At 45.7% G+C, this 57,415-nt stretch carries 51 protein-coding genes, 9 tRNA genes, 1 rRNA gene, 1 other RNA gene and 1 pseudogene; 9 read left to right on the top strand and 54 right to left on the bottom strand.

Translation table 11 applies throughout. The features are described 5' to 3' along the window. Positions 1–372: 372 nt before the first annotated feature. The 4 genes from L6I86_RS32755 to L6I86_RS32740 all read right to left on the bottom strand — a co-directional run bounded on the left by L6I86_RS32755 (position 373) and on the right by L6I86_RS32740 (position 6,280). Positions 373–3,384, bottom strand: coding sequence for a rhamnogalacturonan lyase (locus tag L6I86_RS32755; RefSeq protein ID WP_236292891.1), 3,012 nt, complete (start codon positions 3,382–3,384; stop codon positions 373–375). Between the two features lie 413 nt (positions 3,385–3,797). Next, positions 3,798–4,343 carry a hypothetical protein gene (locus tag L6I86_RS32750; protein WP_236292889.1) on the bottom strand — a complete coding sequence of 182 codons (546 nt, stop codon included), beginning with the start codon at positions 4,341–4,343 and terminating at the stop codon, positions 3,798–3,800. Positions 4,344–4,392: 49 nt separating this feature from the next. Further along, positions 4,393–5,661 (bottom strand): TerD family protein, encoded by a 1,269-nt coding sequence (locus L6I86_RS32745; RefSeq protein ID WP_236292888.1) that lies wholly within the window; start codon positions 5,659–5,661, stop codon positions 4,393–4,395. A gap of 43 nt (positions 5,662–5,704) precedes the next feature. Next, positions 5,705–6,280 carry a TerD family protein gene (locus tag L6I86_RS32740; RefSeq protein WP_056611141.1) on the bottom strand — a complete coding sequence of 192 codons (576 nt, stop codon included), beginning with the start codon at positions 6,278–6,280 and terminating at the stop codon, positions 5,705–5,707. 264 nt (positions 6,281–6,544) lie between these two features. On the opposite strand from L6I86_RS32740, the gene L6I86_RS32735 reads away from it, so the two are divergent. Beyond that, positions 6,545–7,105 carry a general stress protein gene (locus tag L6I86_RS32735; RefSeq protein ID WP_236292887.1) on the top strand — a complete coding sequence of 187 codons (561 nt, stop codon included), beginning with the start codon at positions 6,545–6,547 and terminating at the stop codon, positions 7,103–7,105. Between the two features lie 242 nt (positions 7,106–7,347). Here the strand turns inward: L6I86_RS32735 and L6I86_RS32730 are convergent, their stop codons facing one another. Further along, on the bottom strand, positions 7,348–8,118 hold the full coding sequence (locus tag L6I86_RS32730; RefSeq protein ID WP_236292886.1) for a hypothetical protein: 771 nt from the start codon (positions 8,116–8,118) through the stop codon (positions 7,348–7,350). Positions 8,119–8,160: 42 nt separating this feature from the next. Further along, a complete protein-coding gene (locus L6I86_RS32725) occupies positions 8,161–9,132 on the bottom strand; it encodes a sigma-70 family RNA polymerase sigma factor (RefSeq protein ID WP_236292885.1) in 972 nt (323 codons plus the stop codon). 144 nt (positions 9,133–9,276) lie between these two features. On the opposite strand from L6I86_RS32725, the gene L6I86_RS32720 reads away from it, so the two are divergent. After that, on the top strand, positions 9,277–9,720 hold the full coding sequence (locus tag L6I86_RS32720; RefSeq protein ID WP_236292884.1) for a carboxymuconolactone decarboxylase family protein: 444 nt from the start codon (positions 9,277–9,279) through the stop codon (positions 9,718–9,720). Positions 9,721–9,834: 114 nt separating this feature from the next. Here the strand turns inward: L6I86_RS32720 and L6I86_RS32715 are convergent, their stop codons facing one another. Beyond that, a complete protein-coding gene (locus tag L6I86_RS32715; RefSeq protein ID WP_236292883.1) occupies positions 9,835–10,005 on the bottom strand; it encodes a hypothetical protein in 171 nt (56 codons plus the stop codon). A gap of 189 nt (positions 10,006–10,194) precedes the next feature. Continuing rightward, positions 10,195–10,823: pseudogene (locus L6I86_RS32710) on the bottom strand (MIP/aquaporin family protein). A gap of 241 nt (positions 10,824–11,064) precedes the next feature. Here L6I86_RS32710 and L6I86_RS32705 point away from each other — a divergent pair. Beyond that, positions 11,065–12,888 (top strand): leucine-rich repeat domain-containing protein, encoded by a 1,824-nt coding sequence (locus L6I86_RS32705; protein WP_236292882.1) that lies wholly within the window; start codon positions 11,065–11,067, stop codon positions 12,886–12,888. 392 nt (positions 12,889–13,280) lie between these two features. On the opposite strand, the gene ssrA is transcribed toward L6I86_RS32705, so the two are convergent. The 5 genes from ssrA to secG all read right to left on the bottom strand — a co-directional run bounded on the left by ssrA (position 13,281) and on the right by secG (position 17,971). Further along, positions 13,281–13,645, bottom strand: a transfer-messenger RNA (tmRNA) gene (gene ssrA, locus L6I86_RS32700). Between the two features lie 165 nt (positions 13,646–13,810). Continuing rightward, on the bottom strand, positions 13,811–14,293 hold the full coding sequence (gene smpB / locus L6I86_RS32695) for an SsrA-binding protein SmpB (RefSeq protein WP_028555549.1): 483 nt from the start codon (positions 14,291–14,293) through the stop codon (positions 13,811–13,813). 97 nt (positions 14,294–14,390) lie between these two features. Next, entirely contained in the window at positions 14,391–17,441 is a 3,051-nt protein-coding gene (gene rnr, locus L6I86_RS32690) for a ribonuclease R (RefSeq protein WP_236292881.1), read from the bottom strand. Between the two features lie 9 nt (positions 17,442–17,450). Next, positions 17,451–17,603 carry a hypothetical protein gene (locus L6I86_RS32685; protein WP_236292880.1) on the bottom strand — a complete coding sequence of 51 codons (153 nt, stop codon included), beginning with the start codon at positions 17,601–17,603 and terminating at the stop codon, positions 17,451–17,453. Positions 17,604–17,734: 131 nt separating this feature from the next. After that, positions 17,735–17,971 carry a preprotein translocase subunit SecG gene (gene secG / locus L6I86_RS32680; RefSeq protein ID WP_056611230.1) on the bottom strand — a complete coding sequence of 79 codons (237 nt, stop codon included), beginning with the start codon at positions 17,969–17,971 and terminating at the stop codon, positions 17,735–17,737. Between the two features lie 200 nt (positions 17,972–18,171). On the opposite strand from secG, the gene L6I86_RS32675 reads away from it, so the two are divergent. Beyond that, entirely contained in the window at positions 18,172–19,035 is an 864-nt protein-coding gene (locus tag L6I86_RS32675) for a hypothetical protein (RefSeq protein ID WP_236292878.1), read from the top strand. Positions 19,036–19,104: 69 nt separating this feature from the next. Here L6I86_RS32675 and L6I86_RS32670 read toward each other — a convergent pair whose 3' ends face one another. The 7 genes from L6I86_RS32670 to L6I86_RS32640 all read right to left on the bottom strand — a co-directional run bounded on the left by L6I86_RS32670 (position 19,105) and on the right by L6I86_RS32640 (position 27,017). Beyond that, entirely contained in the window at positions 19,105–19,809 is a 705-nt protein-coding gene (locus tag L6I86_RS32670) for a M50 family metallopeptidase (protein ID WP_236292892.1), read from the bottom strand. 100 nt (positions 19,810–19,909) lie between these two features. Then, positions 19,910–21,202 (bottom strand): phosphopyruvate hydratase, encoded by a 1,293-nt coding sequence (gene eno / locus L6I86_RS32665; RefSeq protein ID WP_056611239.1) that lies wholly within the window; start codon positions 21,200–21,202, stop codon positions 19,910–19,912. A gap of 30 nt (positions 21,203–21,232) precedes the next feature. Further along, the gene (gene gpmI / locus L6I86_RS32660) at positions 21,233–22,771 is read right to left on the bottom strand and encodes a 2,3-bisphosphoglycerate-independent phosphoglycerate mutase (RefSeq protein WP_236292876.1); all 1,539 of its coding nucleotides are present in this window, start codon (positions 22,769–22,771) and stop codon (positions 21,233–21,235) included. Between the two features lies 1 nt (position 22,772). Beyond that, a complete protein-coding gene (gene tpiA, locus L6I86_RS32655; protein WP_236292874.1) occupies positions 22,773–23,525 on the bottom strand; it encodes a triose-phosphate isomerase in 753 nt (250 codons plus the stop codon). Between the two features lie 32 nt (positions 23,526–23,557). Then, positions 23,558–24,739, bottom strand: a complete 1,182-nt coding sequence (locus L6I86_RS32650; protein WP_056611248.1) for a phosphoglycerate kinase — start codon at positions 24,737–24,739, stop codon at positions 23,558–23,560. Between the two features lie 166 nt (positions 24,740–24,905). After that, positions 24,906–25,913, bottom strand: coding sequence for a type I glyceraldehyde-3-phosphate dehydrogenase (gene gap / locus L6I86_RS32645; protein WP_236292872.1), 1,008 nt, complete (start codon positions 25,911–25,913; stop codon positions 24,906–24,908). An 81-nt stretch (positions 25,914–25,994) separates the two neighbouring features. After that, positions 25,995–27,017, bottom strand: coding sequence for a sugar-binding transcriptional regulator (locus L6I86_RS32640; protein ID WP_236292871.1), 1,023 nt, complete (start codon positions 27,015–27,017; stop codon positions 25,995–25,997). A gap of 265 nt (positions 27,018–27,282) precedes the next feature. Between L6I86_RS32640 and L6I86_RS32635 the strand changes: the two genes are divergently transcribed. After that, positions 27,283–27,354, top strand: a tRNA-Arg gene (locus L6I86_RS32635). 179 nt (positions 27,355–27,533) lie between these two features. Then, entirely contained in the window at positions 27,534–28,115 is a 582-nt protein-coding gene (gene clpP / locus L6I86_RS32630; protein WP_236292869.1) for an ATP-dependent Clp endopeptidase proteolytic subunit ClpP, read from the top strand. Positions 28,116–28,192: 77 nt separating this feature from the next. Here the strand turns inward: clpP and L6I86_RS32625 are convergent, their stop codons facing one another. The 25 genes from L6I86_RS32625 to L6I86_RS32505 all read right to left on the bottom strand — a co-directional run bounded on the left by L6I86_RS32625 (position 28,193) and on the right by L6I86_RS32505 (position 53,513). After that, positions 28,193–29,956, bottom strand: coding sequence for a stalk domain-containing protein (locus L6I86_RS32625; RefSeq protein ID WP_236292867.1), 1,764 nt, complete (start codon positions 29,954–29,956; stop codon positions 28,193–28,195). 212 nt (positions 29,957–30,168) lie between these two features. Then, a complete protein-coding gene (locus tag L6I86_RS32620; RefSeq protein ID WP_028555561.1) occupies positions 30,169–30,438 on the bottom strand; it encodes an HPr family phosphocarrier protein in 270 nt (89 codons plus the stop codon). A gap of 147 nt (positions 30,439–30,585) precedes the next feature. Beyond that, positions 30,586–31,518: a DNA-binding protein WhiA gene (whiA, locus tag L6I86_RS32615; RefSeq protein ID WP_056611259.1), complete on the bottom strand. Its 933-nt coding sequence runs from the start codon at positions 31,516–31,518 to the stop codon at positions 30,586–30,588. A 5-nt stretch (positions 31,519–31,523) separates the two neighbouring features. After that, positions 31,524–32,507, bottom strand: coding sequence for a gluconeogenesis factor YvcK family protein (locus L6I86_RS32610; protein WP_056611262.1), 984 nt, complete (start codon positions 32,505–32,507; stop codon positions 31,524–31,526). Positions 32,508–32,560: 53 nt separating this feature from the next. After that, positions 32,561–33,448 (bottom strand): RNase adapter RapZ, encoded by an 888-nt coding sequence (gene rapZ, locus L6I86_RS32605; RefSeq protein WP_056611265.1) that lies wholly within the window; start codon positions 33,446–33,448, stop codon positions 32,561–32,563. 73 nt (positions 33,449–33,521) lie between these two features. Then, positions 33,522–34,469 carry an ROK family glucokinase gene (locus L6I86_RS32600; protein ID WP_236292866.1) on the bottom strand — a complete coding sequence of 316 codons (948 nt, stop codon included), beginning with the start codon at positions 34,467–34,469 and terminating at the stop codon, positions 33,522–33,524. 162 nt (positions 34,470–34,631) lie between these two features. Beyond that, complete coding sequence (gene trxB / locus L6I86_RS32595; RefSeq protein ID WP_056611271.1) at positions 34,632–35,579, bottom strand: thioredoxin-disulfide reductase; 948 nt, start codon at positions 35,577–35,579, stop codon at positions 34,632–34,634. Positions 35,580–35,728: 149 nt separating this feature from the next. Next, the gene (locus L6I86_RS32590) at positions 35,729–37,465 is read right to left on the bottom strand and encodes a tetratricopeptide repeat protein (protein WP_236292865.1); all 1,737 of its coding nucleotides are present in this window, start codon (positions 37,463–37,465) and stop codon (positions 35,729–35,731) included. A gap of 101 nt (positions 37,466–37,566) precedes the next feature. Beyond that, positions 37,567–38,517 carry a ribose-phosphate diphosphokinase gene (locus L6I86_RS32585; protein ID WP_056611278.1) on the bottom strand — a complete coding sequence of 317 codons (951 nt, stop codon included), beginning with the start codon at positions 38,515–38,517 and terminating at the stop codon, positions 37,567–37,569. Between the two features lie 74 nt (positions 38,518–38,591). Further along, positions 38,592–39,398: a histidinol-phosphatase HisJ gene (hisJ, locus tag L6I86_RS32580; protein ID WP_236292864.1), complete on the bottom strand. Its 807-nt coding sequence runs from the start codon at positions 39,396–39,398 to the stop codon at positions 38,592–38,594. 26 nt (positions 39,399–39,424) lie between these two features. Next, positions 39,425–40,078, bottom strand: coding sequence for a bifunctional phosphoribosyl-AMP cyclohydrolase/phosphoribosyl-ATP diphosphatase HisIE (hisIE, locus tag L6I86_RS32575; RefSeq protein WP_236292863.1), 654 nt, complete (start codon positions 40,076–40,078; stop codon positions 39,425–39,427). Beyond that, entirely contained in the window at positions 40,075–40,833 is a 759-nt protein-coding gene (gene hisF / locus L6I86_RS32570; RefSeq protein WP_236292862.1) for an imidazole glycerol phosphate synthase subunit HisF, read from the bottom strand. Before hisF ends, hisIE begins: the two co-directional genes overlap by 4 nt. A gap of 30 nt (positions 40,834–40,863) precedes the next feature. After that, a complete protein-coding gene (gene hisH, locus L6I86_RS32565; RefSeq protein ID WP_236292861.1) occupies positions 40,864–41,469 on the bottom strand; it encodes an imidazole glycerol phosphate synthase subunit HisH in 606 nt (201 codons plus the stop codon). Positions 41,470–41,471: 2 nt separating this feature from the next. Next, positions 41,472–42,080: an imidazoleglycerol-phosphate dehydratase HisB gene (gene hisB, locus L6I86_RS32560; protein WP_236292860.1), complete on the bottom strand. Its 609-nt coding sequence runs from the start codon at positions 42,078–42,080 to the stop codon at positions 41,472–41,474. Further along, complete coding sequence (hisD, locus tag L6I86_RS32555; RefSeq protein WP_056611297.1) at positions 42,081–43,367, bottom strand: histidinol dehydrogenase; 1,287 nt, start codon at positions 43,365–43,367, stop codon at positions 42,081–42,083. A gap of 32 nt (positions 43,368–43,399) precedes the next feature. Continuing rightward, entirely contained in the window at positions 43,400–44,035 is a 636-nt protein-coding gene (gene hisG / locus L6I86_RS32550) for an ATP phosphoribosyltransferase (protein ID WP_056611299.1), read from the bottom strand. Positions 44,036–44,077: 42 nt separating this feature from the next. Then, entirely contained in the window at positions 44,078–45,256 is a 1,179-nt protein-coding gene (locus L6I86_RS32545; protein WP_236292858.1) for an ATP phosphoribosyltransferase regulatory subunit, read from the bottom strand. Positions 45,257–45,899: 643 nt separating this feature from the next. Next, positions 45,900–46,652, bottom strand: a complete 753-nt coding sequence (locus L6I86_RS32540) for a peptidoglycan-binding domain-containing protein (protein ID WP_236292856.1) — start codon at positions 46,650–46,652, stop codon at positions 45,900–45,902. 155 nt (positions 46,653–46,807) lie between these two features. Then, entirely contained in the window at positions 46,808–47,299 is a 492-nt protein-coding gene (locus tag L6I86_RS32535) for an acyltransferase (protein WP_236292854.1), read from the bottom strand. Then, positions 47,296–47,955 carry a pyrophosphatase PpaX gene (ppaX, locus tag L6I86_RS32530; RefSeq protein WP_236292852.1) on the bottom strand — a complete coding sequence of 220 codons (660 nt, stop codon included), beginning with the start codon at positions 47,953–47,955 and terminating at the stop codon, positions 47,296–47,298. Before ppaX ends, L6I86_RS32535 begins: the two co-directional genes overlap by 4 nt. After that, positions 47,933–48,907, bottom strand: coding sequence for a prolipoprotein diacylglyceryl transferase (gene lgt, locus L6I86_RS32525; protein WP_236292850.1), 975 nt, complete (start codon positions 48,905–48,907; stop codon positions 47,933–47,935). The genes ppaX and lgt overlap by 23 nt, the downstream gene beginning before the upstream one ends. A 151-nt stretch (positions 48,908–49,058) precedes the next feature. Continuing rightward, positions 49,059–50,000 (bottom strand): HPr(Ser) kinase/phosphatase, encoded by a 942-nt coding sequence (hprK, locus tag L6I86_RS32520; RefSeq protein WP_236292848.1) that lies wholly within the window; start codon positions 49,998–50,000, stop codon positions 49,059–49,061. 170 nt (positions 50,001–50,170) lie between these two features. Next, on the bottom strand, positions 50,171–51,301 hold the full coding sequence (locus L6I86_RS32515; RefSeq protein ID WP_056611312.1) for an ABC transporter ATP-binding protein: 1,131 nt from the start codon (positions 51,299–51,301) through the stop codon (positions 50,171–50,173). 112 nt (positions 51,302–51,413) lie between these two features. Continuing rightward, positions 51,414–52,529 (bottom strand): PucR family transcriptional regulator, encoded by a 1,116-nt coding sequence (locus L6I86_RS32510; protein WP_236292846.1) that lies wholly within the window; start codon positions 52,527–52,529, stop codon positions 51,414–51,416. A 132-nt stretch (positions 52,530–52,661) separates the two neighbouring features. Beyond that, complete coding sequence (locus L6I86_RS32505) at positions 52,662–53,513, bottom strand: NlpC/P60 family protein (RefSeq protein ID WP_236292845.1); 852 nt, start codon at positions 53,511–53,513, stop codon at positions 52,662–52,664. Positions 53,514–53,779: 266 nt separating this feature from the next. Here L6I86_RS32505 and L6I86_RS32500 point away from each other — a divergent pair, with 266 nt between their 5' ends. From L6I86_RS32500 to L6I86_RS32490, 3 genes are read left to right on the top strand one after another with little or no spacing between them, the layout of a single operon-like run. Then, positions 53,780–54,376, top strand: a complete 597-nt coding sequence (locus tag L6I86_RS32500) for a gluconate 2-dehydrogenase subunit 3 family protein (RefSeq protein WP_236292844.1) — start codon at positions 53,780–53,782, stop codon at positions 54,374–54,376. Beyond that, positions 54,373–55,935 carry a GMC family oxidoreductase gene (locus tag L6I86_RS32495; RefSeq protein ID WP_236292843.1) on the top strand — a complete coding sequence of 521 codons (1,563 nt, stop codon included), beginning with the start codon at positions 54,373–54,375 and terminating at the stop codon, positions 55,933–55,935. The genes L6I86_RS32500 and L6I86_RS32495 overlap by 4 nt, the downstream gene beginning before the upstream one ends. A 48-nt stretch (positions 55,936–55,983) precedes the next feature. Continuing rightward, the gene (locus L6I86_RS32490; protein WP_236292841.1) at positions 55,984–56,283 is read left to right on the top strand and encodes an MTH1187 family thiamine-binding protein; all 300 of its coding nucleotides are present in this window, start codon (positions 55,984–55,986) and stop codon (positions 56,281–56,283) included. Between the two features lie 93 nt (positions 56,284–56,376). Here the strand turns inward: L6I86_RS32490 and L6I86_RS32485 are convergent. The 9 genes from L6I86_RS32485 to L6I86_RS32445 all read right to left on the bottom strand — a co-directional run. Continuing rightward, positions 56,377–56,449: transfer RNA gene (locus L6I86_RS32485), tRNA-Lys, on the bottom strand. Between the two features lie 16 nt (positions 56,450–56,465). Further along, a tRNA-Tyr gene (locus L6I86_RS32480) sits at positions 56,466–56,547 on the bottom strand. 44 nt (positions 56,548–56,591) lie between these two features. Beyond that, positions 56,592–56,664: transfer RNA gene (locus L6I86_RS32475), tRNA-Phe, on the bottom strand. A 43-nt stretch (positions 56,665–56,707) separates the two neighbouring features. After that, positions 56,708–56,784 (bottom strand) — tRNA-Asp (locus L6I86_RS32470). Between the two features lie 26 nt (positions 56,785–56,810). Further along, positions 56,811–56,886: transfer RNA gene (locus L6I86_RS32465), tRNA-Thr, on the bottom strand. 10 nt (positions 56,887–56,896) lie between these two features. Further along, a tRNA-Val gene (locus L6I86_RS32460) sits at positions 56,897–56,972 on the bottom strand. Between the two features lie 18 nt (positions 56,973–56,990). After that, a tRNA-Met gene (locus L6I86_RS32455) sits at positions 56,991–57,067 on the bottom strand. Between the two features lie 27 nt (positions 57,068–57,094). Beyond that, a tRNA-Ser gene (locus L6I86_RS32450) sits at positions 57,095–57,186 on the bottom strand. Positions 57,187–57,266: 80 nt separating this feature from the next. Continuing rightward, positions 57,267–57,415, bottom strand: a 23S ribosomal RNA gene (locus L6I86_RS32445); the annotation flags it as partial.

The raw sequence follows: 57,415 nt of genomic DNA, 5'->3' as shown, positions 1-57,415 counted from the left end.
TAGGTTACCTTTCACCAGTTCAATATGAAGAAAACTACTACAAAGAAGTTAGTTAATTCTCTTAATAGGTGTCTACTTTCTTGACAGAGGTCCAAACATACAGCTATTTACGAGAAATTTCTTCGAAAACTCGATATAACTGTAGAATATGTAGTTAAAACTACCTCTTTAGTTTAGATGGGGTAAAATGGTTACAATTAGCTGTAGGTTCTCCATCTATTACGCGTTTGATCGAATAATCCCGAAATATAACTGTATAAAATCCATCTATTTGATACTTTTACGTCTACAGTTACTCCCTCTCCACTCGCCACCAACACATCAACACGCTTATTTGGTAAGAAAAACCCGCTCCATGAGCGGGTTTTTCCATCATTTAGAATCTTTTTGGTTTTTCGGGTCCTTTGGGTCCTTAGGCTCTTTAGGATCTTTAGGATCTTTAGGATCTTTAGGATCTTTTGGATCTTTTGGATCTTTCGGTTTCTTATCGTGATGCTTGTCCGTATAATCGACTTTAGGCGCTTGCAAACCGCCTGCCAGAACGGTCTCTCTGATGTCTTCACCGAGGTAGAAGCTTAAATGCGGCGGCTGATTGTACGCCGTGTTCTGCCATGCGATTCCGTTTCTGTAAACCGGGTCATGCATAAGCGTATACATCCGGTACTCCGTAGGAATCGTCGTGCTGAAGATTCTCAGTTCCGAGCTGTCTGTTGTAGGTAAAAGAACTTCCTCACGCCAATCACCTAGGATGTCGGCCTGTAAAGTCGGAGTCGCCTTTGTTCCATTATTGCTGACTACGCCTGCAAAGCTTTTCAAAAGCTCAGCTTTCTTCGTAGTTGGATTAAACTTTGAAATTGATGTATTATCCAGCAACTCATTCAATAAATCCCCATCCCAGAGAAGAGAGAAGTTCACAGATACGCCTGCCGTTCTAAAGCTATCAGCTTCAACCTTACCCTGCACGTTGTAGATGCCTCCGCCCGACGCTGGCGTTGTCCCTCCTGTCCCCCAGAACTCAAAACCAGGGCTTGCGGTAATATTTGCCGCTAAGCCACGTCCTGTATCCACGTAACCATTATAGGACATCAGTGTTTCCCCTGTTGCAGCATCATGGAGCTCTACCGATGCTACAGAAGGGACTTCATGTACGGCCATCACCTGCAAACCTTCACGAGCTGGATCAAATGCCCCTACATGAAGCGCGTCGCCATGCGAGCCTTGTTCACGCTGCATCTCGCCATCCATTTCATAGAGAATGCTGCCGTCCTGATCCAGGGTCAACGATCCTGCAATAATTTCGTCAAAACCATCATTATCAACATCCGCCGTGGCCAGATTGTGGAAGCCTAGGCCTGCCCCTCTACCCGCTTGGGCGGAGTCGAAGGTCCACTCTTCTTTGAGCTTGCCATGCACTAAGCTATAAGCCACATACGTAGTCCGTTCATAATAACCTCTGCCATAGATGGCGCTTGGCTTCTTACCATCCAAATAAGCTAATCCTGCAAGGAAACGGTCAGAACGGTTATGCCAAGTGTCTCCCCATGAAGCCACATCCCCCAGCGGGAATGCATAATCAATGGTGTCGATCTCCTTACCCGTTTCGCCCTTGAAAACGGAAATGTACTCCGGCCCCCCGAAAATATGGCCGAACTCATTTACCCATTTGCCATTATCTGCCGCATTACCAATGACACTGATCACCTTGCTGCTATCAAATTTGCCATCTGTAACCCCATAGACGGTCGTTGCATCTGCCGTTTTAATGAGGAATTCGCTTTTGCCATCCCCATCATAATCGGCAATGATAAATTGATGATAATGCGCTCCTGATGTGAGGTTAAGCCCCATATTCATCCGCCACAATAAGGTGCCGTCCATTTTATAAGCATCAAAAATTGTCGGCCCCGTCATCGCGTTCTGTGAACTGTCGATAGCGTTAGATGGGTACCATTTCACAACGACCTCATACTCGCCGTCTCCATCCAAATCCCCTACACCAGCGTCATTGACACTATAGGTGTAGCTGCCTGTTGCCGTAGTTCCTCCTTCAGGCTTTTGCATCGGAATCGAGAGATAATCGTTAGCTGCTGCCGATGTTTCCTCTCTATCCTTATCTGGCTTTCCATTGACAACTGTCTCTACTTCATAGGTGTCCCCAGCGGCACCAGCCGTGTCCGCAAAATTGGTCACAGACAATGGTGACGTATTCAGCTTTTGCCCATTGCGGTAAATATTGAACTTCACATCGCGGTCATACTCATCTGCTAGCAGACGCCAGCTTACGAATATGCCTTCATTTGATTGTAAAGCGATAACGCCTCTGTCCAGCCACTCTGTCTGTCTTGCTGTATCTGGCGGTGTAAGACGGTTGTATACATATTGGGTTGCATATCGGCCAAAACCGTTCTCCAGACTCGCAGGAACCGCTAGTTCACCCTTAAACGTGTATACGCCCGCTTCATGGGGATTCCAAGCCTTGCCAACGTTAACCCACGAACTTACAGGTACATTTACCTTACTATTATTGGCTAGGGTGACGCTAACGGATTGCGGTAGACCAATGGAGTGGATATCCGACGTAGTTTGATCTACATATACTGTATGATAGGATAATTTATCCACCTTCGTAATACGATTTTCTGGAATCGGCATATGATACACACCGAAGTTATCAAGGTAAGTCGTCCAGGCAATATTATTGCCAGATGTCCGCATGCCCACCAATTTAACCGAAGCGACTGAACCGTCAAAAGCTACACCATTCAGCGAGGACGTGAATTCTTGACTTGTACCCGCAGCTTTGTCAGTTAGCTTGAATTTGACGACCTCATTTTCCACATCAAGATTAATCCCTACCTTATACCACGCTTGCGGATTCGTAATACCCGTACTTGCGGCAGGCTGCTTTCCTGCAAAATACTGCAAAGGGGCATTATTCGTATTATTTAGCGTAAATACCGTATTGCCAGTACTATCGAGGATCCTAAACTCGCCGCCGTTTTCACTAGGATTGCTAGCTGCTTTATCATTCACCTTACCAGGATACCAATCAAAATCAACGAGAATTTGGCTGCCTTTAACCGAAGTACCGAAGGTCTTGGTCGCTACGCGCCCCCCGCTTTGGTTCGTTTGAGTAAACTGCAGCATCGGGGTGTTATTCCCCATCACTTCATATGTATTAATCGATACCGTAGCATTCGCTGTTACAAATCCCCAATTAACGGGGTCTGGCGCGACCGTATCACCGAAATCACTATAATAAACGCTATCGAGTTCGACCCCATTGTTACCAACAGCGGCAGACGCCATCAACCCGTTCGGTATTAAGAGAGCGCTTGCAATAAGTAACGAAACGATTTTTCTCCATTGTCTGTTAGTTCGCATTGTTATTTTCACTCCTTCTGTTCGAGCTATGAGAGGATTGTGCATGCTCTCGGTAATTCCTCATCGTGCAAGGTTTTGCATATCCTAAGAATCACTTGCTGTCTTCGGTCAGAACTACTCCTTCTTCCCCTCCCCGCCAAATAGAATCTATAACGATGACCCATATAGCTCATACCTGTTGGTACGATTGGCCCGTGTACTAACTGTAAAACTTGACTGGCTAAGCCGTCTATTAGACATTTTTTCAGAAATGAAATTCTCTTGTAAGAAACCATTTAGCAGTTATATGACATTTTTGACTAAACTTCTCTTTTCTTGATCTCGTATGTAAAAAGGTGATAAAAGCACGAAAAAATAGACCTCCTTGGCCATTTCGTGGCAGGTGAGGTCTATTGCTCAGTAATCGCTAGCGACTACTTTGTATTCGTAAGCTCGATCATCTTACCTTGTGACTCCTTGAATATACGTACCAGGGATTGCACCTTATCAAACTCATAATCTCCAGGACCATAGTTATCCATGAACATTTTCTTCAACAAATCTGCGTAAAAGGTAACTCTTTGCTCAAGCACATCATGCTCGATCTGGATAATTTCCTCAATGGAATGATTGCCAATGAATTCTTCTGTCTTATCAATAGGATCTTCCCATCTGCCCCCTCTACGCTCAGCAGGATTAGATTCCTCAGAGCCTCTCGAAGGCTCCAATTCGATTGATGTTCGTAAACTCGACAAAGCAATATTTTCTTTCGCCAGCATGATTTGAAAATATTTATTTTTGAATAAATCAATAATGACGAGTTTGCATAACTCTCGGTTTTGAAGGAGCATTCCGTCGAAGGGGTGGATGGTCCAGTACCCATTTTTCAGAAAAAGATTTAACTTGAACAGTTCGCTGCCATAGATATATTCGATGTTAATATTAGAATCTGACATGATTTCAAAAGAAAATTCTAACATAGCCTAACCTCCTGCAACGACAACCTCATTGAGCTTCGATTATTGGTTTTTACTTGCTCGCTCTGACCCAACTTAAACCCCAGTCATAGGCCTTATCTAACTCTTGATGTCCCTGAAAGTGCCTTACGATTCGCTCAATACTTAACGTTTCATCCTTCACATTCTGAATTAAAGCGATGGCACACATCGGGAGATCATTGTCGTGCTCATCGAGATTAACAACGATGTCAGGTCCGCCATTTTGCTTCATCGTGACAATGGCATCCGCCTCTGACCATTTCGACACACCCTCGTAAATGAAGGTGAAAATCAGTATCCGCTTGAAATTGGCAAGCTTCGTTCCATTAATTCGAATGTTCTCTCCGGTTTTAACTGAACCTGTTCGATCATCCCCATCAAGAGCGATATAAGGTTCACGCGTAAGCGATCCAAATGAATTGCCTAGCGCCTGAATTAACCCTTTTCTGCCATCTTTAAGTTCGAATAGACAAGCTAAATCAAGATCGATCCCGCTAGATGATTCCCCCCAGAAGCCACGGTTGCTTGCCGGTTGTTGATTCCAGTTCAGGTTGATTAAGATTTCCCCTAGACCGCCCGATTTCTTCTCGAGGTTGATCTTATCTCCCTTTTTGGTTAATACAATTTTGGAAAGATTAATTTGTGGTCCCTTTTCCGGTATCGGTTTGGGTTTCGGCGGCGCGATCTGAATTTCTGGAGCTTTCAACGTTGGCTGCTCAATATCTACAACAACACCATAGCTCGCGCACAGTGCCTTAAGGCCTCCAGCGTATCCAGCACCGATCGCACTAAACTTCCACTCACCGTTGTATCTATATAATTCTCCTATAACAATAGCCGATTCTACGGAGAACTGATTGCCCAAGTCATAACGAAGTATTTCTTGCCCTGATGCTTGATTCACGAAACGAAGATAGACGCTGCTGACCCCACTGAAGTTTTGACGCCTCGCTTCACTTTCATAGATCGTAAGTGTAAAAGCAATCCGATCAACGTCAGTCAACACTCGTTTCAGATCGATATTCAGTTGTCTTTCATTTGCCTGCTTCTCGATATATGTTATAAAACTATTGCTTGGATTACCGTAAAAGATAAGATCTTCATCACTACGAACCTTACTGTTCTGTGCAAGTAAAAAGGCCGAAGTATCGAGCTCAATTTGATTGGGAGCCTGCCAACCGATAAAGACAGTCAGATTGGTAAGCGATGCATGCACTTTCGTTACATCTACCTTTTGTCCTTTGATTACAGCAACGACGGTCATGTTGACTTCACCCTTCTTTGTAAAAGATGTAAACATAAAGGTGGCAACCAGAAGGCAACCACCTTATACAAGCCAACCTCTAGCTCAAGCCATAGTTCGTAACTAGCGCAGCCAACCCACCTGCGAAACCACTGCCTACCGCTTGGAATTTCCAATCACTTCCATGACGATAAAACTCACAGAAGACGACTGCTGTTTCAATGGAGAAATCTTCACCTAAATCGTAACGAAGAATCTCATTCTTATTCGCATCATTCACTACCCTTACGAAGGCATGACTGACTTGTCCAAAATTTTGACCGCGTTGTTGTGCATCATGTATCGTAACCGTAATGCCGATTCGACTGATAGCTGCTGGTACTTTAGCGAAATCGATCATGATTTTTTCATCATCACCATCACCTTCACCCGTACGGTTGTCTCCCGTGTGAACAACAGCACCGTCATAAGCCTTAAGGTTATTATAAAAAACAAAATCTGCTGCTGACTTGGCTTTACCATCTTCATGAAGAAGAAACGCGGAGGCATCAAGATCGAAATCTCCACCGCCATTATATTTATTGGTATCCCAGCCAAGTCCTACGATGATTTTGGTTAGACCTGGGTTGGTTTTGGTTAGGTCAATGCGTTGACCTTTGGATAAATCAATCGACATGGTTATCTCACCTTTCGGATCAAATAATGGGTATTACCTCATCGGTTCCTAAAAACTAGTATATAGGTTTGTGTGTAGGGATCGCAATGATTGCACTTCTAAAATCACCGAAAGAGGTAGAAAAAAATACCAAACGGTCGAAAATTAAGTTTTTCACCCCGCTCCATTAAAAGTTGTTTTATATCAGGGTATTTGGGGTAAGTAATCATATGCCACAGTCGCCTGAGCGGCTTGCTAACACTCAACTTTCCAGGAGGGATTACCATGAGCAAACATATTATCGGCGTATTCAACACGGAAGAAGAAGCGATTCGCGTTATCAACCAATTGAAGGCAGAGGGATATCGCTCGGAGGAACTCTCAGTAGTGGGCCGCGATCGCGGTGATCTGGACCACATCGAAGAAGCGACCGCGACCAAAGCGGAAGAAGGCCTTGCAACAGGCGCTGCGACAGGCGGCGTACTGGGCGGGGTGACGGGGCTGCTCGTGAGCATCGGCGCTTTGGCGATTCCCGGTCTGGGTCCCATCCTTGTAGCAGGTCCAATCGTTGCGACCCTAACAGGTGCAGCTGTCGGGGCAAGTGCAGGCGGACTGGTCGGCGGACTGATCGGACTCGGTATCCCCGAGAAAGACGCGATGCTTTATGACGAATATGTTCAAAATGGCAAAGTGCTCGTTCTCGTAGACGGCGACAGCGAACGCGCCAATCTGGCGTATCGGATTTTCCGCGACCACAAGTCGCTCAATGCGGATACGTACAATCCGGACTACGGGTACGTAAACAGCATAGGCGGCGCCAACAGCCGCTATCGCAATAACTTGTAAAGCAGGCGCTGTGCCATGCTTACAGCATGACATATACTCAGATTAGACATGCAAGCCGTCCACTTATCCTGAAGGATGAGTTGGCGGCTTTTTGATCGGATAGCGGTGGGTCAGCTGAACTTGTTACGCGGGTGTACTCCATTCGCTCGTTGGCGATGTCGACGGCCCGCGCTTGTATTTCAAGGCTAGAAGAATTGTCTCATATGATAGATTCATAGGTAAGAAAGAATAGAAAAGTGTACCTAATATTTATATGGAATAGTATCTCCGCTTGAACCAGCAGCATCTAACGAAGTACCTCCTTCTTTTCTCTGAACATGATAATAAGTAATTCTTTCACCACTTGTACCTGTCTTATGCCATTTTTCAATAAGTTTAACCCTATAATCTCCGCTGCCTATCTTCTCAACATCTGTGGACCGAGTCACCACATAATCATCCTTTATTGTTTCAATGACTTTATTTAACTCATCTGGAAAAAGAGAGTTATACGTTCCCTTGGATGACACGGCAAACTGAGCAGCTTGATTCGCCGTGAACTTAGCATCTTCTTGCTTCCAATATGGGTGATACAGAATAAAGCTAAATAACGCAAAACATATTGGTAAAAGTGAAGCGATAACTAGTGTTTTTCTTGCTTGAAGGATTTTTTTATACGTTTCATCAACAATGAAAAAAAGTAAAGAAACAGCTCCTCCAAATACTAATGACCTTACATTCATAAACACTAAACCACCTATTGCACCAAAAAGTATATGTAAGAATCCTGAAAACAACCTCATTATCCTCACATTAGCTTTATTGAGTAAACTTTCTATTAACATCGAAACACCAATCCCATATACAAATACAATTGCAAAGGTATAAAGAGAGTAGATGAACATTCCCAACCAAATATTCGCAAGGTACCCAAACGTATCATTTTGCAATTCATTATAACCATCTAGAGATGAGAGAAATAATACGAAATAACTTGAAGAAAAAAAGGCGGAAAGCACTTTTCTTTTTAACAAAAAAAACTCCCCCTTCCCATTTTCAACGTATACAAATGAAAATTAGTAATGCCCCGACCGAATTTTATCTGGATTAATAACGAAATATACATGTTGAAAATGCGAACCCTGAGATTCCATTTGCAGCATCAGCAAAGAAACTGGCGTCTCTTTCTCATAAAACACCACAGCTGGTTGCCCGTTCAAGATAGTCATTTTATACGTCAAATGCGTATACCGTTTGGCGGAAACCCCAACCAAAAAAGACACCACACGTTCCCTGCCATAAATCGGATTGATTGCTGTGCTAACTTTCCCGCCTCCATCGGATACCAGAATTGAAGTGTCGGTCAATAATCGAACTAATGTGTGCGAATCTCCTCTTTGAAACGCAGTCACAAACTGTTCCACGAGCGCCGCCTGCTGCCCTTGGCTGACTGGTGTTTTTAAGCGCTCCGGGTCCAGTTTCCTTTTAGCACGACTATAGATTTTACGGCAGTTAGCCTCCGATTTGTCCAACAGCTGAGCGATCTCTGCATACGGATAATCATAAGCCTCCCGCATCACGATAATCGCTCTTTCCAGCGGCTCCAACTGCTCAAGCATAATCATAAAGGCATAGGACAACGACTCACGTTGCTCCGCCAACTGATTCGGCTGCTGCCAAACTTCGGAACTTGGTTCTGGTAACCATGTTCCGGGGTATACCTCCCTTTTCTTCCTAGCTGATTGCAATATATGCTCCGCCAACTGATTCGGCTGCTGCCAAACTTCGGAACTTGGTTCTGGTAACCATGTTCCGGGGTATACCTCCCTTTTCTTCCTAGCTGATTGCAATATATTTAGGCACCTATTCGTCGTAGCACGTGTCAGATACGTCTTCACATGCTCAATCCGATCCAGCTTGTCATGAACATCCAAGAACAGTTCCTGAACAACGTCTTCCGCATCCGAAACTGACCCCAGCATATGGTACGCCACGGATTTCAGATATGAATAATAGGTGGTATAGACCGTTTGAAAATGTATGGTCACAAAATTCCCCTTTCTGATAGGCAGGTTCATCAAATATATGCAAATACGTCAAGGCGGATGTTATTAACGATTTTTTGTCACGAAAAGTTACCTTCAATTGTCTAGATCACGTTAACCAAAATGATAAGAAAAGAGGAGATTATGATGAGTACCCGATTCGATTATTACAAAGCTTGTCCTGAAGCAACAGAAACGATGTTAAAGCTAGAAGAGTTCGTAAAAAGTAATGGACTGGATGCCAAGTTATACGAGTTGATTAAGTTGAGGTCGTCTCAAATCAATGGCTGTTCTTACTGTATTGACTCTCATACGAGAGACTTAAAGAAACTAGGCGAGACCGACCAGCGTCTCTATTTGCTTTCAGTATGGAGAGAGGTCCCTTTTTATACCGAGAAAGAATGTGCTGTGTTGGCGTTAACCGAAGCAGTGACCCTAATTGCAGATGCAGGAGTACCAGATGAGGTGTATGAACAAGTGAGGAAAGAATTTGATGAGCGTCAATTCATGGTGCTGCTTATGGCCATCAACACCATTAATAGTTGGAATCGAATTGGAATCGCTACACGCTTACTGCCAAGCCGCAAATAGAGGTTATGAATAGGATGATGTGAATGAGGTACAGATGCCATCTCCTGCTTACAATCTATCATAACACTGATTTACAAATTTAGGATAATGGTTGTATCAAAGGCTGCCCTAGCGCTACATGTCAATGCGTTCTCCGTGCTCCGTGCACGCGCCACCACACAAAATAAAAGACACCCGCAAGGGTGTCTCTTGTTTTTGACCATCTATCTCCATACCGTAATTCAGATCTCCGATTGCTACTTCAAACGAGGATAACGAAACTTCTACTGCTCCGCTTAAGGACACTCCTGCTCCTAAGTCGTGCTCTTCTCTGTACAATTCGACCCTTAACCAGGAAACCCCCCGCTCAATGAGTGGGGGGTTGGTATGGAGGTGGCCCGTGACTAAGCAACTCCAGAACGAGCCGCAGCGTGATGCTGAGGTCGTTTGCGTTCTTTCTAGCCCCTACCCCAAAATTACTAAATGAATATCATTCTATCTTTCTGCTCTCTTATTCAATACAGCATAAGTCCATCCAGCTAAAGCAGCTCCAACGAATGGGGCGATAATGAACACCCAGACTTGAGAAAGCGCCGTGCCACCTAGCCAAATCGCCGGTCCAATACTTCTTGCCGGATTAACGGACGTCCCTGTTAAACCAATGCCTAAAATATGTACAAATGCAAGTGTTAAGCCAATAACAAGGCCAGCTACTGCGCTGTTTGAATCTTTAGATGTAACTCCAAAAATCGTATATATAAATACAAAAGTTAGAATAACTTCTACAATGATGGCCATGAATGCTGTAATGCCTATGCCATACCCCGCTCCAAAACCATTTTGTCCTAGACCCGTCACAGCCTTACCAGTTGAATGAATAATTGCATAGAGTACACCCGATCCCGCAAGTGCTCCGGTAACTTGAGCTACGACATAACCGACAAAATCCTTGCCCGATAACTTCCCGCTCAATAGCATAGCAAAGGACACCGCAGGATTAATGTGACAGCCGGACACTGGGAAATGGATAAACCAAATGCAAACGCGATTCCTAGATATCCCAGCTGTCCCCCCGCTGTTGCCGCACTACCGCACCCGAATAGAACCAACACCAACGTACCAATGAACTCTGCTGTTTATTTTCTCATTGATGTGCTCATACAACTACCTCCTCATTATTGTCTTCATCAAACATAGGTCTCAACAGAATCTCTATGTACCTTTTAAAAAAGTTATGTATTATAAATTTCTCCGGTGGAAATGCGGATAAAAAAGACTATACAGTAGGTCAGGATACCTATAAAATAAATTGGTATTTCAATCATACTAATAAAAAGCTAGTAAATAGAAAGGGAGTCCATGGTTATGTATCTGAGTAAAAAATGTATGGGGGGCTTTTTTTCCTTACTATTGTTTATCGTTTCTATATTACCTGCTTCAGTCGGGGCAGCCTCCGCATTTATAGAAGATAGCAATTTAGAAACAGCTATACGTGAGGCATTAATAAAGCCTACTGGGGAGCTCTATCCGAAGGATTTAGAGAAATTGACATCGTTGTACCCGCAAGGAGAGAAAATTACAAGTTTAAAGGGCCTAGAATATGCAGTAAACCTAACTTCACTTTATCTACCTAATCATAAAATAACCGATATTAGCTCAATTGGATCCTTGGTTAATTTGACCTTTCTAGCATTAGACCGCAATCAAATCTCGGACATTACACCGCTGAGATCATTAACGAAACTTAAAAAACTTGTGATTTCCAACAATGCGATTAAAGATCTTTCACCGCTGAGAGGGAAGACTCAGTTAACAGACCTATTGATCGGAAACAATCAAATTAATGACCTTACGCCGCTATCCGAACTGCCGTTAACATGGCTGATCGCAGAGTCCAATCAAATTTCAAATATAGATGCTATAGCAGGAATTACCACTTTGCAGCATGTCTATTTAGGAAATAATAAGATTCAGGACATTCCTTTACTGGAAAAGTCGGATCGTTTAAAAACTGTTTCTCTTGAACAAAATCCAGTGTCATCCTATGCTCAAGCATATTTAGCCAAATTAAAAAGTAAAGGGATTGCTGTGAAATGGACAGCTACAGTAGAACAAGCCCCTGAATCATCGATGAACGAACGAATTATTGAGGATGAAACATTAGAGAGATTAATCAAAACAAAGTTAGAGAAAGCACCTGGTGAAACTTTAACAAAGCAAGATTTAAGCAGTTTAATCGAAATAAAAAGTACCCAAGACGGAAGTATTAAGAGCTTAAAAGGACTTGAGTTCGCAACTAATTTAAAATCTCTATCTCTGCGAAATCAGCAAATTCGTAATCTAGAACCACTAAGGAACGCAAAAAAACTCTATCATTTAAACCTAGAGAACAATTATATTACAGACATTAGCCCTTTAGAAAACATGAGTAAAATGGAAATACTGTCTTTACCCAATAATAATATTCAACAGATTGACTCGATTAAAACCATGCCCCAACTGCATTTGCTCGACCTGAGCAACAATATCATAACAGATATTTCACCGATTGGTGGACGTAGTCAAATCAGCGAGATCAAACTATCCATAAATCCAATTCAGGATATTACACCTTTAAAAACTGTCCGAAATACGGTTAATAATGTGGGGATATCCCTGTATAACACTAAAGTCACAGATCTGACTCCGTTACTGGATAATTCAACCATATCTTCATTGCTACTCCCATCCAATCCAGAATTATCGAAACAATCGGGGAAGGTAATTGAAGAGATAAAGAACAGAAATGTTATCGTGTATCAAGGGGAATTCGATGACAAGGAGTTAGCGGCATTTCAAAACAAGATTCGCATTAAGATCAATGGCAAAGTTCAACAATTTGAGCAAGCGCCAATTATTATCAATGGAACAACACTCGTGCCATTCAGAGGTATTCTTGAAGCATTGAAAGCTGAGGTTCAATGGGACGATGCCAGCAAGTCTATACGAGCCACGAAGAATGGAATTATCATTACACTCCAAATCGGTTCTAACCAGGCTAAGGTTAACGACGTTCCTATAACCTTGGAAGCCGCGCCAAGGATTGTAAATGGCAACACGCTTGTACCCGCTCGATTCATCAGTGAGGCTCTTCAAGCAAAAGTGGGTTGGGTAAGTGAATATCGTATTGTAGATATTGTTTCGGAGTAAGGGAGTATTGAAATGTCCATCTAACTTTCTGACGAAGCTCACTCGCAGATGACTATCCTAGCGGTACATTTCAATGCCGTGCTCCCTACGCTCACGCTCCGGTCCGCGCGGGCGAACCCTCGAGGGGTTCAACTCCCTGCTCACACCACCATAAAAACAAAAGACACCCGAAAGGGTGTCTTTTGTTTTTGTATGGAGGTGAGGGGAGTATTGAAATGTCCATCTAACTTACTAACGAAGCCTACTCACCGATGACTATCCTAGCGGTACATTTCAATGCCGTGCTCCCTACGCTCACGCTCCGGTCCGCGCGGGCGAACCCTCGAGGGTTCAACTCCCTGCTTACACCACCACAAGAACAAAAGACACCCGATAGGGTGTCTCTTGTTTTTGTATGGAGGTGAGGGGAGTCGAACCCCTGTCCGAAAATATTGCCACACAGGCATCTACGGGTGTAGTCACAGTTTTGATGTCACCCGAGCATCGCCCCGTAACCGGCTATGCGTTGGGTCAGCCTGATTGTCTTCCTACGTCCGACCCCAGGCGGAGACCAAACGTCGTATCCCACTATAGTTGAGCCCCTATCCCAGTCACATGGGCGATGCTGAGTAGAAGCACGCTAACAGGTTATTAAGCTGCTAAAGCGTAGTTGTTTTGTGTTTTGCCATTTAATAGGCTTTAGCGTTTTATAGTGGACGCGGCCCCACTACCCGCAACCCGCGCTCAAACTATCCCCGTCGAATCCAAGAACACCCCCGGATTGCCTTCGTAACCGTCAGAGACGGTGAAGGTTAAAAGGACAAGCTGTAGAGCCAAGTTACACTTGAAATCTCTTCGTTACAATTACTAGTATACCATAAGCTGACGAAATATGAACACTAGGTTCATGGAAGACAAGGAGTTACCTTCCAATACATCCAAGCTATCTAGCAATCTTCTGCTTCTCACGCAATGCGCGTTGAATATCGCGTTGTGCATCTTTCTTGGCAGCAGACTCACGCTTGTCGTATTGTTTCTTCCCTTTACCAATGCCAATAAGAAGCTTCGCGTAGCCATTTCTGATATACACCTTCAGTGGAACGACGGTATAGCCTTCTTGCTTAGCCTGGCCTAGTATCTTGGCAATTTGCACTTTCTTCAACAACAGCTTCCGCGTCCGTGTAGGATCTTCCGGATTGCTGCGGTTCCCTTGTTCGAAAGGGCTAATATGCATATTGTGTACAAAAGCTTCGCCGTTCCGAATCGTCGAAAAGCTGTCGCCAATGTTGGCTTTACCTGCCCGTAAGGATTTGATCTCCGTGCCGGTCAGGACAAGACCGCATTCATACGTATCTTCAATGAAATAATCGTGTGAAGCCTTTTTATTCTGAGCGAGTAGTTTGCCATCAGCCTTTTTAGTTGCCACGTGAGATCCTCCTCCCGCACGCTAAAATGCAGGTAAATCTTGCTACAATGTGCAACCTATTGTAGCAAGATCAAGCCCGAAAAGCAAGAAGCGGCGACTATCTCCGCCGCTTCTTGCTACCATCGCCGTCGTCGCTCCGGCGACGACCGCCCTTGGCGAGCGCATTCACGCCGCTCGCCCAATCCATGCCGCTGCGCTCCGCAGCAGCGCCACCGCCACCGCCCGCTTGGACTTCGCCCCCAAGCGAAACCCCACGGCCACGCTCGCCGCTGCGGCCAACACCACTGTCAGTCCGCCCTGCGCCGACTGACTGCAACCGCTGGCGCAAGCTGCCGCCTTCGCTAATCTTACCGCCTTTTTCGCGCTTATCGCTCCAAGGCTTACTACCACCCTTGCCGCGGCGCGTTTTCCCTTGGCCTTCTCCCACGCCAATACCAGCAATGTGCTCTGCTTTGCCATCTCCACTTCCAGCAGGGCCCTCAGCTCTTCCTTGACCTTGATCTTTCCTTCCTTGGCCTTGGCTTTGACCTTCGCCTTGCCCTTGACCATTTCCTTGCCACTGGCCCTGACCTTGGCCGGCCTTACCTCTAGATCTTCTACGACCTTTACCTGTTCCGACTGTGCCTTCTGTAACACCAGCGCCTTCGGCAGCCCCGCGAGCAGCCATTTCAATCCGTCGAGCAGCACCACTATCGGCACGCCCACGCTTCTTCCCTTGACCTGCCCCTGACGAGTCTCCGCGTTTCCCTGGATTTCCGGTTGTTTGGTTCCCAGAAGCATCACCCTGATTCGTAGTTCCGCCTTGCCCAACCACAGGTTGCGCCTTCGCAAAACCACCTTTACCTTTGTACCCGCCTTTACCCTTTTCAGGTCTCCCGTTCGTTCCGCCTTTACCTTTATCGGATCTGCCGTTATCCGACTTACCACGGAAACCTTTAAATCCGCCTGCGCCTTTGAACTTGCCTCCACCACCGCCGCCGCGGTTAAACGCACCCTCTTTGCGAGGCTTCATATCCAACAATTCAAAATCAATCGTATGATCTTCCATACTCACCCGTGCAACTCGCACCTTAATGCTGTCGCCAAGCCGATAAATTTTGGATGTGCGTTCACCAATCAATGCGTGCTGTTTCTCGTGATGATTGTAATAATCATCGGTCAAATCGCTCAAGCGAATTAAACCTTCAACTGTGTTATCCAATTCAATGAACATACCGAAGCCCGTTACGCTCGAGATAATGCCCTCGAATTCTTCGCCGACTTTATCCAGCATGTATTGTGCTTTCTTCAGGGCTTCTGTATCACGTTCTGCATCAACAGCAACGCGCTCACGCTCGGAGGACTGCTGGGCAATATCGTTCATACGCGAAGCTAAATAATCATGTCGTATATCTGGAAGAGTTCCACCGTTCTCCAACACTTCACGAATAACACGATGGATAACCAAATCCGGATAACGACGAATCGGTGATGTAAAATGGGAATAGAACTCCGCTGCTAAGCCAAAATGCCCCAAGCTCTGCGCATCATACTTCGCCTGCTTCATTGAGCGCAGCATCACTTTACTAATCACGGTCTCTTCCGGTGATCCCTTAATATCTTCTAACAATGCCTGCAAGGAACGAGCATGAATTGCCCCACCCTTACCGCCACGCATCGCATAGCCGAAAGTCGTCACGAACTCCATGAAGTTCATCAATTTCTCGGAATCCGGATCCTCATGCACGCGATACAAGAACGGCACTTTCAACCACGAGAAATGCTCAGCAACCGTCTCATTCGCGGCTAGCATGAACTCCTCGATCATCATTTCAGCGACAGAGCGCTCTCTTTTGACAATATCAGTCGGCTTACCTTCAGCATCTACGAGGATCTTAGACTCTTCAAAGTCGAAGTCAATCGCACCGCGCTTCATCCGTCTGGAACGCAATCTAGCTGCTAATTCTTCCATTCGTTTGAAGTCTTCCATTAGATACGCATATTTCTCCACGATTTCTGGCTCTGCCTCACCTGTCAGCAGCTTGCGTACATTCGTATAGGTCATTCGTTCTTTTGTTTTGATTACACTAGTAAAAATCTCATGATTAACGACCTTCAAATCGGCGTCAAATTCCATTTCACACGACATGGTCAAACGGTCTACTTGCGGGTTCAACGAACAAATCCCGTTCGATAAACGGTGCGGGAGCATCGGAATTACACGATCGGTCAAATACACGGAACATCCGCGATTATAGGCCTCAATATCAAGTGCCGTACCTTCCCGCACATAATAACTCACATCCGCAATATGCACGCCTAAGCGAAGATTCCCATTTTCCAAAAGCTCCACATTCACAGCATCATCCAAATCCTTGGCATCTTCACCGTCAATGGTTACAATCGTTTTCGCACGAAGGTCACGACGACCCTGCCCGATGATTTCTTCTTCTGTAATCGAATCTGGTGCCGCCTCTGCTTCCGCCAGAACTTCTGGTTGGAACGCCTCCGGCAATTGATGTTTGCGTATGATCGCCAAAATATCGACACCTGGATCATCCTTATGACCCAGAATCTCAATCACTTCACCTTCAGCCGCGGAACGGCCTTCTGGATAGTTCACAATTTTCACAACGACCTTCTGTCCAGAAACAGCTCCCATAAATGCATGCTGCGGGATGAAAATATCTCTTGTCACCCGTTTATCATCTGCAATGACGAAGGCATACGTATCTTGACTTTGGAAAACACCAACAATCTGCGAGTTCGCCCGCGTAATTACACGTACGACTTCGCCTTCTAAACGGCCGCCGCCTTGGCTGCGCGATGTGACTTTAACAAATACGATATCACCATTCATCGCTGTATTCAGGTCGTGCGCATTAATGTATACGTCCGGGTGCTCACGGTCCTCTGGAATTAAGAATGCAAAACCCTTCGCATGGGCTTGCAGCTTGCCACGTACCAAATTCATCCGTTCAGGAACGCCATAACGATCATTCGGGCTGCGTACAATATGACCGCTTTCTTCTAATTGATTAAGCATTTTTATAAAATCTTTAAACTCATTCGCGCTGCCAATTCCGAAATGCTTCTCAAGCTCTTTATAGGACATAGGCTTATAAGCCTCTTCTTGCATCAAACTTACGACTTCATTCTCTTTTATCATGTATTCTCTTCACCTTCTTGTTGTTGTTGAGCCAAGCTCTTCGATCGCCGTACCCGTTTCCCTCACTCCATAGTATGCCACTTCCAGGGAAAGGATAAACTCTGTTAACATCCATCTTTCAGCCTTGCTGACGCACTCGAATCGGCGTTTTGGTATACGCACATGACTCTTCTTCCTTTATGGAGATTAGTTTCTCCAGCACATGCCCATACCAATCCGTCTATCCGATATTCGCGCTTAAAATGAAAAAACAGCAGGAGTATAGTTCTCCTGCTGTTATCGTTTTATGTGTGTTAGCTTTTCACTACGTATGCTACGACAATAGAAAGAATAAAGAATGCAGCAGCAAGACCCATTGTTGCACGGGACAAAAATAGTTCCAAACCACGAGCTTTTTGTTTACCAAATAAGTGCTCTGCGCCACCGGAAATGGCACCGGACAAGCCTGCGCTTTTCCCTTTTTGTAAAAGGACAATCGCGATTAATCCAACCGAAGCTATGATTAACAAAATTTTCATAAAGATTAACATATTAGCACCCCAATTGCCGATTCTTTGCCTTATACAACTAGCATAAATATTTTAACATAGTTCGTCCAGGAACACAACAAATGCCCGATGTGATGCGAGGAATCCATTGTGATTTACTTAGCTTCTCATATCTTTCATCATTGGTAGGCATAATACCCTTAAAATAACAAATCTCTTTTGTCGAAAAGGAGAATATTCTATTGAGTCACAACTCCTATTGGTATATAGGGTTGAGCCTGATCAGTTTAACCCTGCTAGCTTATATTTGCTTCAAAAAAAATACGATCCGAAGCTTTTTGCATGTTCTAATCATGGTGCAAATCGCTTACAGCATTGAAACTGTCATTTATATTTATTTAGGTAGTTATCAGTATCACCCTAAAATAATCAAAAACTTCGCTTACTATGATAGCAATATTGGAGCGTTGGCCTCCAATATGTTAGCTGTCCCCGTCGCAGCAACCTTCCTAACGACGTTTCGACTGGGCTGGTTTTGGAAAATCGTCTTTATCGGCTTCTTTGCGGGTGTGGAGTTACTGTTCGTCAAACTCCATATCTATACGCTATACTGGTGGCGAATTGAGTATACCTCCCTTGGGCTTCCCGTTTACTTTATGGTTGCCAAATGGATCTATCCTTACCTACTACACCCCCTCAAAGGATGGCTTCACTCGCTATTACTTTTTATGTGCACCGCTCCATTCCTCGGAACCTTCCATATCATCCCGATCATGGTGTTCCAAAACCGATTCTATCATCCTGGCTGGTTTACCGACCCTGCTCACGATACAACCGCCTTTGCATCCATTTATTATGTATTCGGAACCCTGATCGTCATCACATTGGTAAAGCTCCAATGGAAGCAAGGATGGATCAAGCTTTGTGTGCTGACAGCATCTTTTTATATCCTAACGCTTGTCCTAAAAAATAGTGAAATACTCGATATTCGCATTTGGTGGGATCCCTATTATTATGTCTTGTTCCCTCTACTGATTTATGTCATCTCTAGGGCTATCAGTAAGCGTTTATCATTCGGTGCGTCGCAGGCAAGCAATAATGCCTGATTAAACAAAACAGCGGCAGTCTAGGACTATGTTTCTCAGTCCCGGCTGCCGCTTATATTGCGTGCCTACTTAATCGCGATAGGACATCGCGGTTGATCTAGTAGAGCGCTGCGCTGCTTTTTTGCGCCCGAGGAAGGCCTGTACCGCTTGCTTCGCACACCAAAGTGCGAACAACGTAAACCCGATCGCCCACACAATAGCAGGTATACCCGTGTGGTTGGCCAAATTACTCGCATCTCCAGCACTCCGGTTTTGGAAGGCATATACGATCAGTGAACCCGGGCCGAACACCGACTCCTCCAAGCATAAGAACGCCAGCAGCAGGTAGTAAAAATCGCGCAGCCATCTCGGCGCGAGCGCCAAAGCCAGCACGGTCATAAGAATAAAACCGAGCAGAAACGAAACGCCAAAGCTATTCCGTACGAATAGTACCAGTGACAACGCAGACAGCGCCGTCATCACCTGCAGCCCTAGTTTCTGCTTGCCTCTGGCGTACGCCGAGAACAAAAACCAAGCAAACAGCGAGGCGGTCATATATCCCGCCAGCGAGACTGGGATGACAGCCCATGACTTGGTCATGGACGAGTAGGTGACGCCGCTGTGGTCCTTATACAGCTCGATGTACATGACCTTGCCGGACAGCGCAAGTGTCGCAACGGCATGCCCGAACTCATGTACCATCGTGTCCAGGTTCCGAAAAAATGAGGAAGGAATCCAGTGCGTGAGCACCGCGGAGCCTATTAGGAACAGGATCGTTTTTACCCAGTTGCTCAAAAGCATAACCTCCCTGCTATCTGACGACTTTACCCCCATTATACGCCAAAACGGGCAGGTGTAAGCCACCTGCCCGCCATATAATTACATACGGATCTAATTACTTGAAGTTTCTCAAGTTGTAGAATGCTTTTTTACCAGCGTATTGAGCTACAGTGAACAACTCGTCTTCGATACGAAGAAGTTGGTTGTATTTCGCTACACGGTCCGTACGGGACGGAGCACCTGTTTTGATTTGACCAGCGTTAGTAGCAACAGCGATGTCAGCGATTGTGCTGTCTTCGCTCTCACCGGAACGGTGGGAAATAACTGCTGTGTAACCAGCGCGTTTTGCCATTTCGATCGCATCAAAAGTCTCAGTAAGCGTACCGATTTGGTTAACTTTAACCAAAATGGAGTTACCGATGTTTTCTTCAATTCCGCGGGATAGACGCTCAGTGTTTGTAACGAACAAGTCATCACCAACGAGTTGAATTTTGTTACCCAATTTCTCAGTAAGCAATTTCCAACCTTCCCAATCGTCTTCGGAGCAACCATCTTCAACAGTGATGATTGGGTATTTATCAACCCATGCAGCTAAGAAGTCAACCCACTCAGCGGATGTGAAGGATTTGCCTTCGCCTTCAAGGTGATATTTACCATCTTTGAAGAACTCAGTGGAAGCAACGTCCATACCCAAGAATACGTCAACACCTGGTTTGTAACCAGCGTTTTCGATAGCTGTAAGGATTGTCGTAATTGCTTCTTCATTGGATTTGAAGTTAGGAGCGAATCCGCCTTCGTCGCCAACTGCTGTGTTAAGGCCTTTTTCTTTCAATACGGATTTCAAGCTATGGAAAATTTCAGCGCCGATGCGAAGAGCTTCTTTAAATGTAGGTGCGCCAACAGGCAGAACCATGAACTCTTGAACGTCAACGTTGTTGTCGGCATGTGCCCCACCGTTGATGATGTTCATCATTGGAACTGGAAGAGTTTTGGCGTTGAATCCACCAAGGTAAACGTACAATGGCACGTCCAAAGCGTCAGCAGCCGCACGAGCAACAGCCATGGAAACAGCTAGAATTGCGTTAGCTCCCAATTTAGCTTTGTTAGGCGTACCATCAAGCTCGATCATTTTGTTGTCGATGCCAACTTGATCAAGAGCGTCTAGACCGATGATTTCAGGAGCGATGATTTCATTTACGTTCTCAACAGCTTTTAGAACGCCTTTACCCAGGTAACGACCTTTGTCACCATCACGAAGCTCAACAGCCTCGTATGCGCCTGTGGAAGCGCCTGAAGGGACGATAGCACGGCCGAAAGCGCCGGACTCTAGGTATACTTCTACTTCAACCGTTGGGTTACCGCGGGAATCCAATACTTCGCGTGCGTAAACATCAGAAATAATTGTCATTGTGATAAAACACTCCTTCAATAATATAAATTATTTTTTTAGAATTGTTACGCCAGTCATTTCTTCTGGAAGTTTCACTTCTAAGAAGTCTAACATGGTTGGTGCAATATCTGCCAAAATTCCGCCATCTCTTAGTGTAACAGATTTGTCCGTTACAATAAAAGGCACAGGATTCGTTGTATGTGCTGTGTTGCGTGAGCCGTCTGCATTCGTAACGACATCGGCATTTCCGTGATCTGCTGTGATGCAGACTACGCCGCCTTTAGCTAGAATTGCTTCGACTACTTTACCAAGACAATCGTCTGTCGCTTCGATCGCTTTTACCGTTGGCTCAAGCAATCCAGAGTGACCGACCATGTCAGGGTTAGCAAAGTTCAAGATGATCACATCATGACGCTCTGCTTCTACTTCTTTAACCACTGCATCCGCCAATTCATAAGCGCTCATTTCCGGTTGCAAATCATACGTCGCAACTTTCGGTGAAGGAATCAGCAAGCGAGTTTCGCCTGGTAATTCAGCATCACGACCACCGCTGAAGAAGAAGGTTACGTGTGGATATTTCTCGGTTTCCGCTGCACGAAGCTGTTTCAGACCGTTCTGAGCCAGCACCTCGCCAAGTGTGTTATCGAGATTTTTCGGTTTGTACGCTACGAAACCGTCTACGGACTCGCTGAACAGCGTCAGACAGACGTAGTAGAGGTTCTTAGCCACTTTAGGACCACGATCAAACCCACGGAAGTCTTCATTCGTGAAGACCTGGGAAAGCTGAATCGCGCGGTCTGGACGGAAGTTAAAGAAGATTACGGCATCGCCAGATTCTACAAGTCCTACCGGCTTACCATCGTTACCAACGATAACCGTTGGCATAACGAACTCGTCATAGACGGATTTCTCGTAGGATTCAACGATCGCTTTCAACGGATCCGTGTAGGTTGGGCCTTCGCCGTACACCATGGCGCGGTAGGATTTCTCCGTACGCTCCCAGCGCTTGTCGCGGTCCATTGCATAGTAGCGGCCTTGAACGGTCGCAATTTTGCCTACACCGACTTCTTTAATTTTGTTTAGAAGCTCTTCCATGTACCCCTTCGCCGAATCCGGAGCAACGTCGCGGCCGTCTAGGAAGGCGTGGATGTAAACTTCATGGAACTCTTCTTTTTTCGCTAAGTCTAGAAGAGCAAATAAATGCTGAATGTGACTGTGTACACCACCGTCAGAAAGCAAACCGTACAGGTGAAGCTTCTTGCCGTTTTCTTTGGCATGACGAACTGCGCCTACAATCGTTTCATTGTCGTAAAATTCACCATCACGAATCGATTTCGAAATCCGCGTCAGATCCTGATAAACCACACGGCCTGCGCCGATGTTCAGGTGTCCTACTTCAGAATTCCCCATCTGCCCTTCTGGCAAACCTACAGCTTCACCGCAAGCAGTGAGGGTTGTATGAGGAAACGTAGACCAGTAACGGTCATAGTTAGGCTTTTTGGCATGAGCAACCGCATTCCCCTGCTCTTCCGAGCGGAGTCCGAAGCCATCGAGAATGATGAGTGCTACCGGTTTCGGTCTGGACATGTTACTTCGCCCCCTGGACGAGTTGGATGTAGGAAGCGGACTCAAGGCTAGCTCCACCTACAAGTGCGCCGTCGATGTCAGGCTGTGCCATGTACTCAGCAATGTTGTTTGGCTTCACGCTGCCGCCGTATTGGATACGAACAACATCTGCAACTGCTGTGCCATAAAGACCGCTAACCAATGTGCGGATGTAACCGATCACGTCTTGTGCATCTTCAGCTGTGGAAGATTTACCTGTACCGATTGCCCAGATTGGCTCATAAGCAATAACGACTTGTGCTGCTTGCTCTGCACTTAGACCAGCGAAAGCTGCTTCTGTTTGTACTTTACAAACGTCTTTGGTTTGACCCGCTTCACGCTCTTCCAACTTCTCGCCTACGCAAAGAATTGGTTTCAAGCCGTGTTTGAAAGCCGCAACGACTTTCTTATTAACGATTTCGTCGGACTCAGCGAAGTAAGCTCTACGCTCGGAGTGACCGATGATGACATATTCAACGCCAAGATCTTTCAGCATCACACCGCTGATTTCACCTGTGAATGCGCCGTTATCTTCAAAGTGAAGGTTTTGTGCGCCAACGTGAACGTTCGTACCTTTTGTAGCTTCAACAAGAGCAGGAAGGTTTGTGAAAGGGGAGCAAATAACGCTCTCCACGCCTTCTACTGTGCTGCCTTTTACTTCGTTCACGAAGCTGATTGCTTCAGAAACGGTTTTGAACATTTTCCAGTTACCCGCGATAATCGGTATTCTACTCATGAATTAGGGCTCCTTTTATGAAAAATAATTTCTTATTTGTCGTTAAGTGCTACTACGCCTGGCAATGCTTTACCTTCCATGAACTCCAAGGAAGCGCCGCCGCCTGTGGACATGTGGTTCATTTGCTCAGCCAAATGGAATTTCTCCGTTGCAGCAGCGGAATCGCCACCACCGATTACTGTGTAACCTTCCGTTGTTGCACAAGCTTGTGCTACTGCACGTGTCCCGTGGGAGAAAGGCTCGATTTCGAATACGCCCATCGGTCCGTTCCAAACAACTAGTTTGGACTTCGCGATAACGTCTGCATACATTTCACGTGTTTTCGGTCCGATGTCAATGCCTTCCCAATCAGCAGGGATGCTGTCGATGTCAACGATTTGCACGTTAGCATCTGCGCCGAATTTATCAGCAACAACGATATCCACCGGAAGCAGGAAGTTTACACCTTTTTCTTTTGCTTTTGCAATAAAGCTAAGCGCTAGATCAAGTTTCGAATTGTCCAGAAGTGATTTGCCGATTTCATAGCCTTGTGCTTTCAAGAATGTATAGGAAAGACCGCCGCCAATCAAGACGTTGTCTGCAATGTTCAAGAGGTTCTCAATGACTGCAATTTTGTCTTTAACTTTGGATCCGCCAACGATAGCTGTGAAAGGACGCTCTGGGTTGTTCAGCGCTTTGCCTAGAACATCAAGCTCTTTCTCCATCAAAAGACCGGAAACAGCAGGAATATAAGCTGCAATACCTGAAGTCGAAGCATGTGCACGGTGAGCAGCACCGAAAGCATCATTCACGAACAGGTCAGCTAGATCAGCGAAAGCTTTTGCAAGCTCTGGATCATTCTTCTCTTCACCTTCGTTGAAACGAACGTTTTCAAGCAAAAGAACGTCGCCATTTTCAAGCGCATCCACTTGTGCTTTCACGATTTCACCAACGGATTGATCCGCTTTGATCACGTTTTGACCCAGAAGCTCAGCCAATTTCGCTGCAACTGGTGTTAAACGAAGCTCTTCGACCACTTGTCCGTTTGGACGACCAAAATGCGCAGCAAGAATAACTTTTGCGCCTTGCTCTACTAAGAATTTAATCGTAGGAAGCGTTTCTCTGATACGTGTATCATCGGTGATTTGACCGTTTTCTACAGGCACGTTGAAATCAACGCGAACAAATACTCTTTTACCAGCTACTTCAACATCGCGAACACTTTTCTTATTCATCGTAAAAGCCTCCTAAAGTTTTCGTCAGAAAACTGACTTCGTAAGCATAAGCTCTCTGGCATGTATGGTTATCTTCCGATTCTATCTTTTTCTATGTGTAAATCGCACATAAAGAGGAGAATCGCTTCTCCCCTTCATGTGGTTTTCCAGTTGAAAAATTATGAAATTACAGACCTTTTTTCGCGATGAAAGCTACCAAGTCAACAACGCGGTTGGAGTAACCCCACTCGTTATCGTACCAGGAAACAACTTTCAACATGTTGTCGCCAACTACCATAGTGGACAAAGCGTCGATTGTGGAAGAAGCTGGGTCACCATTGAAGTCGCTGGATACAAGTGCGTCTTCTGTGTAGTTAAGAATGCCTTTAAGAGGGCCTTCGGAAGCTGCTTTCAAAGCTGCGTTTACTTCGTCAACAGTTACGTTAACTTTAAGCTCAACAACCAAATCAGTTACGGATACGTTAGGTGTAGGAACACGCATAGCCATACCGTTCAATTTGCCTTTAAGCTCAGGAAGAACTAGACCGATTGCTTTAGCTGCGCCAGTGCTGGAAGGAATGATGTTCTCAGCTGCTGCACGAGCACGACGAAGGTCTTTATGTGGAACGTCAAGAACGGATTGGTCATTTGTGTACGAGTGAACAGTTGTCATCATACCTTTTACGATTCCAAAGCTATCGTTGATAACTTTCGCGAAAGGAGCTAGACAGTTCGTTGTACAAGAAGCGTTGGAGATGATTGTGTGTGCAGCTGGATCGTATTTGTCTTCGTTAACACCAAGTACGATTGTGATATCTTCGTCGGAAGCAGGAGCGGAAATGATAACTTTCTTAGCTCCACCTTTCAAGTGAAGAGCTGCTTTTTCTTTCGCTGTGAAAATACCAGTGGATTCGATTACGATTTCAGCGCCTACAGATGCCCAAGGCAGGTTCCCAGGGTCACGCTCAGCAAAAACCTTGATGGAACGACCGTTAACGATCAATTCACCTTCGCCAGCTTCAACTGTAGCGTCTAGTTTACCATGAGTAGTGTCATATTTAAGCAAGTGCGCCAAAGTTTTAACGTCTGTCAAATCGTTAACTGCTACGATTTGTACTTCTTCGTTGTTCAATGCTGCGCGGAATACGTTACGACCAATACGTCCGAAACCGTTAATACCTACTTTTGTTGTCATAGTCATTTCCTCCTAAGATTACATAAATATTATATTTCAAAACGCGGCCATGAATGGCATACGTTATGATGGCAACTTCAGCTATACATGCTTCATGATTTCTAAGGCAGCTGCTTCATCTGTAACAAGTACATCTTCTTGCCCATGTCTTAGTACAGAAGCGATCGCTTCCCCTTTGCTCTTCCCGCCAGCAACACCAATCACAACTTCAACACGATGCAGATCTTCCAGTCGAAGTCCGACAGTCGGCATCTTATGAACCACATTTCCTTGGCGGTCAAAATAATAACCAAGCGCCTCAGCAAGTGCGCCATCAGCTCTCAGACTGCTCGTAGTATCACTATCTACTTTGCGTCTACGTGCCATGACCATAGCATCTCCGATACCATGTACAACAATGCGACAACTGCGCACCGCGTTTACAACTTCCTGAATCTGTGGATCCTGAATCAGCGATTGATACGCATCTTCCCCAAGATGATCCGGCACATGCAGCAACCTGTATTTCCCACCTGTTTTCTTGGCCATAATGGAAGCAATCGTGTTCGCTTGCATATCCACACTTTCACCAAGACCTCCACGTGCAGGGACGAACCAACTACCTTTCATCGAAGACGAGATAGCTAGGTTATTAGCGATCTGAGCCATGGTCGACCCACCTGTTACCGCGATGATATCATCTTTGGCAACATATTTACGCAAGGCGGCCGCGCCAGCGCGTCCAAGCTCTTTCTTCGTAAATACGGAAGTGTCGGAATCCCCAGGTACGATAATTACATTGGAGATGTGAAAAGCTTTGGCAATGCTATCTTCCAGATCTGTTAAGCCAAACGCCATCTTAATGATCGGCTGCATGTCTTCCAGCAGCTGACGACCAGACTCGCTGATCTTCATACCACTTGCGTCTGATTCCAGAAGCCCTAGCTCCTTCAGGAAATCGACTTCACCGCGCAGTACGCGCTCCGTCATATCGAGTGAGGACGCTAACGTCCTTCGTCCGACAACACCGGATACCAAGATGTGCTGCAGAATCGAGTAGCGTTTCTTCATGATGTCCATAAGATCAGGCATGAGCTGTTTCTGAATGTCTAGAATCTCTCTCATAGGACGACTTCCAACGCTCCCGATCCAATGTAGGACGTTTTTTGTCCCAGGTATACATTTTGTGTCCCACCTGGGTGAAAAAAAAGTTCCTTGCATAATTACGTATTTCATTTCTCGTTTACAGTTCTTATTATAACCATTTCCTTCGCAACATTCAACATTTGTTCAAACATTTTTCTCCAAATAGGCCTGTAAGGGCTTACCATCTTGCTTTTTATGGAAAGCTGACTTATAATAACCCTTGCTTCACTTTTTCTATTACTGTGCGCCCGTGGTCCAATGGATATGACGTAGGCCTCCGAAGCCTGAGATAAAGGTTCGATTCCTTTCGGGCGCGTCCAACAAATCAGCTACATGAGTTAAGGTTTAATCGCCAAATCAGCTCTGAAGCTGATTTTTTTTGCGTTTAGTTTGACCTTTCTTGACCTTCAGACGTTTTTTCGTTATCATACTTGTAGATACTGTAAATAGTATGTACCCAATAGTAGGTAACCCAACCCCAAGGAGGTCATTCTCATGAGTTTTATTCCTATGGTCGTCGAACAGGACGCGCGCGGTGAAAGAGGATATGACATCTACTCTCGCTTGCTGAAAGACCGCATTATATTCTTAGGCACGGGTGTCAACGATGTTGTGGCGAATTCCATCATTGCTCAGTTGCTCTTCTTGGCCGCTCAAGATCCTGATAAAGATATCTCGCTTTACATTAACAGCCCCGGCGGCTCCATCACAGCTGGTATGGCGATCTTCGACACGATGCAGTTCATCAAACCAGACGTTTCCACGATCTGTGTAGGTATGGCCGCTTCCATGGGTGCATTCTTGCTCACTGCTGGTGCCAAAGGCAAGCGTTACGCGCTTCCGAACAGCGAAGTCATGATTCACCAACCGCTTGGCGGCGCAGAAGGTCAAGCCTCCGACATCGAGATTCGCGCGAAGCGTATTTTGAAAATGAGAGATAACCTGAACAAGATCCTAGCTGAGCGCACGGGACAAACGTTCGAGCGTATCGAGAAAGATACAGACCGTGATAACTTCATGAGTGCTAAAGAAGCAGCCGAATACGGACTCATCGATAAAGTCATCGAGCGCGTCTAATTCATAAATAAAAAAACCAGCCAGATCTTCATTCGCTCATTTGAGCTAACGAAGATTGGCTGGTTTTTTTATTGGATTTATTTCAAATCTTCCAATGGGTAGAAGATCAAATCAATTGGGAACGCTGAGCCCGCTGGAGGCGTAAACTCGATATCTAACGCATCTTCCGTGCCCGTGGTACGTGCCAGCACTTCCAAGCCATCAAACGCCGTAATGACACCGGAATACGGGACAGGAATGATTTCACCGTTGATTTTAAACGGCCCCTTGAACACGCCGCCTCTAGCCATAATCATCACAGCCATTTTGCGCGGCTTATCCGCATGGATTTTATAGACCACGCCATAATTCCCGCCATTCTCCACGACTTGCTTACGCATCACATCGTAACCTTTGACGAATGGATCAGTTTTATTATCACCGATCGTTAATCGGGAAGCTTTGGTGAAGCTGGTGGCATCAATTTTCCATCCAATCTCGGAAACAGGGAACGTACCGCGAACATGACCGTTGAAGGCCAGTAATGGCAATTCCTTCACTGTCGTTGGCGTTAACATTTTGTCCGTTGCGATAAAGGACATTTGCAGTTCGCCGTCCGTTTCGACATCATAGAACAAATTTACACCTTGCCCTGGATAAAAATCGGGCAGCTTCGCATAGACATAACTTGCTTTAGGTGGAACCGTCATTGTATCCGTGTATACGTTGTTCAGAAGGAAATCAACTGAAGCTTCGCTGCCGATCAAATTCGCATAAACGGAAGGGTAAACTTCGCCTTTATTCGTCGTTTTAATTGTAATTGGCTTATCCGTATTGTTCGTTGCAAAGATGGCAAACGTCATCTTACTTTGCGTACCATTGATATGATCCGCGTATAAGCGCCCTTTTCCATTAATATTGTCTTGGTACAAAATACCGCTAGATGTGAATTCTTCCGGACTATCGCTGACAAGCAGCGTGCGTCCTTGCACTTCATTTACATCCTTCGGAAGCAGAGGCAACTCGTTAAAATGGGACCAAATCGTCGTCCAGTTCGTTTTGATGAACCCGCCAACCGGTTTCATATAGATCGGATACTCAACTTCTGACAAATACGGTTCATTTACAACAGTCACAAAGCTTTTGAACAATTTACTCACATGCCCATGACCATCCTTAACCGTTAAGGTTACTGGATATTGTCCAGCTTTGAAAAACGCCTCTTGTTTACCAGTCCAATCGAAGGATACGATACCCTCTGCATCTGGATCATAACTCAAATCCAAATACTTAACAGGCTCACCAAGCCTGTAGGTAGGCTTCGCAGTGGCGAATTTGGCAACTGGACGAGAATTACTGTCTTGATCGATGTAGATGCCCTCAGGCGCCTTAAAATGTACGATCTCTACACGTCTTAGCTCACTATTGTAGGTATACTTTGCACCCATGTAATCAGCCAACCATGTCAGCTTTACAAGCAACTTGCCATTCACGATAGCAGCTACGGAATTAAAGGGTACATCCACCCCATTTGTCGTCACCGTCTTATGATCGGAATCAAGCACGATGTTGTAACCTGGAGGTGCCATTTGAATCGTACGGGATAAATCATTCCACTCTACTTGAAACCCTAATGTATCACCCAAGAATTTGGCTGGAACATAGGTGCTTCCATCAATGATGGTAGAAGGGGATTCTAGATGGATCTGCTCTTGATTTACGAAAGCTTCTGCCTTGTCGATATAAAGTAAAATAAAGGACGAACTTGTTGATACCGCATGCGCGGCTGGTGCAGTAATCGTACTAACTAGAAATACGAGTACAGCCAGTAGGGCAATCATTTCTTTCTTTACTACATTCATTTCACTTCGGCTCCTTCTTCAAACTTGGGATAGGGGAGCTATTTGGAAATACAAATAGCCTTATCCATCACGACCACGTTTATTAGACGTAGCCAAATGAAAAAGGTTGCCCCATGCCACTATTTGTTAACAAATTTGACACTTTTAGAAAGTTAGAGATTTGTATCTACAAACTGCAAAAAAGCCCCCTCGAAAGGTAGGCTTTTAAAGGATTATTGGTTTTCCAACTCTTCCTTACTGACTAATGTGACTAAAGCGTTTACAGCCTGCTCTGCATCCGAACCTTCTGCACTTATGAAGACTTCGGTCCCTGTGCTGATCGCAAGACTCATAATTCCCATGATGCTCTTCGCATTCACTTTCTTCTCATCTTTCTCAACAAAGATCTCCGATGAAAACTTATTCGCCTCTTGAACAAACAATGCCGCAGGTCTGGCATGAAGTCCTGTTCTCAACTTCACAACGACTGGACGTCTGGACATGGAACTAATTCCCCCTAGTGTGGAGCTTATATGGATTACTATTAATAACAGCGTTTACCTTATGTTTTAATATTATAGCATTTTTCCTTCAAGTACACTAGAAAAAATGCGAAAAACTTATACAAGCGTTGTACAGCCCGGACTTTCCTACGAATTCCGGTGTTTTTCGGCTAATTCGTCTATTTTCCGCAGGCGATGATTCACACCTGACTTGCTAACACTGCCCGAAAGCATGTCGCCAACTTCCTTCAAATTCAAGTCAGGATGCGCAAGTCTAATCTCCGCAACCTCTCTTAACTTCTCAGGCAAGCTATCTAGACCGATCTCCCGCTGCAACAATCGAATATTTTCGATTTGTCTGACGGCTGCCCCGATCGTTTTGTTCAAGTTCGCCGTTTCACAGTTCACGATGCGATTAACGGAATTCCTCATATCCTTCATAATCCGGACATCCTCGAAGCGCAGCAGCGCCTGATGGGCCCCAATGATATTGAGAAATTCGATAATTTTCTCGCCTTCCTTGATGTACAGCACGAACCCTTTCTTACGTTCAATGAATCGGGCGTTTAAGTCAAACTTATTCGCAAGCTGTGTTAAAGCTTTGCAGTGCTCTTCATAAATCGAAGCAATCTCCAAATGATAGGAAGATCCCTCCGGGTTATTAACAGAACCGCCAGCCATGAAGGCTCCTCGAAGATAAGCACGCTTGCAGCAATTGCCGCGAATAATGTCCTTGTTAATCCCTGTCGTAAAAATGAAACCCTCCGAGACGATCTTCAAATCACTGAGAAGTTCCTGTACTTGGCCAGGCACCCTAACAATGTACACATTATTCTTCTTTAAACGCATCTTCTTACGCACGAGCAACTCCGTGTGTGTATTATACGTCTTCTTGATCAGCGAGTAAATTCGCCGTGCAATCGCAGCGTTCTCCGTGGATACGTCCAACACGACACGCTGGCTTGTTAACTGAACAGCGCCATTCATCCGAATGAGCGCGGACAGCTCCGCTTTTTCACAGCATGACTCCGAATCATTAATTAATGTTAATTCTTTTTTGGTTGTTGCCGCAAAGGACAAGGGACTCACTTCTTCCTTAACAGCCAGCTTTCGACGAGCTGATAGATATGGTCACTCAATTTCTCTGCATCATGACGAAGATAAGTACGGAATAACACAAGTCGATCTGCAATTACCCGATATCCTCTTTTCGTCACTTCATCCAAATCTAAATGAACCGCTTTTGAACCTTTTTCCGCATACTTGGCTTGCACCTGCGGTGGAATTTCACCATTATTCACGATCACATAATCAAACAAATGCTGACCTAAGTGATCATAAATCGCATCCAGATGATCACTCACAGAATAATCATCGGTTTCGCCTGGCTGTGTCATGACATTACAAATGAACAATTTCACAGCGTTCGATGCCACGATCTCCTTAGCAATCCCTGGAACAAGCAAATTCGGCAGCAAACTTGTATATAAACTGCCAGGACCGCACAAGATGGCATCTGCTTCGCGTATCGCTTGAACGGCTTCTGTAAGTGGGGTTACCCCCGCCGGTTCAATAAATACTCTCTTGATCCGCCCATCGGCCTTCGGAATTTTGGACTCCCCGACAACTAAAGTCCCGTCCTCCATAATGGCTTTCAACACAATGGCTTGATTCGAAGCCGGGAGAACTCTCCCGCGAACAGCGAATACGCGATTCATTTCTTGCACGGCAGTAACAAAATCACCTGTAATATCTGTCAATGCCGCTAGTATTAGATTCCCCAGACTATGTCCGGCTAAACCTGTACCATTCTGAAATCGATACTGAAGCATCAATGACAACAACGGCTCAACGTCTGCTAACGATGTTAACACATTTCGAATATCCCCCGGAGGCGGCATCTGCAATTCACTTCGCAAGATACCAGAGCTGCCTCCATCGTCAGCAACGGTCACGATAGCTGTGATATCAACCGGCTTTTCTTTCAACCCTCTCAGCATAACAGAGAGCCCTGTTCCACCGCCAATAACGACTATTCTGGGCTTACGTTGTAATTGACCAAGCTCCATACTTCTTTCACCCTCTTAATGAGAAAACCTCTATCGAAGCCTCACATAGCCGTCTACACACGGTCCCGTTCGGAATCCCGATGACTTAGACGCACAGTCTCAGTCTCACTGTTCCCCATAACTTTACCTAGATATTCTGTTATTGCAACCGATCTATGTTTACCTCCAGTGCAACCAATACCCACAACAACCTGGCTCTTCCCTTCCTTCTTATACTGAGGCATTAAGAAGTTCAGCATATCGAGCAGCTTTGTCAGAAATTCTTGCGTCTCTGACCACTTCATCACATAGTCATAAACATCTGGATCCTGGCCCGTCTGCGGGCGCAGCTGCTCCACATAGTGAGGATTAGGCAAGAAGCGCACATCAAAGATTAAATCAGCGTCAATAGGGACACCATACTTGAATCCGAAAGAGATTACATTTATAGATATGCGATTAGCTTCTAGATTGGTGAACCGGGAAATGATTCTTTCTTTCAACTGCACCGGTTTCAGACTGCTAGTATCAATCACCTGCGTCGCCAGACCCTTGAGCTCTTCAAGCAACTTACGCTCAAGACCTATTCCCTCAAGTGGCGCTCCGTCTGGTGCCAATGGATGGCGGCGACGGCTCTCTTTGTAACGCTGAACGAGCGTCCCGTCCGTTGCGTCTAGGAATAAAATTTCATAGCTAAGGGTGTAGTTTTCTTGGATATATCGTAAGGACTCTTGGAGCGCAGTGAAAAATTCACGTCCGCGCAAATCAATAACCAAGGCGACTTTGCCGATTTTACCCATCGATTGCACGATCAATTCAGCAAACTTCGGAATCAAGACGGGAGGTAAGTTATCAACGCAGAAGAATCCAAGATCCTCCATGCTTTGAACAGCAATTGTCTTGCCTGCACCCGACATCCCTGTAATAATGACCAGTTTCGCTAAAGGGTGGTTTTCTTCCATGCTTGACACCTTCCTTTGGTGTGCTTTCGCAGATCAGCTTTTGTTATCTACATCTGCGAACCGGTCTTGCCTTCTATCGTAAATTTAATCCTGCAGCTCCAACAACACCAGCATCATTACCAAGTGTAGCAGCAACAATCTCAACACCTTCAGCTGCGGCTTCTGGTGTAAACTTAATGAACGTTTCACGAATTGGTTGGAATAGAATTTCCCCTGCCTTGGAAACACCACCGCCGATAATAAAGCGCTTAGGATTAATGACAACAGCCAGAGCCGCCATCGAACGTCCAATATAATAAGCCGCGCGATTTACGATACGCAAAGCTACTTCATCTCCGCTTTTTGCATCATCAAACACATGCTTAGCTTCAATTTTCTCATGAAGAGCTAGTGATGTACGCTCGCCGCGTTCTACCGCTTCCTTCGCCATGCGAACAATACCTGTTGCGGAAGAAACAGTTTCAAGACATCCCATTTGACCACAGCCGCACTGAATGGCTTCAATGTCAGGCACGATGGACATATGTCCAAGTTCCCCAGCCATACCGGCAGAACCTTGATAAATTTTACTGTTAATAATGATACCGCCACCAACACCTGTTCCAAGTGTATAGCAGACAACGTTCGGGATACCCGCTCCAGCTCCAGACCAAGCTTCGCCAAGCGCAGCTACGTTCGCATCGTTATCAATTTTAACTTGTTTACCCAGAAGTGCTTCAAGCGTCTTCTTCGCAGGTACGTTATGCCATTGCAGGTTTGGTGAAAACTTCACGAAGCCTTCTGGAATATCCATAAATCCAGCCAACCCCGCGCCAATTCCAGCAACTTGCTCCCACGAATAGTCGGATTCTGCGACTACTTGACGTACATATTGCGCAATACGCTCAAGGACCGACTCTGCACCTAATTCAGGTGAAGTAGGGCCTTCTAACGTTTTAAGAAGCTTACCTTGCTCATCACAAATACCCACTTTAATATTCGTGCCGCCTAGATCTACACCGATATAAATTTGATTGGACATTACAAGGTCACCTCATGAATAATCATAAAATTTTCGGGCATTTGCTCCTGTTCCCACTATAAGACAACACTGCCGGGAGGTCAAGATTCATAGCACCCTCTCTAAAATAGAAAACGTGGAAAGCGTAGCCCTCCACGTTGACTGAATTGCCATAAAAATGACTTACAAGGAAATACTCCAGTCGTGTACGCTGTTGCCTTCAAGGAACTTCTCAGCTTCCAACGCTGCAGCACATCCGCTTCCAGCAGCTGTAATAGCCTGACGATACTTCGTATCTTGCACGTCACCACAAGCGAATACGCCTGGGATGTTCGTTTCTGTTGTTCCTGGCTTCACGACGATGTAGCCGTGCTCATCTGTGTCGATTTGTCCACCGAGGAACTTCGTATTCGGCGTATGACCGATCGCTACGAAGATACCGTCTGTTTCAAGGATTTCATCTTCACCTGTTTGGTTGTTTTTCACTTTAAGGCCAGTAACACCTTTATCACCCGCTACAACTTCTAACGGCGTGTTATTCAGTGACCACTTCACCTTCTCGTTTCCACGGGCGCGGTCTTGCATAATTTTGGATGCACGAAGCTCATCGCGGCGATGAACCAAACGCACTTCCGAAGCGAAACGAGTCAAGAAGTTTGCCTCTTCCATAGCAGAGTCACCGCCACCAACGACGATAATCTTTTTGCCACGGAAGAAGAAGCCATCACACGTTGCACAAGTACTTACGCCGCGCCCGATGTTTTCTTTCTCGTTCGTGATGCCAAGCAATCTTGCAGACGCACCTGTTGAGATAATCAGTGTTTCTGTTTCGATCTCGCCAAGTCCTTCTACTTGAAGCTTAAACGGACGGTTCGTCAATTCAACGGAATTAACCCAACCTGTTTTGAATTCAGCGCCAAAGCGTTCTGCCTGCTTGCGCATGTTTTCCATTAATTCTGGTCCCATAATCCCTTCAGGAAATCCTGGGAAGTTCTCTACTTCGGTAGTTGTGGTCAACTGCCCACCTGGTTCTGGTCCTTCAATGACAAGTGGGCTTAGGTTCGCACGAGCCAGGTAAATGGCTGCTGTTAGACCGGATGGTCCTGTTCCTACTACGACTGATTTATACATATGATTTCCCTCCTAGGTGCTTTCCTAAGGAAAGCTCTCTTTAATTAGCGTGATTGATCAGCGATTGCTCAACGCTGTTTAGAGCAAGAACAATCAGTTTATCTATATGTATGAAAGCCGAGGCTTTCATGATGCATCAAGCTCGGCTATCAAAGACTCGTAAACTTATTGAAAATCGCATCCATTTTCTCACGCAAGCCACAGGTATCGTCGATATGCTTCACATGCCGACTGACCGTGGAAACCGTGACGCCATAGCGTGTAGCTACTTCCTGATAGGAAATCGTACGGCGGTGCATTTTGGCAATCAAATATTCTAACGCCGCTGCCCAGCCTGCAGATTTGTGAATCTTCGGCACGTTCGGGTACACCTTCGTCAGAAACTCAACCCACAGAATTTCTAAGTCATACTGTTGAACCATATCGTAACGCTTGTGCATATGCGATAGCGCTGTTTCCATCACTCGCTGCCATGTTGCATCCCACACGGGAAGATGAGGCGAGTACGGAGAAGCTTCTACCATAATGTCCTTATTTTCGAGATAAGCTGGAAGGGACTCGCGGATGCCCATACTTCGCAGAACGAATATGGCAACCTTCTTCAAATAGTCATCCTCTTTGTGATCTAGAATGAAATCCTGAAGCGCGTCTCTCACTTCGTTGTCCGCAATCAAGCCGAAGGCTTGAATAACTTGAAGCTTCGTTTCTACGTCACCATGTCGCAAAGCCCAGAAGAAGGATGACCGCACAAGGGGGTCTTTCTTCAATTGATCAGGAATTCCTTGCGTCGACTTCTCAAGCGCACGGAACTGCTCCTCGAAAGGCAGATGATAGTGGTAGCTCCAAGTAAGCGGAAGCGCCGACTTCTCTCTGACCCGCAATTGCTCTAAGTAGAACTTCGAAATTTCAGCACCAGGATCTAGCTTCTGAACCTGCTTCCACAAACGGTACGCTTCTGCGAAACGACCGATATGGCAGGCAGCAACAGCCGCATAATGGTACAAACAAGGATCTGTTCCCCCGTCCCCCGCCTTCAATAGACGTTTAAACAGATGGTAGGCTTTCTCATGCTGAGCAAGAATACCCATCGTCGTAGCCAACTTGAACACATGTTCTTGTTGGAACGGAAACGTCTTACCTAGCAGTGTAGTCAGCTCAACCAGTTCCTTCTTATTGCCAAAATGTTGATGGAAAATCGCCATATTGCAAAGTGCATGCAGATTACCAGGATCAATAACCAGCACTTCTCGTATTGTTTCCATCGCCTTCTCGAATTGACCCATATAATAATAAGCCAATGCCAGATTATTGCGAGCGGCTGTGAAATCAGGCTGATTCTTCACTAATTTCTCCAACTGCTTTACTGCCTCGCCAAACTTACCTTCCTCGAGCAGCGCACGGGCTTTATCATGCTCGAACAGCCCTTCTCGACTCTTGATGCTAGTGAGAGGGGCGGGACGATCAAGCTCGTAGCTCAGCATTTCCATCATCTCTTCGGATTCGTCCATGAATTGCCCTGTCGGGTCATTCTCCAAATACCGAACCAACGCTTGTTCTGCCTGCTCGAAGTTTTCCATGTTGGCATAGTTGTTCGCCATATAAAAGTGACATTCTGTCATCTCGGGATCAATGGTTTCAAGGATATGCTGCAAAATTTGGTTCGACTCGTCATAATTGCCCACTTCGGAGAGAACTCCTGCGAGATTGCAGTGATTCACAGGGTTATCCTGTTCATACTCTGCAGCCCGCCGGAAATATTTCAATGCCTTATCATAATGAAACCGATCCAAAGATTGAACCGCTCTCTCGAAAAAGAATGCGGCATCCATGTTTATTGAGATAACTTTTGGTTTTGGCGCTTCGGATTTGCGCTTTTTCTTTTCCATAGCAAGACACCTCCGGCAATTTGATTACCATCAAATTATACCATAGATCTCCTAGAAGCCAAAAACATTATCCGAAGGTAAGATATGGTCTTGAAAAATCCTTATACGCCGCCGTATTTGAATAGGGACGATAGGGACCCGCCATCTGTAATAATACGAACCGCATCGGATAGTAAAGGCGCTACAGAAAGCACATTAAACTTATCAGAGTGCCCCTCTGGAATCGCGATGGAATCCGTAATAATAACTTCTTTAATGCTTGGGTGATCGAGACGTTGCAGCGCTGGGCCAGAGAATACAGGGTGTGTTGCACAGATGTAGACATCAAGCGCACCGCGTTCTTTCAGACTTTCCACAACATTAACGATCGTTGTTCCTGTATCAATAAGATCCTCGATAATGATCGGCGTGCGTCCAGCAACATCCCCAATGACGTGTGTAATTACAGATTCATTGTGCTCTGGGCGCTTCTTAATCATCATAGCGAAAGGCGCATCGAGAATGTTAGCCATTTTCTCAGCTGTTGTCGCACGACCCGCATCCGGAGAAACGATAATGGGGTTCGGTAAATTTTTTCTTTTAATGCAATCACTGATTAGATCAAGTGCTGTCAGGTGATCCACAGGAATATTGAAGAAACCTTGGATCGCTGGCGCATGGAGATCAATCGTAACAACACGAGTTGCGCCTGCTGAAGCAAACAAGTCAGCAACTAATTTAGCTGAAATCGGCTCACGCGGAGCTGCTTTACGTTCTTGACGAGAGTAACCATAGTAAGGGATGACAAGGTTGATCGTTTTTGCAGATGCTCTTTTCGCCGCATCCATCATGACCAAAAGCTCCATCATATGCTCATTAATCGGATGGGAGAAGGTTTGTACCAGAAACACGTCGCAGTTACGAATCGTTTCTTCGTAAAGGCAATAAATTTCTCCGCTTTTGAAACGTGATAATTTAATTTGTCCTAGCGGCTGGCCGAGCTCTTTACAAATACTTTCCGCAAGCTTCGGATTCGAAGATCCGGAAAAAATTTTAACATTGTCGCTATGCATGGTTAATGGTTACCTCCGAAGGTTCATTAAATAGATTATATAGTCCTACTCATTATACATGATACGTGTCGAATTTAAAAAGTCACAAGATGTCGTTTTCGAGCAGAAAATGTGGCTATTTCGTTAAATCCAATCGCTTTTAATAACTCTCTAGCCTCTTCCAAATACTGAGACAACCGTTCCGGCTGATGCGCATCCGATCCAAGCGTCACTGAAATTCCCACCTTATGGCAATATTCCAACATGCGGCGGCTCGGAAACATCTCTTTACATGGATGACGCAGGCCTGATGCATTCAACTCAATCGCAAGTCCATACTCTTTAACGGTATCTAACGCCGCTTTCTCCAATTCCCACGTATCGCGATCTGGCACGTAACCAAATCGTTTGATCATATCGATGTGACCGATATAGTCATACAGTCCGGTTCGAACTGCTTTCTTCACTGCCTCGTAGTATTGGGTATAAACTGCAAAAATATCCTTACCTTCCCAACCTGCCAGCTGCCTAAAATCGGAAATATCCCACTCACCTAGAAAATGAACCGAACCGATCACATAATCCCATGGGTATGCGTTAATGATGGCAGCAATTTCACTTTCAAAGCCTTCTACATAATCGCCTTCTAGGCCCACGCGAATATCGATCTGATCCTTATACTTCGCTTTGAGAAGAAGGCATTCTTCTACATAACGGGGTAGCTCTTCCTTCGGCATCGCCATTTCTGGCCAATACGTCTGCGGGTCGACATGCAAAAGCGGCATATGATCAGAAAGCCCCAATTGGGTAAGCCCGATCTCGATGCCGCGTTTGACGTATTCCTCCAGTTCCCCAGAGGCGTGACCGCAGCGCACATGATGTGTATGATAATCAATCAACATCGTGAATTCACTCCAGGTCGTTTACTTTATTTTTTGACGTGACGATTCGCCAGCTCTTTCATAATATCATCCAATGGCAATTTATTATTACGTAAAAGTACCATTAAGTGAAATATAAGATCGCTCGCTTCATAACGAAGCTCTTCATTGTCTTTATTTTTAGCTGCAATAATGACTTCTGCCGTTTCTTCGCCTACTTTTTTGAGGATCTTGTCGACACCTTTTTCGAAAAGGTAAGTCGTATACGCACCCTCAGGACGCTCCGCGTCACGGGAAGCAATAACAGCTTCAAGTTCAGCCAAAATAGCGAAACGGTCGCCGCCAGTAGTAGTAGCAGTTTCCTCAACAGAACCTTCCACTGCGATGTTCGAAGTGAAGCAAGTGTACGAACCATTGTGACATGCAGGTCCTACTTGTTCAACAAGTACAAGCAGCGTATCCGCATCACAGTCGTAGCGAAGTGCTTTTACCTTTTGCGTATGACCGGAAGTTGCCCCTTTATTCCAAAGCTCATTACGTGAACGGCTCCAGAACCACGTGTCCCCCGTTTGAATCGTGCGCTGCAAGGACTCACTGTTCATGTAGGCAAGCATCAGCACTTCTTTACTTACCGCATCTTGCACGATGGCAGGGACAAGTCCTTGCGCGTCGTATTTAATTTGATCCACTGAAAATGTCATCGAATTTCAACCCCTTTACCTTTCAGGTCATCTTTGACCCCGTCTATCGTTAATTCTTTGTAATGAAAAATCGTTGCCGCCAACCCTGCATCGGCCTTGCCTTCGGTAAATACATCGTAGAAGTGTTCCGCTTTTCCCGCTCCGCCAGAAGCAATCACAGGAATCGTCAGCAGCTCGGATACAGCACGTGTAAGTTTCAAGTCGAAGCCGTCCTTCGTTCCGTCCGCATCCATGCTCGTCAGTAAGATTTCGCCTGCACCTAGCTCTTCTACCTGCTTCGCCCACTCCAGAGTCTTAATGCCTGTAGGTTTGCGTCCACCGTGGGTGTACACTTCCCACTCGCCCCACTCGGGATTGAACTTCGCGTCAATAGCTACCACAATACATTGGGAACCGAACTTCCGTGCACCATCCGAAACAAGCTGAGGATTAAGCACCGCTGCCGTGTTGATTCCGATTTTGTCCGCGCCTGCACGAAGGAGACGTTTCATATCATCGACACTTGAAATCCCTCCGCCTACAGTAAACGGAATTGTAATCTCGCCTGCTGTTTGACGAACGACCTCAACCATCGTTGCCCGCCCTTCGACCGAAGCCGAAATATCGAGAAACACAAGCTCATCCGCGCCTTCTTTATCATAAATTGCCGCAAGCTCAACCGGATCACCAGCATCACGTAAATTCACGAAATTTACGCCTTTCACCACTCGGCCATCCTTGACGTCAAGACAAGGGATAATTCTTTTGGCTAACATGCTCAGCACCTCCTTGAGACTATTTCCGCCTTATTTACACAGGGTTAAAAAATTACCCAATAGCTGCATACCGATATCGCCGCTTTTCTCTGGGTGGAATTGCATGCCGTAGACGTTGTCACGACCAACAATTGCTGTTACAGGTTGATAATAGTCAGTCACAGCCAACAAATCGCTTTCCCGCTCTGGCTTTGCATGGTAGGAGTGTACGAAATACACATGCCCTTCTTCAATCCCTTTGAAAATAGGACTCTCACTCTGCTTATAGCTCAGACGATTCCAGCCCATATGCGGCACTTTGTAGTCTCCGCGGAAACGTACAACCGTACCTGGCAGAAGCCCTAGCCCCTCATGCTGTCCATGCTCTTCACTGCTGGAGAACAATAGCTGCATCCCTAAACAGATGCCGATCATAGGCTTGCCAGACGCCGCATACTGCTTCACAACCTCATCTAGACCTGTTTCACGCAGATGCTCCATCGCATCCCCGAACGCACCCACACCGGGAAGGATTGCCCCTTCTGCCGCTAGAATTTGTTCCGGATCTCCCGTCACAACCGCTTCATAGCCGAGCCGCTCAACGGCTTTGCTCACACTATGTAAATTACCCATTCCATAATCAATGATTGCGATCATGCCTACAGCACTCCCTTCGTCGAAGGAACCCCCTGCACACGAGGATCAATCGATGTTGCTTCATCCAGCGCACGTCCCAACGCTTTAAACACACCTTCAATCATGTGATGCGTGTTTTCACCGTAATGCACAATAACATGCAAAGTAATACGAGCTTCTAGCGCAAATTTCCAAAGGAACTCTTTTACCAGCTGTGTTTCAAAGCTGCCAACATTCGCTGTCGGGTATTCGGCACGGTACTCAAAATGCGGACGGTTGCTGATATCAATCACAACTTGAGCCAATGCTTCGTCCATCGGAACGAATACGCTCGCGTAGCGTTTGATGCCTCTTTTGTCGCCTAGCGCTTCACGTAGTGTTTGACCTAGACAAATCCCGATGTCTTCCACTGTGTGATGATCATCGATTTCGATATCGCCTTTGGCATCCACTTTCAAATTGAAATGACCATGCTTGGTGAATAAATCTAGCATATGGTTTAGGAAGGGAACATCTGTTTGGAGCTCCGAAACTCCTGTACCATCCACTTCAAAGGAAAGCTTGATGTCCGTTTCATTCGTCCTACGGGCTACACTCGCTGAGCGAGTTCTTACTTGATCCTGTTCCGCCATCTAGGTCAACTTCCCTTCTTTTTTAAGTCTGATCTCTACAGCACGCGCATGACCTTCCAGCCCTTCATTCCGAGCCAAAGTCATAATCATGTCTCCGTTTGCTAGTAAGGCTTCCTTGCTATAGTGAATGACGCTTGATTTTTTGAGGAAATCGTCCACATTCAGTGGCGATGAGAATCGCGCTGTGCCATTCGTCGGCAGCACATGGTTCGGACCAGCGAAATAATCGCCAACAGGCTCTGTGCTGTAGGCGCCTAGGAAAATAGCACCTGCATTTTCAATTCGCGGCAGCCATGTGAAAGGATCCTGCACAAGCAGCTCACAGTGCTCCGGAGCCAAGCGATTGATCACGTCCACACCCTCGTCGAGTGAGTCGACAAGCAGGATCGCACCTTTCGTCGCTGTCGAGACAGCGGCAATGGCTTTCTTCGGCAGCACATCCAGCTGCCGCCATAGCTCTAGCCGAACCTCTTCGGCTAGCTCACGGGAAGGTGTCACCAGAATCGACGGTGACATCTCATCATGCTCGGCCTGCGCCAGCAAATCGGCCGCGACGTACTCAGGATCGGCGTGCTCGTCGGCGAGCACGACAATGTCTGTTGGTCCGGCGATCATGTCGATATCGACGACGCCGAACACGAAGCGCTTCGCCAGCGCGACGTAGATGTTGCCGGGGCCGACGATTTTATCGACCGGCGCGATCGATTCTGTCCCGTAGGCTAGCGCGGCAATCGCCTGCGCCCCGCCTACGCGGTAGATCTCTTTCACACCCGCTTCGGCTGCTGCCACGAGAATATGCGGGTTAATGCCTTCTTCGCCCGCGGTGGACGGTGGCGTCACCATCGCGATCTCTGGCACCCCCGCGACGATCGCGGGGATGGCGTTCATGAGCACGGAAGACGGGTACGCCGCCTTCCCGCCGGGCACGTACAATCCGACCCGCTTCAGCGGTCGGATGATTTGGCCTAGCAGACTGCCGTCTGGCTGCAGGTCCATCCACGAGTTGCGTTTCTGCTTCTCATGAAACGCACGAATGTTAGCGGCGGCTTGACGCAGCGCCGCCAGGAATGCGGCGTCGACCTGCGCGTACGCCGCTTGGATCTCTTCGTCGCTGACGCGAAGCTCAGCGACGTTGACGCCGTCGAACTGCTGCGCTAGGCGGCGCAGCGCGGTATCTCCGTCCTGCCGCACCTCATCGATGATGCGGCGGACGGACTCATTTTGCTCGGGTGAGCCGTATTCGACCTCGCGGTTTAATTGAAATTCGGAGGCAGGCATAATCCGCATCTTCATCTTCCTCTCATTTTTATTAACTCAAGCTATAATTTCACTATCGGCAGTACGTCCTGCAGCATATCACACAACCGTTGGATGGAATCGTTCTTCATCCGATAACTCACACGGTTTGCAATTAAGCGGCTCGTGATTTGAAAGATTTCCTCTTGCTCTACGAGACCATTTTCTTTCAACGTTTGGCCAGTCTCCACCATATCTACAATGCGGTCAGCTAGTCCGATTAAAGGCGCCAACTCGATCGAACCATTCAACTTAATGACTTCAACTTGCTGTCCTTTTTCCCGGAAATACTGAGAAGCCACATTCGGATATTTGGTAGCAACACGAGGGTTGATCACCTGTTTCCAATCCGGCAATCCAATCACCGACATGCGGCACCTTGCGATTCCTAGATCAAGCAATTCGTAAACATTCCGATTTTCTTCCATCAGAACATCCTTGCCCACAACCCCGATATCGGCAACGCCGTACTCCACATAAGTAGGAACATCGACCGGTTTGGCTAAAATAAATTCCATCTTCGCCCCTGGCACTGGGATAATCAAACGGCGGCCTTCTTCCAGATCCTCTGGAATAGGCAATCCTGCTTTCGTAAACAGTTTCGCTGCTTGTTTATAGATACGGCCTTTCGGCATCGCTACTTTAAGAATATCATCCACCGTTCCAACCTCCTCCAAACTTCCCTCATCTATGCTGAGAGGTTATTCCGCAATCAGCTTCATTACGTGGTATCCCACTCTGTCCAGATCATTGCTTTGTTCTTTCGTGACAAGCTGTGTGATAACGATACTCACTTTAATGTTTTCATCGCTTCGCATATCCTTCGCCAGCTGCAAGGCTTTCTCACGATGCTCCGCATCGTAGGCGATAAGCACACGAACTGGTTGTTCCACTTGCTCTTTACCAGTTACTTCAAGGATGCGATTCGTTTTCAATGCAAACCCTGTCGCTGGAGCTGGACGTCCAAACTGACTCAATAAATTGTCGTAACGGCCTCCACTGCAGACAGGGAAACCTAGTTCAGCAGCGTAGCCTTCAAACGTCATACCTGTATAGTAGGAGAAATCCCCAATCATCGTTAAATCAATGACAACATGCTCGCTAACACCGTAAGCTTTCAGCACATCCCACACTTCGCATAGATGTCGGATCGCGTCCTGTGCGATTGGATGCTGGGAAACCATACGAGCTTGCTCGCAGATTTCATCACCGCCACGAAGCCTTAGCACGCCGTTCAGCTCACGCTCAACATCAGGCGCCAGAGAAAGCGACTTAATCGCTTCCCGGTATCCGACGTAATCACGGCCGAGTAAATGCTCTTTCAAGGAAAGCTGCGCATCGGTGCGTCCGTCCAATGTTTCTTGGAATAATCCGTTCAGAAAACCAACATGGCCAAGTGCAATCTTAAATTTCTCAACGCCAGCAGCTTGCAAAGAAGCAATCGCTAGCGCCACAACTTCGGCATCCGCTTCCGATGTTGCATCACCGATCAACTCAACGCCAGTTTGATAGAACTCTGAATCTCTGCCCGCTTCTTCTTCTATGGAACGAAAAACATTCGAATGATAAGAAAGACGGAGTGGAAACTCTTGTTCCTTTAGAAGCGAGGAAGCTACACGAGCGATTGGAGCTGTTAACTCCGAACGCAGCACGAGCGTTTTCCCTTTGCGATCAAGCAGCTTGAACAGTTTCTTATCCTCTGTCGAGCTTGCTACACCAACTGTATCGTAATATTCAAGTGTAGGTGTAATAATCTGGTTGTAACCCCAGCGTTCCATACAGGCCAATACACGGAATTCTATATTTCTGAGTTTCGTAACCGCATCAGGCAAATAATCTTTCGCGCCTAACGGTTTTTCAAATACTTTTGGCTTCGACACCGTCTCACCTCTATAAGTAGGAGTATAATCAGTTGTTCTCAATTTATTGTTTATCAATTACTTTAGTGCGTTAACGTGCTACCATACTACCAAAATAAAGAATGTACGGATATTTTAACACGTATCTTTAGGACCGTCAATCGTCTACGCCTTGTTCAGCGCTTTAAGAATGGCATATAAACCCATACGTCGTCAACTGTATATGGAGAAGCCTATATTCACGGCTTTATGCTATAACATTTTGGATCTTCCCGCTTTTCATCCACTTATATTGTGTAGTAGCAGTCCCAATACCTCTACCACCTATCTAACTGGAAAACCTCCAGTTAATTTGAGGGAAATCAACGCTTTTCAACGACTAGATGGTTTTTCTACATCTATTTTCGCCGAAAGTAGCTGGTCGAGCTAAATTTACTGAAATTACCAGCAGAAAATCCATCAATTTGCTTTAGCCGCCGAAATCCCATCCATATAGATGCATAAAATCCAGTTATTTGCGCGCCCCGTAGGAGTCTTCACCCAAACGCATACGGATTCTTGAGGCGCATTGTGACGCTGATGTATGCCGGCGATCAGCGTACTTTCTGACAATAGGAAAAGGCATGCTGCCGCGGCAGCATGCCCTCTTCTAGATAAATCTTGATTAGTCTTCCTCTAATGGTCCATTCGGGGTATTACCGCCACCATTAGGTGCCTGTGGTTGACCACCATTTGGAGCATTATTCCCATTTATACCATTACCATTTCCATTAGGCGACTGTAATTGTCCATTACCGTTGCCATTCGGTGCTTCTCCTTTTTGCCCGTTGCCGTTACTGTTACCATTGCCATATGGTGCTGGTGTTGCTCCACCGTTCGGCGCTGGCGTTTGACCGCCATTTGGTACTGGCTTCGGTCCACCATTAGGTCCCGGAGCTTGTGTCGCACTCGGTCCTTGACCTTTGCCTCCTCCGGCACCACCTTTACCACCTTCCTGACCTTGGCCTTCGCTGGTGCCTCCACCGCCTTGCCATTTACCTTTGCCTTTACCGCCGCCTTGACTCTGGCCAACACCCTTAAGCTTCATATAGCCATAGGTGATCGACTCGAGCGTACGGCTATCTACAGCGCCTGTTACCGGCAGCCCATGCTTTTTCTGAAAGTACTTTACCCCCTGAACCGTTGCATTATCGTAGTAACCATTAATATCACCAGAATAGCTGCCTAGTGATTTCAGCATCCCTTGGATCACATACACATCGGGTCCCTGCGCCTCTTTACCGACAGCCAAACTTATTGTCGGCAAGGATAAAAGCAGCATAAGAGCTAGTACTACAACTCCCGCACGCTTTCCTAGAGACCTTCCAAAGTTACCTTTTTTCACATCTGCGATTTTACTACGATTCCATTGCTGCACTTAAGCGACACCTTCCCTTTTCCTATGATTTCACTGCGTCTTTACTATTCCCAAAATGCCATTTTTAATAGTCGTTTTCGGCAGATTCTGGTTCCCTTTACACAACAAAAAAGGACCCAACATCACAATGACGTTGAGCCCATCTTATTTTCCTCTTACTTTGCACTGCCCGACCGAATTACCTGCATCGGATTACCTGCCACGAAGCTATTAGGGGCTACATCCTTATGGACGACAGAACCCGCACCAATAATCGCATAATCACCAATCGTCACACCTGGCAGAATTGTCGTATTAGCCCCAACCATCACATGAGATCCAATACGTACATCACCTAACCGGTATTCCTTTGTCAAATACTCATGCGCCAAGATCGTCGTGTTATAACCAATGATTGTATTACTCCCAATGTAGATCCGCTCGGGGAAAAACACATCCACCATCACCATCAAGGCAAATGCCGAGTGCTCACCAACTGTCATTCCTAGAACACGACGATATATCCAGTTCTTCAACCGCAAGGATGGCGAATAACGGGTAATTTGAATCCAAACGAAATTCCGCATAGCCTTCCACTTACTGACCGTTTGATAAATTTGCCACAGCGCATTTGGGCCATCTACGGGATACTTCTCTGTCTGCCTCAATCAACCTTCACTTCCGACGATATCCCGACTAATGGCAACAGGTCAAACATATCATCAACAATATGATCCGGGTTGTACTGCTCTAAATAAGAGCGCCCCTTCCAGGACCAGGATACACCTACAGATGTAACTCCTGCATTTTGAGCAGCCTCAATATCATAATGACTATCGCCTACCATCATTGCTTCATCAGGTGAACTGCCTAGCTCTTTCAGCGCTGCAAAGATACCCTCGGGGCTCGGCTTTGGTTCTTTTACATCATCCACTGTTACAATAGCGCTGACGTAAGAGTCTAATCCACAAAGTTTCAGTCCCATCAATGTGGTAAGTCTGATTTTACTTGTCACGATTCCGATTTTGATACCTTTTTCGTGAAGTTTTGCCATTACCGTACGCACGTTCGGGAATTCCTGCACAAGCTCATCATGTTTAGCAAGGTTAAACGTACGATATTTAGTAATCAGCGCCTCAACTTCTTTTTTGCCTGTAAAAAACTCCATTTGCTCCACTAGCGGGCGACCCATATTGGGAATAATAAGCTCCCTACTAATAGGTTCAGGTGTTTCGCCTTCCAAGCTATGCAAGAACGATTGTACAATTAATTCATTCGTGTCTACAATCGTGCCATCCAAATCAAATAGTACGGTTTGAATCATAGTTGACTCCTTTATCTGTCTCTTCATCATTGACTACTTTGTTTTTATCAAGCACTAGCGTAGATACAATTGGATCCGAGTAACGTTCATTGGAATAGCCTTTTTTCCTTCTAATAATGATCATGATCACGGCCGCAATGACAATTAGCAATGCAAGGAGTTGGGAGAAACGAATATTCCCTCCATATGTCAGTACGCCTGGTTCAAACACAATTTTCATAGGTGACCATAACGCATTCATCAATGAAGCCAACCAACCTGGCCCTGTGATATCTAAGCTGTCAGTACGAATCCCTTCAATGAAGAAACGACCGATCGAATACCAGATGAAATAACTTAGAAATAGCTCTCCTGCCCGTAAAAAGGGCCTGCGACGAAGCCAGAACAAGAACAGCAGACCTACAAAGCTCCATATCGATTCATACAAAAAAGCAGGGTGGTAGAATGTCCCCTCGATGTTCATTTGATTTACGATAAAATTCGGTAAATGCAAGGTATCTCTCAAAAACGACTCTTCTACCGGACCGCCGTGAGCTTCCTGATTCATGAAATTGCCCCAACGGCCGATTGCTTGTCCAACAATTAGACCCGGCGCAAGGATATCAGCAATTCGAAAGAAGTTGTATCCTTTGGCCCGAATATAGAATGAAGTACCGATAATAGCCCCGATCAGAGCGCCATAAATTGCAATCCCGCCGTGCCATATCATGAATACTTCCCATAAATTATCCTTATAATCAGCCCATTGGAAAGCTACATAATAAATTCTAGCCCCAATAATGGCAGAAGGAACCCCAATTAACAATAAATCCATGAAGAAGTCAGGTACGATTTTGAATCGTTTCCCTTCCCTGATTGCCAACATTAAACCGATTAATGCGGCTGTTCCCAAAATAATACCATACCACCTTACATGAATCGGCCCTAAGGAGAACGCAATACTTTCTAACATAGTTCCACTCCTTTATTTAGTGAGCTTACGCCCTCTTTGAGAAAACCTTTATCGAGGCCATTCATGGATGAGCGACCGCGTTTAATGGTTGATTTTATCGCCAATAGGAAAGCAGTTCTCGGGAACCGAAAACTTATACTTTCCTATGTGGTCAATCAAAATCCTCAAAATCTTCATTCAATGATTCTGTCAGCTTATTCGTAAACTGCAGCGCCGCGTTATAACCCATACGCTTTAAGCGATAATTCATAGCAGCAACTTCAACAATGACGGCTAAATTTCGGCCTGGTCTTACAGGTATCGTAACTAGCGGCAGGTCAGTATCGATAATCCGCGTTAGCTCCTCATCTAAGCCCAAACGATCGTATTGCTTCTCTTGCTGCCAGTTCTCCAGTTTCACAACAACTGAAATCTTCTTCACATTACGAATCGCGCCTGCACCGAATAGTGTCATGACGTTAATGATACCTACACCGCGGATCTCAAGTAAGTGTCGAATCAACTCTGGGGCATTACCTGTTAATACTTTATCGCCATTTTGCCTAATTTCAACCGCATCATCCGCAATCAGTCGATGCCCTCGTTTTACAAGCTCAAGCGCAGTTTCACTCTTTCCGATCCCACTGCTACCGGTAATCAACATACCTACCCCATAGACATCAACAAGTACACCATGGATTGTCGTGCTGGGCGCAAGCTTATTTTCAAGAAAACCAGTTAATCTGCTTGCAAAAATAGTCGTTGACAGCTGCGTTCTTAGCACCGGAAGATCACGCTTAGTTGCCTCCTCAAGCAATTCCACGGGAACGTCCAGTCCTCTCGTCACAATAATACACGGCGTTTCCTCAGGGGCACAAAGCTGCTCCACCCGGTTTCTACGAACCCCCGTCGTCAACATCTCTATAAACGTAATCTCTGTTTTTCCAAGCATCTGAATTCGCTCTTTGGGATGGTAATTGAAATATCCCGCCATTTCAAGACCAGGGCGATACAAGTCACCAGTAGTAATCTGACGCTTCAGTCCACCCTCTCCTGCTAACACTTCCATATGTAGCTGTTCCATCATTTCGGAAACCTTTACCTTTTTGGCCATTGTCCTAACTCCTCCGAATTTGCTTATGTACCATATGCTTTCCCTTGTTGCACGCAGGCTTCCAATAGTTTCATCGTAATGGAATACCTAATTGAAATCAACTACTGTGTTCATGAACCTCGAAATAAACAAAAAAACCAGCCGATAACGGCTGGCCTTTCAGTACAATCCTATAGGTTTGGGTTAACCAAGATGGAAAGTGTTGATTCTTTATCGAAGAAATGAACTTTGTTCATGTCTAGTGCCAATTTAACGTTAGTACCTTCTTTGATTCCGGAACGACCGTCAACACGAGCGATTACTGTGTTAGCCCCGATACCGTTCAAGTACAAGTACATTTCGTGTCCCAAGTTCTCAGTCAATTCAACGTTAACGTTGAATACTGTTTTCGGGGAAGCTTCCAAGAATACTGGCTCTTCGTGAATATCTTCTGGACGAACTCCCAGAATCACTTCTTTGCCAACGAATCCTTTGTCTTTAAGAACTTGTGCTTTACCAGCTGGAACTTCAACGTTGACAGTACCTGCTTTGAAGAATACACCGCCGCCTTCAGATGCCAATGTTCCGGACATGAAGTTCATGGATGGGGATCCGATGAAACCAGCTACGAACATGTTCACTGGGAAGTTGTAGATTTCTTCTGGTGTAGCAGCTTGTTGAATAATACCTTTATCCATAACAACGATACGATCGCCCATTGTCATTGCTTCGATTTGGTCATGCGTTACGTAGATCGTTGTAACACCAAGACGTTTTGTAAGTTTTGTGATTTCCGCACGCATTTGTACACGAAGTTTCGCATCCAAGTTGGAAAGCGGCTCATCCATTAAGAATACTTGTGGCTCACGAACAATCGCACGACCCAAGGCAACACGTTGACGTTGACCACCGGAAAGAGCTTTTGGCTTACGATCAAGCAAGTGAACGATATCTAGAATTTTCGCTGCTTCGCGAACGCGAGCATCGATATCAGCTTTTTTGAATTTACGAAGTTTCAATCCGAATGCCATGTTTTGATAAACAGTCATATGCGGATAAAGAGCGTAGGATTGGAATACCATCGCGATATCGCGATCTTTTGGAGCTACGTCATTTACAAGGCGGTCTCCGATGTAAAGTTCACCTTCAGTGATTTCCTCTAAGCCTGCGATCATACGAAGAGTTGTGGATTTTCCGCAACCGGATGCACCAACAAGAACTACGAACTCTTTGTCAGCAACTTCAAGATGGAAATCTTTAACTGTTGATTCTTCTGCACCAGAATATCTTTTAACGATATGATTTAAACGTACGCCTGCCATGATTTCATTCCCCCTACAATTTATCGTTCAAATGCTTTATTTATCAACATTTCTATATACACATCTTACCCTACAAGCGGCGGACTGACTATGCACAATCCCTACAAAAAAATCACTTTCTTTTCGTTACTTTGTACAATAGCAAGGCCAGTCGTACCAAAACAGCATGATTAAACGTTCTAACATCCAGTCCCGTTTCGTTCTTGAACTTGTCCAACCGATAAAGCAAGGTATTGCGATGAATATAAAGCTTCTTCGCGGTTTCACTAACATTACAGTCTAGTGTAAAGAAATGCTCCAGCGTCGTTACCGTCTCGCTATCCAGTACATGATCTGTGCCGCGGAGCACCTGCTCAAGGAAATCTGTTTTCTCCTCTTCCTCTATAAGGTGCAACAACTTCTCAAGACGAAGCTCCCAACGCAGATGAATAAAGCTGCCTACGTGGAAGGATCGGCCCAGCATAATGGTTTCACGCAGCTTAAGCACGGTAGCAAACAAAGACTTCGCCGGTTTCACAGGGAAATCAATGGCAAGATGGCATTCACCTACCCATTCATTTGCCAACATCTCATATAAACCTGAGCCAAGTGCATCAAGGGTTTGCTCAACACTTTCTTCCTCGTCCCCATCGCGTTCTTCGCTACCGCTAGTAATAAGGACCTCTGGTGCTAGGATTAACCACTCTTTTTCCAGTAAAGGAATCAGAATAATCTCCGCTTCAAAAAAAGATTCCAACAGCTTCTTAAGCTCCGTATAGGAAACACGCTGGTTCTGAGGATAGTCCCCATACAACAAGAGAGGGATTTTGGTTGAATACAACGATGACTGTGAAGCAAGCGCATCTGGAAGCTCTGCATGACCTGTACCGCGTTCCATTTGCTGCAGCAGCCAATCTCTTAATTGATTCGACTTCCTTTCATCTTCAGACAGATAGGAACCGAATTGCTTTTTCTCTACAGTTTGCTTGGATTCGATCGTAAGTTCGACAAGTTTGCGTTCTGAAACAGACAACTTACTCCCATTTATCTTTAGAACACGAACTTCTTTATGATCCTGTGAAATGAAGAAAAGAACTTCCTCTCCCCGGATCACACTACGACTCAATCCTTCTTGGCGCTCTCCCTGATCCTCCACAAGCTGGTGCCATTCGGAATCCGGTATCAGGCTTATCTGTATTGGCGACTGTAAAACCGCTTCCAATCGCTCCTTGACATGCTCCCAAATCATCTGCCTTCACTCCTTATTGCCTATAGCATCTTCTATATTTATCTCTCTATTGTACCATATGTCTGCCTATTCCTGTGAATCGAAAGGAACCCTCCTGCCACAATTGGCAAGAAGGTCCATATGAAAGAGGTCCTATTTGATTACGCGGCGAGCTGTTACGTAGTGATCTGCCCACCATTCTTTATTCATCGAGGTGAATTTGACTCCACCCTCACCGTACGTATGAATCATCATGCCGTTACCAACATAAATACCGACATGTCCAATGTTTTTACCGGAATCAGGCGTTGTAAAAAAGACCAAGTCTCCGGTCTGTAAATTGCTTTTACTAACGAAAGTGCCTTCCTTCGCTTGATCGCGAGAAACACGTGGCAGTGTAATCCCATAAGCAGCAAACACCGTTTTTGTAAAAGAAGAACAATCCATTGTTTTGGTTTGACCATATTTTGCACCAAATACATAGGGAGTTCCAAGATATTTCTGAGCGGTTAGGATCAACTCGGCTTTCAAACGATCCTTAGCTGAAAGAATACTTCTTCCGCCAATAAAGCTACCTTTAAGTTCACTTACATTGCGAGTGACGACTTCGTCTTTGCTCTGGGATGCCATAACCATTTTACCTTGGCCTACATAGATCCCAGCAAACGTTGGTTTTGAACCACTACCAAAGAACAAGACGTCACCTGGCTCAGCTTTATCTATTTTCGTAATTTTCGTGGATTTCATGTTGAATTGATCCGCTAAAGTTCTAGGTACTGTGTAATTTAACGTTTCATAGACATAATAGATCAGTCCTGATGAATCAAACCCTGCAGAAGGTGTTTCATCACTTTTGGAGTAATCTACGCCAACCATTTTTTTGGCCAAAGAAACGGCATCCATATCATCATTTGCAGCATAAGCGGAAACAGCAGTTGTTGCTGATAATGCGATCGTAATCGCAGCAGTTATTCCTAGCGTGCGGTGTGCAAGACTCTTTAACATTGTATTTCCTCCTGTACGTGCTCTCTTGGGTGAGTTGGGTAAAATGGAAAACATCTCAGTTACTAGTACAAGATTACCATGGTAATGAAAAGACTTTCATTCCTAAAATATTTCCTAACAACCATGACATTGGCAATGGTGCCAATTGTTTCATTTCTTTAAAAATACAACTTCATAGGTGTCATCCTCATATTCTTCATAGTTTTGGAAATAATTGTAGTAGCACTTTTTGGTTTTGATTCTCGTTAACTATGGAGGTGACAAGCATGAAAGATCATAATCATTATCCAACCTTTGATGTCATGGAAGAAAGCAGGGAATGGGATGTACACACGAGATCCATTGTGAAAGCTCGACTAATTCGTGAACACGCATACGGATATGTAACAATCATTGAGGCCGAAACGCTTCGTGCTTGGTGTTCACTGCTTATGGACGATTATCGCGGAGAAATCATTCAATACGTCATTAACCATATCGATCAGGTATTATCTGAAAATAAAGGTGAGGGACACCGGAAAGTGAGCACACCTCCGGTTCGACTACTTTTACGTCATGGACTTAAAGCAATTGACGAAACAGGATGGATTGCGAATAGTCAGCCTTTCTTTCAATTAGATGAGACAAACCAACGGAGCATTATGCTTCAGATCAGCAACGATAGCTATCCACCTACGAAAAATTGGGAAGGCATTCCTCAAAAGATCTTATTCCAAAAGCTTCTTCAACTCTGCGTAGAAGCCTACTATGCTCATCCTTTAGTTTGGTCGGAAATTGGGTTTGGAGGGCCTGCTTATCCTCGCGGATACACCCTTCATAGTCCTGACCAACTTGAATCCTGGGAGGCTGCGAAACGATCATGAAGTGGCGCTATGAAAATGAAACCGTAGACATTGTTATCGTAGGAGCAGGCGCTGCTGGAGGTGTTCTAGCCAAAGAACTCAGTGAAGCTGGGCTTGGTGTAGTTGTGATTGATGCTGGGCCTTGGCGTGATCCTGAGAAGGATTTTGCAAGTGATGAACTGAGTATGAAGCACCTAACTTGGGAGGATACACGTCTTGTTGATGCAGCAGATCCATTCGTTACTGGAAAGCATCAGTCTGGAAAAGGGATTGGCGGCGGCACTCAGAACTTTACGGGGGTTTTTCTGCGATTTCATGAATCTGATTTCAAAACGAAGGCCATTGATGGCGTTGGGGAAGATTGGCCCATTCATTATAAAGATTTGGAACCCTATTACTCGCGTATTGAAAAAGAAATCTCCGTTTCCGGCCCTAAGCACTTCCCGTGGGGAAATTTTCACGGTCCATATCCCTTTCCAGAACTAGATTCACTTAGCCCTAATGCCGTCTTATTTCACAAAGGCTGCAAATCTCTCGGTATTCAATCCGCACCTACACCCTTAGCCATCCTCTCTAACCCGTTGGAAGGCCGCTCTGCTTGCATCAATCGTGGGTTCTGCCTGCAAGGTTGCATCCCTAATGCGAAATTTAGCACATTGATCGTGCACATTCCTAAAGCAGTTCAAGCAGGCGCCGAAATTCTCGCAGACTGCAGGGTCACTCAAATCGAAGTTAATGACTATGGCCATGCTTGCGGGGTTCTGTTCGTCCACGAAGGCATAACCTATCGGCAGCGTGCCAAAACGGTTATCCTCTGTGCGCACGTTGTGGAAACACCTCGTTTGCTACTCCACTCCGCCACACCGCATTTCCCTGATGGATTAGCTAATTCCAGCGGATGGGTAGGCAAGGCGATTATGACGCATAGCAGCAACGATGTTTATGCCAAGTTTGAAGAGGAAGTCCGATTGTACAAAGGAACACCCGTGCTGGCATCTACCCAAGATTTCTATGAGACAGATCCACGTAGAGGTTTTGTCCGCGGGTATACCATACATGCTCACGGCTCTCGGCCTATAGAGATGGCAGAAGGCATTCGCAAGGCCAATGAGGCGCCTTTGTGGGGCTCGTCCTTCAGAAAAGCGATGCAGGATTACAACTTCTATGGTCGTCTCAAAATGGTCGGAGAGGTTCTTCCCAATTGGAACAATCACGTTGCGCTAGCTGATGAAAAAGATGAATATGGCATACCTATGGCTTCCTTAGCCTTCAATTACTGCGATAACGATCTCAAGCTCCTGGATCATGCTGTTGAAAATATGAAGTTGATCCTCCGTGCAGCTGGTGGAGAGATCTCCTATGTCGTTCCAGATACACAACATCTGATGGGTGGTTGCCGGATGGGCAATGACGCCGCTACATCCGTGGTGAACACGTACGGTCAAAGTCATGACATCCCGAACCTTTTCATTTGCGACGCTAGCCTATTCGTCACCTCTAGTGGAGGCAATCCTACGCTTACCGTAATGGCTCTAGCAGCAAGAACTGCTGATTACATTATTGACCTTGCCAGCTCCTGATTGTTATCCTTAACAACAAGTAACTAAAGGAAGGAGCTTGTCATTTCTATGGCCATTGCAGAATTCACCATAATCCCCATCGGAACAGCCACAACCAGCCTAAGCGGCTATGTCGCTGACCTCCATAAAGAATTAGAGCGACATGCAGATATCCGCTTTCAAATGACACCCATGGGTACCATCTTGGAGGGCCCCTTAGACCGCTTATTCGAGGTCATCCGTGCCGTCCACGAGGTTCCCTTCTTGCATGGAGCTGCTCGTGTCTCCACGTCCATCAAAATCGATGATCGCCGCGACAAGCACGCCTCCATGGAACAAAAAATGAAGTCCGTCGCTGACAAGCTCTGAACAGCAAAAAAGCATCCTGCTATAGGATGCTTTTTCTATAATATAATGGAAACAAAAAAAGACCCTACGGTCTTGTACGTTTGCTTATAAAAGTGAGTCATGTAGGATTCGAACCTACGACACCCTGATTAAAAGTCAGGTGCTCTACCAACTGAGCTAATGACTCGTAGGTGAAAGGAAAATGGAGGCTGATGGATTCGAACCACCGAACTCGAAGAGAGCAGATTTACAGTCTGCCGTGTTTAGCCACTTCACTAAGCCTCCAGATACGAGATACCCGTACTGCCAAAGCAATACAACCATCTCAATGGCTTTGGACGGAATCGAACCGCCGACACGAGGATTTTCAGTCCTCTGCTCTACCGACTGAGCTACAAAGCCAAATGATTATTTATAGCATGTCCTACATTAATTGTAAAAGAAATGGCGGAGCTGACGGGATTCGAACCCGCGGTCTCCTGCGTGACAGGCAGGCATGTTAGGCCACTACACCACAGCTCCATGCTACAAAGGTCTTACCATAAAAATGGTGCCGTCGAGAGGACTTGAACCCCCAACCTACTGATTACAAGTCAGTTGCTCTACCAGTTGAGCTACAACGGCGTAAAGATAATGGTGGAGGCTGACGGGATCGAACCGCCGACCCTCTGCTTGTAAGGCAGATGCTCTCCCAGCTGAGCTAAGCCTCCATCTGGTGTTTGGTTTTATGGTAGCGGCAGAGGGGCTCGAACCCCCGACCTTACGGGTATGAACCGTACGCTCTAGCCAGCTGAGCTACGCCGCCACATAAAAGTGTATATATATTTGGAACTGGCGGAGAGAGAGGGATTCGAACCCTCGCACCACTTACGCAGTCTAACCCCTTAGCAGAGGGTCCCCTTATAGCCACTTGGGTATCTCTCCAAGATATATATACGATTCAGGAATAGTATTCCCTGAAAACTAGATACGAAACTTCAACGTAGGTATTTCTCTTAGGAATTTTGGTTAAGCCCTCGACCGATTAGTATTCGTCAGCTGCATACGTTGCCGCACTTCCACCTCGAACCTATCAACCTCGTCGTCTACAAGGGGTCTTACATACTGGGAAATCTCATCTTGAGGGGGGCTTCGCGCTTAGATGCTTTCAGCG

This window comes from Paenibacillus allorhizoplanae, assembly GCF_927798215.1.
In the GTDB taxonomy this organism is placed as follows: domain Bacteria; phylum Bacillota; class Bacilli; order Paenibacillales; family NBRC-103111; genus Paenibacillus_E; species Paenibacillus_E allorhizoplanae.
The sequence above is the reverse complement of the archived record's forward strand: the minus strand, read 5'-3'. Positions and strand labels throughout refer to the sequence as shown.

Excerpts from the sequence above, each read along its gene's own strand:
- L6I86_RS32755 (WP_236292891.1), bottom strand. The coding sequence starts at position 3,384 with ATGCGAACTAACAGACAATGGAGAAAAATCGTTTCGTTACTTATTGCA.
- L6I86_RS32750 (WP_236292889.1), bottom strand. The coding sequence starts at position 4,343 with ATGTTAGAATTTTCTTTTGAAATCATGTCAGATTCTAATATTAACATC.
- L6I86_RS32745 (WP_236292888.1), bottom strand. The coding sequence starts at position 5,661 with ATGTTTACATCTTTTACAAAGAAGGGTGAAGTCAACATGACCGTCGTT.
- L6I86_RS32740 (WP_056611141.1), bottom strand. The coding sequence starts at position 6,280 with ATGTCGATTGATTTATCCAAAGGTCAACGCATTGACCTAACCAAAACC.
- L6I86_RS32735 (WP_236292887.1), top strand. The coding sequence starts at position 6,545 with ATGAGCAAACATATTATCGGCGTATTCAACACGGAAGAAGAAGCGATT.
- L6I86_RS32720 (WP_236292884.1), top strand. The coding sequence starts at position 9,277 with ATGAGTACCCGATTCGATTATTACAAAGCTTGTCCTGAAGCAACAGAA.
- L6I86_RS32705 (WP_236292882.1), top strand. The coding sequence starts at position 11,065 with ATGTATCTGAGTAAAAAATGTATGGGGGGCTTTTTTTCCTTACTATTG.
- rnr (WP_236292881.1), bottom strand. The coding sequence starts at position 17,441 with ATGATAAAAGAGAATGAAGTCGTAAGTTTGATGCAAGAAGAGGCTTAT.
- secG (WP_056611230.1), bottom strand. The coding sequence starts at position 17,971 with ATGTTAATCTTTATGAAAATTTTGTTAATCATAGCTTCGGTTGGATTA.
- eno (WP_056611239.1), bottom strand. The coding sequence starts at position 21,202 with ATGACAATTATTTCTGATGTTTACGCACGCGAAGTATTGGATTCCCGC.
- gpmI (WP_236292876.1), bottom strand. The coding sequence starts at position 22,771 with ATGTCCAGACCGAAACCGGTAGCACTCATCATTCTCGATGGCTTCGGA.
- tpiA (WP_236292874.1), bottom strand. The coding sequence starts at position 23,525 with ATGAGTAGAATACCGATTATCGCGGGTAACTGGAAAATGTTCAAAACC.
- L6I86_RS32650 (WP_056611248.1), bottom strand. The coding sequence starts at position 24,739 with ATGAATAAGAAAAGTGTTCGCGATGTTGAAGTAGCTGGTAAAAGAGTA.
- gap (WP_236292872.1), bottom strand. The coding sequence starts at position 25,913 with ATGACAACAAAAGTAGGTATTAACGGTTTCGGACGTATTGGTCGTAAC.
- L6I86_RS32640 (WP_236292871.1), bottom strand. The coding sequence starts at position 27,017 with ATGAGAGAGATTCTAGACATTCAGAAACAGCTCATGCCTGATCTTATG.
- clpP (WP_236292869.1), top strand. The coding sequence starts at position 27,534 with ATGAGTTTTATTCCTATGGTCGTCGAACAGGACGCGCGCGGTGAAAGA.
- L6I86_RS32625 (WP_236292867.1), bottom strand. The coding sequence starts at position 29,956 with ATGAATGTAGTAAAGAAAGAAATGATTGCCCTACTGGCTGTACTCGTA.
- L6I86_RS32620 (WP_028555561.1), bottom strand. The coding sequence starts at position 30,438 with ATGTCCAGACGTCCAGTCGTTGTGAAGTTGAGAACAGGACTTCATGCC.
- L6I86_RS32610 (WP_056611262.1), bottom strand. The coding sequence starts at position 32,507 with ATGGAGCTTGGTCAATTACAACGTAAGCCCAGAATAGTCGTTATTGGC.
- rapZ (WP_056611265.1), bottom strand. The coding sequence starts at position 33,448 with ATGGAAGAAAACCACCCTTTAGCGAAACTGGTCATTATTACAGGGATG.
- L6I86_RS32600 (WP_236292866.1), bottom strand. The coding sequence starts at position 34,469 with ATGTCCAATCAAATTTATATCGGTGTAGATCTAGGCGGCACGAATATT.
- trxB (WP_056611271.1), bottom strand. The coding sequence starts at position 35,579 with ATGTATAAATCAGTCGTAGTAGGAACAGGACCATCCGGTCTAACAGCA.
- L6I86_RS32590 (WP_236292865.1), bottom strand. The coding sequence starts at position 37,465 with ATGGAAAAGAAAAAGCGCAAATCCGAAGCGCCAAAACCAAAAGTTATC.
- L6I86_RS32585 (WP_056611278.1), bottom strand. The coding sequence starts at position 38,517 with ATGCATAGCGACAATGTTAAAATTTTTTCCGGATCTTCGAATCCGAAG.
- hisJ (WP_236292864.1), bottom strand. The coding sequence starts at position 39,398 with ATGTTGATTGATTATCATACACATCATGTGCGCTGCGGTCACGCCTCT.
- hisIE (WP_236292863.1), bottom strand. The coding sequence starts at position 40,078 with ATGACATTTTCAGTGGATCAAATTAAATACGACGCGCAAGGACTTGTC.
- hisF (WP_236292862.1), bottom strand. The coding sequence starts at position 40,833 with ATGTTAGCCAAAAGAATTATCCCTTGTCTTGACGTCAAGGATGGCCGA.
- hisH (WP_236292861.1), bottom strand. The coding sequence starts at position 41,469 with ATGATCGCAATCATTGATTATGGAATGGGTAATTTACATAGTGTGAGC.
- hisB (WP_236292860.1), bottom strand. The coding sequence starts at position 42,080 with ATGGCGGAACAGGATCAAGTAAGAACTCGCTCAGCGAGTGTAGCCCGT.
- hisD (WP_056611297.1), bottom strand. The coding sequence starts at position 43,367 with ATGCGGATTATGCCTGCCTCCGAATTTCAATTAAACCGCGAGGTCGAA.
- ppaX (WP_236292852.1), bottom strand. The coding sequence starts at position 47,955 with ATGATTCAAACCGTACTATTTGATTTGGATGGCACGATTGTAGACACG.
- lgt (WP_236292850.1), bottom strand. The coding sequence starts at position 48,907 with ATGTTAGAAAGTATTGCGTTCTCCTTAGGGCCGATTCATGTAAGGTGG.
- hprK (WP_236292848.1), bottom strand. The coding sequence starts at position 50,000 with ATGGCCAAAAAGGTAAAGGTTTCCGAAATGATGGAACAGCTACATATG.
- L6I86_RS32515 (WP_056611312.1), bottom strand. The coding sequence starts at position 51,301 with ATGGCAGGCGTACGTTTAAATCATATCGTTAAAAGATATTCTGGTGCA.
- L6I86_RS32510 (WP_236292846.1), bottom strand. The coding sequence starts at position 52,529 with ATGATTTGGGAGCATGTCAAGGAGCGATTGGAAGCGGTTTTACAGTCG.
- L6I86_RS32505 (WP_236292845.1), bottom strand. The coding sequence starts at position 53,513 with ATGTTAAAGAGTCTTGCACACCGCACGCTAGGAATAACTGCTGCGATT.
- L6I86_RS32500 (WP_236292844.1), top strand. The coding sequence starts at position 53,780 with ATGAAAGATCATAATCATTATCCAACCTTTGATGTCATGGAAGAAAGC.
- L6I86_RS32495 (WP_236292843.1), top strand. The coding sequence starts at position 54,373 with ATGAAGTGGCGCTATGAAAATGAAACCGTAGACATTGTTATCGTAGGA.
- L6I86_RS32490 (WP_236292841.1), top strand. The coding sequence starts at position 55,984 with ATGGCCATTGCAGAATTCACCATAATCCCCATCGGAACAGCCACAACC.